Genomic DNA, 57,671 nt, shown 5'->3' on the forward strand with positions numbered 1-57,671 from the left:
TATTCGTTGAAAACACAGGTCTCTTCTTCGTTGTTTTTTAATTGTATTTCTCTTTCATTTGGCATCCAGCCGTGGCCGTGTCTTGTGCTGTAACTTCTGGTTACATAATAAATTTCTACCTCTTCAATTTTCAGTTTATTACAGATTTCAACTGCATTTTTTGAAGTGGTATTCGCATAAGTAACATTCGGAAAAACACCGTGATCCATATCAAGCAAAATTCCCTGACTTCCTTCAAAAATTAAATTATTATATTTTGAAAGAAAACTGTAATTGGCAATATTCCATTTGATGTTATCAACTGCTTCAAGATACGCCTGAACTTCCTGATCGATATCGGGTTCGTTTAAAAAACCGTAGTAATAGGCAATTTGGTTTAACTTTTCTAAAAGCATTTCGCGAGGCGCAATCAAATCAATGGCAAACAATTTATATGGCCCTTCGTTTCTTTTCATGGTAGAACCAATGCCCTTTCCGCAGGTTCCGTGGTCAATGTTTCTCGCGTTTCCTCTGTTGTGCCAAACATCAAACGGAGTAGTGACTTTTGCTAAAGGATGAATATATAAATCCAGATTAGCATTTTTTTCTTTCAATTCTTCTCTTTCATTAAATAAAAAAAGCGGATGAATTGTACAGTGTTCACTGTAATAAGATGGAAGTCCGCGTAACGCACCACTAGCAAAACTAGAATGGACGTGTTTTTGATTGCCAATCATAACCGTGTGCGCCGCCTGCTGTCCTCCCGAAAACCGAATAACTATAGATTCAGGATTTTGTTTTGCCAGAAAATCTGTTGTTATTCCTTTTCCTTCATCGCCAAATCCTAAACCTATAACTATTTGTGCTGTTTTCATTTTCACTTAATTGTTGCGTAATTATTTTTAAACACATAGAATCATAGACTTTCGAAACTTAAAAAAGGCGTTTCACTTGCATTAATTCACATTCCCGATAGCTATCGGGACTATGTGTTAGAAACTAGTTTCTTTCTTTAATCTTTCAAATTCAAAATAAAAATCTATGTCTCTATGTGTTTAAAAAATTTAAAGCATTTCTATACTATCTAAACCTGTGTCGTTTGTATCAGAAACTGGTATAGTCCCTAAACCTGAACCTGAATTTTTATGTTTATCGCAGATGATTTTCTTGATTACATTTGGAATTTCCCTGTGATCTTCGATAGACAAACAGTTTTGTCCTAACAATTCTTTCCATTCCACATCGGCATTAATCGCTTGTCCTGAATGCAAAACACTAATGTGGTACACATCGTATTTTTTCTGTGCTTCTGCCAATAACTCAAGATGTGTATAAGTCTGTTGTCCCTGACCCATAATTTCTTTAATGGCTGATGCTGGAAGCGTTTTTAATCCAGGTTCATCGCCTACTGTAAACAACAATCCTTTTTGCCCTCTTTTTTCGAAAGCATCTGTTTTGGTATGAAAGGCTGCGAAATACCACGCTAAAAGATAACTTTCACCGGCATTTCCTCCTCCTCCACCTTCAATATAAGTTCTTGTCAACCACATATCCAGCTCTTCGTCACCAGATTCAAATTGCCCTACTTGCAAAGGATATCTGTCACATTCGTGATCGCCAATTCCCAAGAATAAAAGTGCCGGATCTGGAACGCCTCCCTGAATAATTCCGCCCATTAATTTTGGAAGTCCTTCTTTTATCAATTCGTGCGGAATATGTCCCATACTTCCTGTAACGTCCAGTCCTAAAATAATTGGAACTGTATTGGGATGAACGTCTGAATCTCTCGCTTCTCTAAAAACCACTCCATTTGGATTCATAGATTCATGCGCCATTCTTAGTGCATTCTGTGTAAATATCTCGCTAGCTGATTTGCTGGCATATCCTACTTTTTTTGCTCTGTCTTCACGAGCACCGAAATCATATCTTGTACCTCCCATGACTAAAATGTTTTACCAAATAAATACTCAAATCTCTTTTTTGTTACTTCAAACTGGATATTCAAATTTCTGATGGTCAGCGCAAGCTCCATATCTTTTTGTACAAAAGCTTCTGGCTGAAAATCGGCAAAGGTTAAACTGTTTTTATCCAGCGGACTAATATCGATCAATCCTTCTTGTTCTCTTTCGAGTCTTTTTATTTTTAATTCGATGTCTTCGACTCTTCGTCTGTATATTAATTCTGAATCCTCACCAATTGTTTTGGCTCTGTCTTCTCTAATCTGATCATTGTTTCTTCTTAAAGATTCAATAAATCTTGGTTTTAAATCGCTCATTGTTTTGTGGTTTTTGTTTCAAGTTTTTCTTGTTTCAAGTTGTGCACTGAACTTAAAATTTGGGTTTTAAACCGGAAACGGTTAATAGTATTTTTTTGTTTCAGGTTTTACGTTCCTAAAAGCAACTTGAAACGTGAAACATGAAACTTTTTAAACTAATTCAGCACCTCTTCAAACTGCTGGAAATTTGCATTTTTATCAGAGTATATGGCAAAAACAATCTTTTTAAAAGCGCCTGAATATTTTTCTTCAATAATTTCTTTGAACAAATGCGCTACATCTTTGGCTTCATTTCTAAAAACGCCGCATCCCCAAGCTCCTAAAATTAAGATGTCACATTTTTGATTTGCAGCAATGGCTAATACTTTATCCATTCTTTTTTTGAAAACCTCTTTTGTTGCCGCAATTTCTTCTTTTCTATTATGCTGTATCATCGCACCTTTATTTGGTGCTGGTGCCGTAATCACATCTACAACGAATGGTTTTTCAAAATAATCTCCATTATCATCATTCCAAAACAGAACATTTGGACTGTAAATCATGTAATCTGAATATAAAAACGAAGACTGATTTCTGTTAAAGTCATACATCGTTTTGTCTTTAATCTGCGTTTCATAAAGACTGGAAGATCTAGCCAGACTTTCTTCCTGAGCCGAAGCTCCTCCTAAGAATCCACCGCCTGGATTTTTTGCCGAAGCAAAATTCAAAACACAGATTCTATCCTTTTCCTCCTGAACAATTGCCTCAATTGTCGAACAAACTTTAACAACAATTTCTGTTTCAAAATTATTCTCAATTGGTCTTTCTAAGATTGCATCCCAATCGTTTGGCGCAATGGTAAACGTATTTTTTATGGACTCTTCGAGTTCTTTTTTTACGTCAATCTTATTTCCTTTATATTCATAGAAACCATTTTTTATGATTTCCAAAGTTTTATTTGCTATTTCTACTCTATAATTTTTATTCATAATTTTAATTTTACAACCTCAACCGTTTCGCCGTCAAAGTCTTTAAAAGAGTTCGTTGTAAAAATGCCGTCAAAGCAATTTAAAACTTCGAAACCTTTATTGAAAATTCCGTGGCTTACGGCTAAGTACAGTTTTCCTGCATTTTTCTTTTTCAATTCTTCGGCCAAACCAACAAAGGTTCCGCCACCGTCGCAGATATCATCTACAATTAAACAATCCATTCCCTGCAAATCCTCTTCGTAAACTTTAAATCCAGACAGTTTTCCTGTTTTTACATCTCGGCTTTTACTGCATTCTACCACCTCAACGCCACCCAAATATTCAGAAACTTTATAGATTTTCTTCAAAGCACCTCCGTCTGGAGAAATCAGTTTTACGTTTTGACCAATTTTATTTAGCACTTCTTTGATAAAAGTATAGTTCGGGATCACAGTACTATTATTCAATAAAGCCGGACTTACTTCAGAGTGTGCATCAAAAACAAACACTTTATTCAATTGCATGGCATTGATAATGTCTGCGTACACTTTTACAGATAAAGGTTCTCCAGGAATCATAACACGGTCTTGTCTTGCAGCAGGGAAGTACGGAATAAAAAGATCGATGATCTTAACGTCCATTCTGCGTAACGCATCTACTGTGATACACAACAAACCTAAATCGTTGAATGAATTCAATCTGTGTGTAATCGTTACTTTCTGATTCACATCAAAATCCGGATTGATTTTAATGTGCGGTTCTCCGCCAGAAAATGTAAAACTTTGAAATTTGATTTCTTCCTGATTTTGAATCGGAGCGAATTTTGGGTCGAGATTTAGTATCATAGTGTTGTAGTTTGCGTTAATTATACGCAAATGTAGAATTAAATTTTGAATAAACAATTTGTTTTGTGTAAAAATTACGCAAACTTTATTTCGAAATGAAAGCCTTTTTCAATCAATTCGCTGTATTTCAACTTATTAAACTTAAAAAGTTTTGCCGGACGACCAGTTTTAACGGGTGAAAATTTTTCTGTCTCCTCTAAAATTCCGTAACTGAGTATTTTTTTTCTGAAGTTTCTGCGGTCAATTTCTTTTTCTAAAATCGTACAATACAGGTTTTCTAGATCTGAAAAAAGGAATTCTTCCGGTAATAAATCGAAGCCAATTGGTTCGTAAGTCAATTTTGCTTTCAATCTTTCAATTCCTTTTTGAAGTATACTATTATGATCGAATGCCAAAGGTGGAATTTCATCAATCTTAAACCATTGTACTCTTTCAGCATCTGTATCGGCTTTAATTTCTAGATTGGAAGCATCTACTAAAGCATAATAAGCAACAGAAATTACACGGTTTCTGGAATCTCTGTAAATATCATCTCCAAAAGTATATAACTGTTCCATAAACGTAAGCTGTACATTGGTTTCTTCGTGCAATTCCCGAATAACAGCATCACTCAAAGATTCTGAGTTTTGAACTAAACCGCCTGGCAAAGCCCAATATTTTTCTGAAGTTCCAAATTGCTGTTCAATCAATAACGCATACAAATCATTGTTTTTATAACCAAAAACAATCGCATCAACCGCAATTCTAATATTTTGTAAATTTTCCATAATCAAAAATCGTATCAAACAAATATAACGAATGAGAGTCAATTTTATAATCTAATGCAAAAGCATAAATTATAAAACTGACTCTCACTAAATATCTTTTTCTTTTTCGGTTATCTAATTTACCGTAACATTTTTCTTTGGGCTTACAGTACAACTTCCTCCGTCTTTGGAAAGCGTTACATCTGCTTTTACTTCAAATGTTCCAGTCGCACTGTAAGCATGCGATACAGCTCCGGTAGTTCCGGTTACAGTTTGTGCAGGAGTTCCATCTCCAAAAGTCCATTTTACAGAAGTTACGGTATTGCTGCCGCTGTATTGTATGGAGTAATTAATTATTTTCGAATTAGTTCCGTCTGCCGAATGTTTTAATTCGGTTAAAATAGAATCACCAAAACAATCTACAATTGCTGCATCATCACTCTTACTGCAAGAATTGATCATAAAAAACAACATGGTAAACATTAAAACTGTTGCAATCTTTTTCATAATTGGAAATTTTAGTGGTTTGTATTCTCAAATTTATTCTTTTAAAAGATGCCGTCAAAAGAAAAAGAAAGAATTTTCAATCATTAAAAAATATAATCAACTGATAAAGTGAACTATAAACGGTTTCCAAAAAACAACTTCAGTTCTTTTTCAATGATATCAAAAAACGATTTTAAGTTGTTATTCTTCGGAGCCAATAAATACACGAATTCTTCTGGCACATGAAAACTGTTCCACAACAACTGTAGTTTATTCTTTTTAATAAATTCTCTCGCATTACAATTCCATGTAGCAGCCACTCCTTCATTTTTGCCTAAAAGACGAAGCATTTCTGATTCTGAAGGAATAATATAATTAGGAACCATCGAAGGTCTTTTTTTATTGAAAGCATGAAGCCAGAACAATTTTATATGCGGAATCCTCGCATCGTGGCTATACCACTTTTGTGCATTAAGCCACTGTTCGATTTCAGTAAAATTATCTGATTTTAATTTCTGACGGAATTCAGTTATATCCAAAGAAGTTGGAGCAACTAATATCAATTTGATTTTTCCAACAACTTCGTAAGTCGTATCAAAGGTATCAAATCGTTTTGTGGTAATGGCGAAATCTAATTTTTTAGCATCAATCAATGCAAAGAGTTCATCGTTTTCTGCGAAAGTAAAATCAATTAAATCAAATTTTGAAATAAGCAGATTTCCAACACACTCAAAAAGATGTTTCGAAATGCCGACAGATATTAAACGATTCGCATCTTCTGCTTTGGCTCTGAAACTAGTTTCGACACTTTCGAGACGATCAAGTGCATCTATAATCAAATTATTCAGTAACTTAGCGTATTCTGTTGGTTCAACGCCTTTTGATTTTCGGTTGAATAATTTATTACCAACATGCGCTTCTAACATAGAAATTTGCTGACTAACCGCAGGCTGACTCATAAACAACTCCTTGGCGGCAACTGAAAAATTACCATTTTTATAAACCGCCTTAAATGTTCTGTACCATTCTAGATTTACCATGATATAATTTTATTTATAACAAACATAGTTTATTTTATTTTTACTGATATCACATAAGCCGTAAATTTGTTCAAAATTTAATCTTATGAAGAAAATAGCATTACTCGCAATAATTGCATTTACAGCTGTAAGCACCTCTGCTTTGGCTCAAAAATCAAATAAAAAAAGAATGAAAAAAGTATTATTTGTTGTAACCAGCAACGATAAGCTGGGCAATACAGGAGAAAAAACGGGATTCTGGTCTGAAGAATTTGCTGCTCCTTATTATGAATTATTAGATCAAGGTGTTGAAATTACAATTGCGTCTCCGCTTGGAGGACAACCGCCAATTGACCCAAAAAGTGCTGATCCTGCTTCGGCAACAGAAGACACCAAACGTTTTGACGCTGATAAAGTTTTACAGGAAAAATTAAAAAACACTTTAAAGCTTTCAACGGTTAACCAAAAAGATTATGACGCTGTATTTTATCCAGGAGGACATGGTCCGCTTTGGGATTTGGTGCAGGATCAAAACTCTATTGCTTTAATTGAATCCTTCTATACGCACAATAAACCAGTAGCTTTTGTTTGCCACGCTCCTGCTGTTTTGAAAAACGTAAAAGTAAAAGGGGAATATTTAGTAAAAGGTAAAAAAGTAACCGGATTTACTAATGATGAAGAAGAAGCGGTTGGTTTAACAAAAGTGGTTCCGTTTTTATTGGAAGATGCTTTAGCCTCAAACGGAGGTATTTTTTCTAAAGGCCCAAACTGGCAGCCTTATGCTGTAGAAGACGGACTTTTAATTACAGGACAAAACCCAGCATCGTCTAAATTGGTAGCTGGAAAATTATTAAAGAAATTGGATTAAAAGATGCTAAGATACTAAGTTGCTAAGAGCCTAAGTTTTTCTTTTAGCAACTTAGATTTTTTTTCAAAAATTAAAATAATAAAATCAACCCGATGCTAAAAAACTTAGAATCTTAGTTTCTCAGCATCTTAGAAACTCAAAAAAAATCATGCTTAACTTTGAATTATACAATCCGACAAATTTAGTTTTCGGGAAAGGACAAATTGAAAAACTTTCTACTTTGGTTCCAAAAGACGCTAAAATTCTTTTGGCTTATGGCGGTGGAAGTATTTTTAAAAACGGAATTTACGATCAGGTAATTGCCAACTTAAAAGGTTTTGAAATTGTAGAATTTGGCGGTATCGAGCCAAATCCAAGATTTGAAACTTTAATGAAAGCGGTTGATGTTATTAAAGCTGAAAAAATCGACTTTATTTTGGCTGTCGGCGGTGGATCTGTGATTGATGGTGTGAAATTTATTTCGGCAGCAGTAAATTTCGAAGGAAACCCAATTGACATTTTGCAGAAACGTATTTTGATAAAAGAAAATGCAATGCCATTTGGAACGGTTTTAACGCTTCCAGCAACGGGAAGTGAAATGAATTCAGGATATGTAGTAACAATTGAAGCTACTCAGGAAAAATTATCTTCTGGCGGAAGCGCTTTGTTTCCTCAATTCTCTATCTGTGATCCGACCGTAATTGCTTCTTTACCAAAAAGACAACTTGAAAATGGTGTTGTTGATGCTTTCACACACGTAATGGAACAGTATTTAACATATCCAACCGATGCTTTTTTACAAGATAGAATTGCCGAAGGAATTTTACAGACTTTAATTGAAGTTGGCCCAGGCGTTGTTAAAAACCCAACCGATTATACTTTGGCTTCTAATTTTATGTGGAGCTGTACAATGGCTTTAAACGGATTAATCCAAAAAGGTGTTCCAAGCGATTGGGCTACCCACATGATTGGTCACGAACTAACAGCTTTGTATGAAATTGACCACGCCAGAACTTTGGCGATTATTGGCCCAAGTTTGTATACTGTAATGTTTGAAACCAAAAAAGGAAAACTGGCTCAATACGGAAGACGTATTTTTAATCTTTCAGGTTCTGATGAAGAAGTAGCAAAAGAAGCCATCAACAAAACAGTAGAATTTTTCCATACTATGGGAATGGACACAAAACTTTCTCAATATACAGAAGACTACAGCAAAACAGCCGATTTTATCGTAAATCGTTTTGACGAAAGAGGCTGGAAAGGTCTTGGCGAAAAACAATTAGTGACTTTAGATAAAGTGAAATCTATTGTGGAACTGAGTTATTAAAAAAGTGATCAGTGATCAGTTTTTTAGTATTCAGTATAGTGTGTTTTCAAAGTGCTGTCACTGAATACTAAAAAAACTGAACACTGCCAACTTAAAAAAAGGCGTTCTAACTTGCTCGTGAACGCCTTTTTAAAATACTAAAACAAAACTAACTAACTCAAATCTTTGTAAGTTCATTAAAACTCTAATTTATAAACACTTACAACGTAGCGTTAATTATTTTATTGTGTAAGGATAAAATATTTTTTATTTAAAATTTTCATTCATTTTCTTTTCCAGAATTTTAGTCAGATTTTCGATCTCTGTTTTGACATTTTTCAGCTCAACATTATCCTTTTCCATTAGTTTTTTTTCCTTTAAAAACAATTTCAAATCATAGGAATTATTGTTGTTTTTCAATATTAGAGTTCCTATTTCCGGCTTTTTAGCTTCGTTAATTCTTAAACCGGCAATTAAAACGCCTTTTAGCTCATTTCCAAATAACAATTCAACATCTTTCTCTGATGATATTTTGTCGGCAATCAGATTAAAATTTTCTTCAATTGTTTTATCGTGATTTAAGTAAGAACTAAATACTGTACTGAAAATTTCGGCATCTCTTCTTTCCTCATCATTATCATCTTCGATTGTTGTAAATAGCTTTGCTTCGATTGCATTATTTACTTCATAATACAAAACGCTCCCTGGTTCAGTTGGTGTTACATTATTAACTTCTACTGATGAGCTGGTAACCAAAAGTTTATTATTTATACTGAATTTACCAATTGTTTTTCCATTTGATTTTTCCAAAACAATTTTTCCTTTCAGTTTATGTTGCAATTCTTCGAGTTCAATTGCTTTATTTTTTAATTCGAAATGATAACGGTTAAAATAATGCATTGCAAAAATATCAAAGTCAAAACTTTGCAGAATTCCATTTTTCCAATATTTAGAAACAAACTGGCGGTCTAGTTTGATGTATTCCGGGCCGTCAACTATTTTACCGTCTTTATAAATAGATTTGATATTATAATTTGGATATTCATAGTTCTCCAAATTCTCTAAATAATTGTTCGAATACTGATACTTTATAATACCGTTTTCATAATAATCAACATGATTAAATTCGTTGAAATCTGTAGCAAAATAACCTGAAAACGGTTTGTCATTTTTATAAATTCCAACATAAGAATCCTGTCTGTCTGAAGTAATCAAAAAAGACTGATTCGCAATTTTAGTTCTTTTCCCATTTTCAAAATAGATGGTTTTCAGAACATTTTTTGGGTCTTTAGAATCGTATTCACTTCTATAATAAATCTCTTCAGCTACAAATCCCTTTTTATAAATCGTACTTTTTTTGGATTCTACTAAAGTTCCATCATAAGGCAAATCGTTTTTATACTCCAGTTTTCCCGTCACTTCCCTATTGTCATAAAAAACAGTTTCTCCATTTTTAATATCATTTACTACAGTATAAGTTCTAACAGGATCATCGAGATAATAATTAAAGATTTTCTGTACGCCATTTTTTTTGTAATCAGCAACGTTGATTAATTCGTTTTGTTCATTTTCATTTTTGATGACAAATGTTCCGTTAAATGGTTTTCCTTCCTTGTAAATTCCTTTTGCTACAATAGATCCAGACTCGTCTTTTACAATGGCTTCGCCTTCTTTTAAGCCTTTGCTGTAATTTTGATTGATGAATAAATCGCTTGCAAATCTTTCATCAAAATTACCTTCAAAAGGCTGTCCGTTTTTATAAATTCGTTTGGCTTTTATACTTCCGTCTGAGTTGTATTCTATTTGATCGCCTTGTGCTTCTCCTTCAGCATATTTTACCATTTTTAAAACTTTACCATTTGGATAATACAGGGTTTCTTCGCCATTTTTCTGTCCGTTCTTATAACTAATTTTGGATTTAAGAGCAACCGCAAATTTGTTTTGAAAGTAATAGTCGTACACAATTCCATTTGAAATTTCTCGTCCGTATTTTTCAAAATCATTTTCATTTATGGTCTGCAGCATTTTCCCAGATTTATCGTAGTTAATCTGTTTAAAAGGCTCTGTATTGCCACTTGCAATATCGTACCAGATTTCCTGAGCCAACTGTTTTGAGTTGATCCAGAATATTTTCTTTTTTATGACTTCTCTCTTTTTCGCATTTCCAATTTCATCCCGAATAATTACACCTTCGGTCATTCGAATCGGTTCTTCTTTTTGTGCTTCATTATCAGCTTTGTTCAATCGGTAATCTTCCCAATTTAAAACCTCTTCAAAATCGCCATTTTTGGGTTTTCCACCTTCGTATTTTCCTTTCATCAAAACCGTTCCATCTTCATGGTAAAGGATTGTTTCGCCGTCTTTTCTTCCATTTTTGTACTGAACAGTTTTTAACTTTTTTCCACTTGGATAATAAAAGGTCAAATTAGAAACCGGAGAAAAATTATAAAATTGATAAAAAGAAGCATCGAAACCATCCTGATCAAACCATACAACATCTCCAACATAATTATCTTCGTTATCCTGAAAAGCATATCCTTGAAACTGCGGTGTTTTATTGATGTAGAAATCTTCGACTAAAATCAAATTTCCTAATTTCTTGAAAGGCTGCATTCTATAAAAAGAGGCATTTTCTTTGGATGTGGTTTTCCAATTGGCATCGAAATAAAGTGTTTCCATATTTTGGGAGAAAGAAAATAATGTCGTGAAAACTAAAATAAGAGTCAAAAATTTATTTGTCATAATTGAACGAAATTTCTCTAATATACCATTTTTTACACAAATTTAGTTTTTAAAGCTGAAAAATATATTCTGAAATTCAGCTAGTTTTTATTTAAAGAAAACACAGCAGAAGGCCTTTGTCAAATTTCTTAAATCAGATTTTGCTTTATTAGCACATTATTAAGTACTTTTGTTTCAAATTAATAAAATAATGAGCGAAAAGTTAAAATTTGCAGTAATTGGAGGAGGAAGCTGGGCCACGGCAATTGCAAAAATGTTATGCGTTAATCTTTCCGAAATTGCCTGGTACATGCGTAATGATTCTGCAATCGAGCATATTCAGAAATACAAACACAATCCGAATTATTTAAGTTCTGTTGAATTTGATACCAACAAACTCAAATTAACTAATAATATAAATGAAGCAATAGAATATGCAGATTATATCATTTTTGCTATTCCTTCTGCTTTCCTGGATGCCGAATTGAAAAACATGACGGTTTCTTTGGCTGATAAAATTATTTTCTCTGCCATTAAAGGGATTGTTCCAGAAACGAGTTTAATCGTTGGCGAACATTTCCATATTCAATACGATATTCCATACTACAATATTGGTGTAATTACAGGGCCTTGCCACGCAGAAGAAGTAGCATTAGAAAGACTTTCGTACTTAACAATTGCCTGCGGAGATCCTGATAAAGCAAAAACGGTTGCCAAATCACTTTCTGGAAATTACATTAAGGCTAAAATCTCTGATGACATCATCGGAACTGAATATGCCGCAATGTTGAAAAACATCTATTCAATCGCTGCCGGAATTGCTCACGGGTTAGGTTATGGAGATAACTTCCAGTCGGTTTTGATGAGTAATGCGATTCGCGAAATGAAGAAATTCATTAGAAAAGTACATAAAATGAAACGTAACATTAATGATTCGGCTTATTTGGGCGATTTATTGGTTACAGGATATTCGGTTTTCTCGAGAAACAGAATGTTCGGAAATATGATTGGTAAAGGTTACACCGTAAAAAGTGCCATGATGGAAATGAGTATGGTTGCAGAAGGTTATTATGCCACAAAAAGTGCTTATAAACTAAATCAGGGTTACGGTGCTAAAACACCAATAATCGATGCGGTTTATGCCGTTTTATACGAAGGAAAAGATGCTAAATCTGTCTTCAGAAAATTGACTGAATCTTTGGATTAGTCTCTTTATAGGATAGAAAATAGAGCAAAGAAAATAGAATATAGAGAATAGAAAAGAGCTGGGAGAATTGATCTTCCGGCTCTTTTTTTATTGAATAAATCTTAAAAAATCACAATTAAGTTAAAAATACACTCCCTAATTAACAGGAAATAACTTTATTCATAATACATCAAACCTACATCGGCCTTAAAAAAAGTCTGCACTATATTCTTACAAAACCATCAAAACAATATTCGACTGTCTATCAAACACATAAGTTTAAAATTTAAAAACTTATTACTAATGCTTTTCTCACAAATCTAATGATGTACAATTTTACAATTCCCTTATTTTTCATTGCTTCACGAAGAATTATCGGTAGATTTGCGTCATTATTTTTATTTGTTCTAATTAAATATAGATGCGTTTCATTGCCATTCTTTTACTGTTCAGTCAAGTTATTTTTTCACAGAAGACAATTTCTGGTCAAGTTTTTTCTAAAGAAACTTCGACCGCTTTAGCAGGTGTTTTTGTTCGTGATACCAAAACCGAAAACTGGACGATTTCTGATAAAGATGGAAAATTCAGTATGATCATTCCCTATTTTCAGGATATTGAATTGAACTTTTCCATTCTTGGAAAAAAAGATATTAATCAGACTTTAAAAAACGGACAAAACTCAATTACGGTTTATTTGGAAGATAATACGCTTCATTTGAAAGAAGTAATGGTTACAGCCAATAAAGAACGTAAATACTCTGAGTTGACTCTTGGAACAAATGCTATAAATAATGTTCAGGCTTTTACGCTTGATGATGTTTTAGAACAGCTTCCTGGACAGACTACTTCCTCTTTTAATCTGAATTCTTATAAAAATATTATTTTCAGGACAGCATCTGAAGTGGGTTCTTTTAAAAGCAATAAAGCTTTTGGAACTGCATTTATGATCAATGATATTCCGATTTCCAACAACGAAAACATGCAGGCTTTAAGTCCAAACACACCTACTTCAGCCGGCAATGATTATGGCGTTAATACAATACCTTTCAATAATCCAAATGTTGGTGTTGATCTTAGGGAAATATCAACTAATAATATCGAGGAGATAAAAATCATTCAGGGAATTCCTTCTGCAAAATATGGAGATTTGACTTCTGGACTGGTTTTGATCACTACTAAAGTCGGAAATAGTCCTTACAGAGTTTCCGCTTCCCTTAGAGATGGTACAAGCGAATTGAACTTGACAAAAGGAATTCAATTAAACTCCAATAATTCCATGAATTTTGGAATTAACTTTTTGGATTCTAATTCCGATCCAAGAAATAATTTATTGAGTTATCAGCGTATCAGCGGGAGTTTAGCATGGAAAACTACCGATAAACATTCTAAAGTAAAAAATACTGTAAACCTATCGATAAGATCCACTCTTGATGATGCCAAACGTGATCCTGATAAAATTGCGGCAGATATCATAAAAAATGAAAAACAAGGGTTTTCTATCTCTAACAATTTCATGTGGAAGCCTTCTAATCTGTGGTTAGACGGTATCAATATAAATAGTGGTTTCTCTTATGACAGGCAGTTTTCTAGAAAAGAGAGATGGATAAATCGAGCTTTAACGGCTGCAACTGATTCTAAAGAAGAAGGAATTCACGATGCTTACGTTCTTCCGTCGCAATATACCAGTATCAGTACAGTTGAAGGTATTCCGATTTCAACTTTTGTAAATCTCGAAACCACAAAGACGATTACCAATAAAGCCAACTGGATTCACAGCTTATCATTTGGGTTATCAGGAAGATCAAGTTCCAACAAAGGAGACGGAAGAAAAAGCAGTGCAATTGGCTTAATCAATTATTATGTCTTAGATGACGGAGGCGACACCAGACTAGGTTATAGAGATTATGATTTTAACAGAACCCGAACAGAAAACCAATTTTCTGCTTATCTGGAAGATAGAGTCTATAAAAAATTTGAAGAAGATAAAATTCTAAATATTGATTACGGTGTACGATATGAAAACCAATCTGGAAATGTATCGTTGCAGCCGCGTATTAATTCATCGTATTCTCTAAATAAAACTTTCAGAGTCCGAGGCGGATTTGGATTATCATCCAAAGCGCCTTCGCTTAATCAATTGTACACTGGAGAACGTTATATAGACCGTTTATTAGGCAACGGAATTTATGTAAATCCTGGAGTGTATCAAAAAGCATGGATCTTGACTGTAGTAACTTCTGGAGATAATTTGAATTTAAAACCTTCGAAATCATACAAAACAGAAGGTGGATTAGATGTTAATCTTCCTTTTGCCAGTATTAATTTAACGGGATATTACAACAAACTTAAGAATGGTTTTACGGGACAGATGGTTCCTATCTCAAAAGAAATTCCAAAAGTACATATAACTGCAAACGGAACAGAAATGCCAACGTATGAAGTTGTTGAAACAGATAACTTGTATTATCTAACAAACAGCATTCAAAACAATGCAAATTCGGAAGATATCGGTATTGAATCCATAATCAATTTTCAAAAAATCAAGGCACTGAATCTTGATGTGAGCATGAATGCATCTTATGTAAGATCTAAAGATTTAAGCGAAACGATAACCTATTATGCGTCCACTGATCTTTTATCGGCAGAAAGATATGGAGTCTATCCTTCGATGCCTATGACAAATGAGAATTTCACTGCAAGTTTTAACTTCAGTTATCATATTCCAAAAGCAGGTTTATTATTGTCATTAAGAAGCGAGCATATCATTTTACGTACTTCCTACCTTACTAACAGTAATTATCCAAATGGCTATTTAGACAATCAATTGGCCTATCATGAAATTCCGGAGGCAGATCGTACAAATTCACAAAAATACGGACATATTATCCGCGATACGCAAAATGACTCACAAAATAAGCTTGACAACATGCTTCATAATTTTCATCTGCGTCTTTCCAAAGATTTTCTAAACGGATTTAGTGTTTCCTTTTATTCGACCAATTTTTTAAATCTGAAGCCTTATTACGAGAAAAACGGCATTAAGAGTCCGTACGATTATTTCGCAAAATTCTCTTTTGGAACCCGACTTAATTATCAATTCTAAATATACATACCTATGAAAAAAACACTCTCTATTTTTATAATACTTTTTGGGCTAATCATTCAGTCCTGCAGCAATGATGATAACGAAAACGAAGCATTAAAACCAGTTGATTTTAGTGTTTCGCTTAAATACGATGCCACTTTTAACAGTCAGGTTGTTAAAAAAGCAAGCGTAACTATTGTAAATACAGAAACTGCCAATAAATATACTGTAGAATCTGATGAAAGCGGTGTGGCCACTTTCAAACAGATTTTACCTGGAACTTATACTATTACAGCTACCAAAGTGATTGCTTCTGCCGAATTTACAGAGACTTTTGGTTACACACCAACAGAAACTGAAATTAACTTTAATGGTGCCGAAAGCAGTGTTATTGTAAATGCAACAACACCTACAAGCAACATCGAAATGAAAACTTCTAAAGTAGGCGATTTCGTAATTAAGCAAATTTACTACGCTGGATCTGACACTAAAAAAGGAGCTATTTTTAGAGATCAGTTTATAGAAATCTACAACAATTCTAATACTGTTCAGTATGCAGATGGTTTATACATGGCGTTGTTAACTGGATCTACTTCAACTACTGTTTTAGCTTACTCATTACCAAACGGACAGTTTGATTGGAGCAAATCAGAAGGCATGACTGAGGGTAGTACTGCAAATACCGATTATGTTTATGCATTAAACATCATTAAAATTCCTGGAAGCGGCACACAATATCCAGTACAACCCGGGACAAGTATTGTAATTGCACAAAATGGTATTAACCACAAAGCAAATTATGTAGACAACAAAGGGAAAACTGTTAGTATTCTAAGTCCTGAATTAACCGTAGATTTAAGTACAGCGGACTTCGAATCATTCCTAGGAGACTATTCTGGCGATTTGTATCAATATGATATCCAAAATGCTGCTGTTCCAGATGTAAACATTGCTTATTGGGGAAATAGCAACAACGATATGATTTTTGATTCATTAGGAAGACATAGTTATGTTATTTTCAAAATGACGGATTCAGAGTTTGCTGCCTTAAAAAAATATAAAAACCCTAAAGGAGAGGCTAATCTAGCGCTTCAAATTCCTGTTAGTGTTCTTATCGATGGAGTTGACACTACAAGAGATTTAGGTTCAAACTTAGTTCCTAAAAAACTGCCTTCTCAAATTGATGGAGGAAATACATACGTTCCTTCAGGATCTTATTCTTCAAAATCGGTAATGAGAAAAACTAAAACTACAATTGCCGGAAGAATTGTTCTTCAGGACACGAACAATTCTACAAATGATTTCGTAGAAGTTACTGCAAATCCAAGAGGATTCAACTAAAATTTTCTTTAATGAAAATCAATAAAATTAAAATACAAAACATTAAAAGTAATGCCTGGAAATTCTGGGCATTACTTCTTTTGTTGTTTTCTTCCATTTTTTCTGCGAATGCACAAGACACTATAAAAGTGCAAAATCATATTATTGATAATCAGATCCAAAATCAAATTTTTAAATATCCGGTTGTATACACAAATTCAAATATTAAAGATTTTACCTTTACTGAAGTTTCGTATGAACATCAGCAAAATGAATTTGCAAGAAAACAGGTTGCCAACGAAATCAATACGTATCAGTTTTTAGCGCAGGGCTATTTTACAACAAAATCCAGATGGAAATTATTTGGTGATTTAGCCATAAAAAAAATACTGGAAAAGAATCTCGGCTGGGTACTTTCTGATGATCGTGCCATAGAACAAGAAGTAATTAACCCGCATTATTTTTATGTTCCCAGAAAAGCCGATTGGGACAATCAGGTTTATGCTTTAAGCGGAGGTTTTTCTAAAGACATTACCAATCATTTATCTGTGGCTGTTAAAGCCAATTATGGTACCGAAAAATTTAGTAGAACTTTAGATGCAAGGTCACAAATCACAAACAGAAATTTGGGAGGAGAAATGCAAATTGGCTATCAAATCACAAAAAATCAAAAGGCTTTTATTTTAGGAAGCTATGCCGAAAATCAAAAAGATTTTACTTTTAAGTATAATAATTCGAATTTAAATCTTGAAGTATATCCAGAAACCTACCTACGTTTCAATGCAGGTTATGGTAGAATACTAAATTCTTTTAAATCTTCTGGATCTGGTTATTTATATCAGGATATTGTAGATAAAATTGGATTAGGATATACTATTAAAGGCAAAAATTCCATTTTTACTGCCTTATATTATGCTCAGAATTCCAATAATATTTTCTATACCAGTGATCTTGATTTAAAAGTAAATGAAAGAATGAAAATAAAGACAAAAAGCAACCATGCTGAATTGTTTGCTTTTCATAAATGGAATAAAAAAGAAATCCAGTCTACTTTACAATTCGATCAAAGCGATGCAAAAAATTTTGACAAACAAAGTAATGGATACAATTATACCAATTCACTTAATAAAATCAGTTGGACAGCTTCTCTTGCCCAAAAATCGGATTCTAAAATTGATTATTTAGTAGGTTTGAATCTACTTTACCAGCAAAACGAATACGATGATGTTTTATCCACAACGCATATCGAATTGAATTCATTAAACACTGGAATTTATACGAGTAAAGATTTTGCTTTCAACAAAAGTAAATTGAACGCAACGGCAAGTTTTAATATGTATTTCCCGCTTCCATCGAAATTGGACTATTACGATACTTCGGGTGGCACTAATATTAGATTTTTCGACGAAGTGATTATTTATGATTACGCTGTCAATACCACGAATTATTTTGAACCAGAGTTACGTTTACAATACAGTTATCCCACAAAAAACAACAAAACAGTGGTTTTCTTTACCAATCTAAAAGAGAAAATTGCAGTTAAAAAACAAACTGATTATCCAGTCAGTATTAATACGAATACCACCTATTGGGTTCAAATGGGTGTACAATTAAATTATTAAAGAATGAAAACGAAATTAATTAGTGTAGGAACAATGATAGTTTCACTCATCATGCTTTCTTATGCTAAGATTGAACCAAACTTATCTATTGCCGAATTAAAAAGATTATACAGTAGCGGCGATTATCAAAAATGGCCAAAGCCTGAAGTAGACTCTATAGTTTATACTCAAGGATTTGAAGACATCGGAACTTTAGGCAAACCTGAATTTCCAGAAAACAATCCGTATACCGAAGAAAAAGCAGAATTAGGCAAAGTACTCTTTTTTGACCCGAGATTATCCAAATCCGGACAGATTTCGTGTGCCAACTGCCACGATCCCGAATTAAATTGGGGCGATGCCAGAAAAGTATCCTACGGAGAAGACAGACAACAAGGAACACGAAATGCACCGAGCTTAATGAATATCGCGTATTCTAAAGTTTTCTTTTGGGATGGAAGAGCCAAATCTTTGGAAGATCAAGCCAGTTTCCCGATACAAGATGCTAAAGAAATGAACTTTCATATTGACTTAGCAACAAAACGATTAAACAAAATAAAAGGTTATAAACCATATTTTAAAAAAGCTTTCGGAAAAGAAAAGCTGACTCAGGAAGAAATTTTAAAAGCTATTGCGACTTTCGAAAGAACTTTAATTAGTCCGAAAAGTAAATTTGATAGATTCATTGAAGGAGATTCTACCCAATTAACCAACAGACAGGTTCTAGGTTTACATTTATTCCGTACCAAAGCAAGATGCATTAATTGTCATAATACAGCCAATTTTGCTGATAATAAATTTCATAATGTTGGTCTAACGTATTACGGCAGACAATACGAAGATTTAGGAAGATACAATGTAACAAGAAAAGCTGAAAATGTAGGCGAATTTAAAACGCAGTCTTTACGTGGCGCAGCTCAAAATGCACCGTACATGCACAACGGTTTATTTCCTAATTTAAGAGGTGTTTTAAATATTTACAACGCTGGAATGCCTCAACCCAAACGAAAAGAAAATCAGCTTAATGATACTTTATTTCCAACTACTTCTAAACTGATTAAGAAATTAGATTTAAATCAATCGGAACTTCTTGCTTTGGAAGATTTTATTATGAGTTTGTCAAGTGGAGCTTATAGAATGAAACAACCTGTTTTACCGCAGTAGTTTTTTTTAAGAGAATAGAATAAAGAGTAAAGAAAATAGAGAATTGAGGATAGACAAAAAAAGAGAATCAAAAAGCAGTTTTTATAATACTTTCTTGATTCTCTTTTATTCTCAAAGCATAGCAATCTATTTTCTATACTCTATGTTCTATATTCTCTATTTCACCATCACTCCTTCTACAAACAAAATTGGCACTTCTTCCGTTTTATTTTCGTCAAGTGAATTGGCTTTAAAGATAAATTTCTTATCGTATAATGTATTTCCGATAAAGAAAGTTACCATGAATTCGTTATTTAGTACTAAAAGGCTCTTCTCTACTAATTCTATTTTTACAACAGAAACCGACGGCACCTCAACAAAAGCATGGCGCAGAATTGAAGTTTTTTTCATTTCGCCGTCAATAGTTCCAAAAGCTTTTGAAACTACCATTACGCTGTCTAAGTTAAAATCACTGTCGTTAACCAGATAAGCGTACCAAACTTTTTCCATAAAATCGTCGCTCCATTCTTGTACTGCGGCAAGAAATACGTTTTCGACTTCTGGAATTATTATATCTTTTTTCATTATTTAAATTTTAAAAACCTTTGTCAAAGTCTGAAACTTCAACAAAGGTTTGTTTATTGTAAAAGTAATTTATAACGTAAAGCCCTAGCCCTGATGGAAGCGGCATCCTTTTGTTTTTTTCTTTAAAAAACAAAAGATATAGCGGACAGCAGGAAACAGCTCCTTCTTTCGACTACGCTCAAATGACAATTAAATATTCGATTTAAACTGCTCTAAGAAACGAACATCGTTTTCGTAGAACATACGGATATCTCCAATTTGGTATAAAAGCATTGCAATACGCTCTACTCCCATTCCAAAAGCAAATCCGTTGTATTCATCTGGATTGATATCACAGTTTTTTAGAACGTTTGGATCTACCATTCCGCAGCCTCCAATTTCTAACCAGCCTGTTCCTTTTGTGATACGATAATCGGTTTCTGTTTTTAGTCCCCAATAAATATCAATTTCGGCACTTGGCTCTGTAAATGGGAAATAAGACGGACGAAGACGAATCTTAGATTTTCCGAACATTTCTTTTGTGAAATACAATAATGTCTGTTTTAAATCGGCGAAAGAAACATCTTTATCAATGTATAACCCTTCCACTTGATGGAAAATACAGTGCGAACGAGATGAAATCGCTTCATTACGGAAAACACGTCCCGGAGAAATCGTACGAATTGGCGGTTTATGATTTTCCATATAACGCACCTGAACAGATGATGTATGCGTACGCAACAACACATCAGGATTGGTCTGAATGAAAAACGTATCCTGCATATCTCTTGCTGGATGATATTCTGGCAAGTTCAATGCGGTAAAGTTATGCCAGTCGTCTTCGATTTCCGGCCCTTCAGAAACGTTGAATCCGATGTTGGCAAAAATATCTATAATTTGATTTTTTACGATAGAAATTGGATGGCGAGAACCAATAATCACTGGTTCTGCAGCACGTGTTAAATCGCCAAAAATTCCTTTTGATTCTTCTTTGCTTTCCAGTTCTTCCTGAATCTGCTTTACTTTTTCTTCAGCAACAGCTTTTAAAGTGTTGATTACCTGTCCAAAATCTTTTTTCTGGTCATTTGGAATATTTTTAAACTCATTAAAAAGTTCTTTCAATAATCCTTTACTACCTAAATATTTAATACGGAATTGTTCTAAAGATTCTTTGTTTTTTTCATTAAAGGCCTTCGCTTCCTCTATATGTTGTTTTATCTTATCTATCATTTTCCTTCAATAATTGAAATACAAATTTAGTGTTTTTAGTTTAAAATGTGCGGTCACAGTTGCAGTTTTAAGAATTTTACAACTGGACTAAAAAATCAGGGGGAAAATTTTCAATTACTTTATCAGTTCTATTTTATTTTCAATTTCCTTGACTTTTTTCAGCCAGTGATCAATGCCTTCCTGATTTTTGACAATTTCTTTTCTGTTTTTGGATGCTACTTTTCCCAGTTCAGCCCAGTTTCTATTCCAATCTTTATCTCTTTCGATATTAGTTGAAGGCTCAATTCTGGCGCGCCAAAAGTCTAGATTTTTAAAATAACCTTCTTTCAGCTTATCAAAATATTCTATCAATTTTTCTTTTGAATTCGGTATATAACCCGGCCCACTGCAACCACAGGAATGAAATGTAATTCCGACCGAGTATAAACTTTTAAGATGTTCCCATTTTTTGACATCGTCTTTTCTAGGCGACTCAAAATCGAGTCCCATATTTGCCATTAGGTCGCCACATTCCGGACATTTGGCTTCAAAAACAGATGTTTCTCCTTTTTTAATATCGCCCATTAGTCTTCTTTTAAATGTTTTTCTACAATTAAAACAAGCATAATGAGGCTTATAGGATGTCATGGCGTATCTACACATTTTTTAGTATACAGTGGTCAGGTTTTTAGTGGTCAGTGGCTTACTTAGTTCCAGTTTACAATACTGAACACTCAGCAACTGAATACTGAACACTAAAAAAATCTAATCAATCAATTTTCTTTCTAAAAAGTAATTCACAATCGCTTCCTTCATTAAAACAGATTGTTCTCCCGCTTTTAAGGCTGGTAATTGTTCTTTTACTTTGTAATGTGGCCAGCCTTCGGCATCAAAAAAGTCAAATTCATAAAATCCGTAAGGTTCCAGCAATCTACAGATGGCAATATGCATTAGATTTAGCTTTTCATCTTTTTTAAATTCACGGTGCACTTTTCCGAGTTCCTGCACTCCAATTAGGTAAATTATGGCATCCAAATCTAAATCTTCGCCTTGCGAAAATTGATTGGAAAGTATATCAACGAGCTTTTCCCAACGCTCTTTTAATTGTGTATCTCTAGACATTATATGATTTTAGATTGTTGATTTTAGATGTTAGATTGCGAAGTGATTTAATGATTATTATCTATTCCGAATCATCGGAACTGCAATCTGAAGTCTAAAATATGAATTGACAAAGATACATACTCTTTACATAAAATGCATTATAGAAGCTTTGTAGTTGTATTTAAGTTCAAAACCTTTGTCACTTTGTCTCTCTGTACCTCTGAACCTTAAAAAAAACATATATTTGCGCCATTATAAAACACCCGCAAAACATGAGTTTTTTTGATATTATTGTAGCTGCACTTTTAGGTTATAGTTTGTATAAAGGCATTAAAAATGGCCTTTTTGTTGAAGTTGCTTCTTTTATTTCTTTGCTGCTAGGAATTTATCTTGCCATTAAATTTTCTTCTATAATGACTGGAATGATTTCAAAACATGTTTCATGGAATCCTACCAATATTCAGATTACAGCTTTTATCCTGACTTTTATTTTAGTTGTAATTGGAGTTTATTTCCTGGCAAAAATATTAACTGGAATTGCAGATTTTGCCATGTTAGGCTGGATGAATAAACTCGGAGGCGGATTTTTCAGGGTTTTAAAAACTATTTTGATTCTGAGTATTTTTATCGCTTTGTTTGAGAAAATCAATTTCAATAATACTTTCGCCAAAAAAGAAACTTTAGACAATTATATTTTTTATAATCCGGTAAAAAAGGTGGCTTCTTTTGTTTATCCGTCTATTGAAAAATGGTATGAGACTTTTAAAAAAGAGCATTCTGAAAAACAAGAAGAAGACAGAGAACAGACCGACAAATAATAGTTACATCGTCTAGAATTAAACCCGACAGGTTTTTGAAACCTGTCGGGTTTGTTATTTAAAAGCTTCAGAGAAGCGACATATTTATAGAAATTAAATCGTTTGAATGTAAAGGAGCTCCAGCGGAGCGAAATATATGTCGCTCCGCTGGAGCTTTATGTTGTAAATCTTTATTATTCGCTATAAATATGTCGCTTCTCCGAAGCTTTTTTTAATAACCTACAGAAAACACCACGCATTTAAATATTTGCAGGAAATATTTTATCTTGCTCCGTATTTCCAACAACCGATTTTAACCAAAAATCTAAACCATGTTGTACTTAGCGGGTATTATAATTACGTTTTTTCTGGTTGTGATTCTCGCCAGTAAAAAGAACAAAAGTGAAGCCGATAAAATTCTGGCGCTTTGGCTATTTTTTACAGGTTTTCATTTGTTTTTATATTATCTGCATTACCAAAATGATTTTTCCTCTTTTCCTTTTCTTTTAGGTTTAGAGCTTCCAATGCCTTTATTGCAAGGGCCGTTTTTGTATTTGTACACTTCGGCTTTGACCAATCAAAATCAGAAAAAGAAATATAATGTAGTACACTTTCTGCCTTTTCTGATTGCGGTTTTAATTTTGACTCCTTTTTATTCGCTTTCTTTTCAGGAGAAATTAAAGATTTTTCAGAATGATGGAAAAGGATACGAAAACCTGATTCTGATTTTGTACAGCGCTATTTTAATTTCTGGAATTGTTTATGCTTTACTTTCACTTCGAAAACTTTCCAAACACCGAAAAAACATCTCCAATCAGTTTTCTTTTAATGAAAAAATTAATCTTCGCTGGTTGCAGTATTTAATTCTCGGATCCAGTATTATCTGGCTTGTTGTGATTTTTTATGAAGATGAATATATTTTTTCTGTTGTAGTTTTTTATCTAATGTTTATTGGCTATTTCGGGATCAAACAAGTTGGAATTTTTACCAATCAAACTATTACTGAAAATTTGATTTTAAATGTTCCTTCTAATGAAAACATTGAAATCGAGAACACATCAGAAAAAATCAAATATGAAAAATCAAGTTTAAGTTCAGAAGAACTTCTGTCCATTCATCAGAAATTGACTCAAATTATGGAGGCTGAAAAACTCTATAAAAATCCTGATTTAACTTTAACGGAATTGTCTCAAAAACTAAATGTTCACCCTAACATACTTTCTCAGGTTATCAATTCAGCCGAAGGAAAAAACTTTTACGATTACATTAATTTACAACGCGTAGAAGAATTCAAAAAACTGATTCTTTTACCCGAAAATCAAAAATTCACTTTACTTTCTATTGCTTTTGAATGCGGTTTCAATTCGAAAACGGCTTTTAACCGAAACTTCAAAAAAGCAACTGGGCTTTCTCCTTCTGAATTTTTGAAATGATTTTTTTAAACACATAGAAACATAGTTATTCTTTGTGTTGAAAGGCATTTCATTTGCAATAAAAAACATAGCTATGTGTGAGAAACTAGTTTCTTTTAGTTTTCTTTTCTACTCAAACAAAAAACTATGTTTCTATGTGTTTAAAATTTCAACCTCAAAGCATATAAGAATGGAACCACCTTACAAGTTGGGGCGACCAGCATACTAACGGAACCCATCTTTGCAGAAATTTTAATCAATTCTTGCAATGAAAACCAAAACACTTTACTCAGCCGTAATCGCTGTTTCCATTTTCTTTTTTATGGGATGCGAAAACGAAAATGACATTAACGAATCTGGATATTTAGTTCCGAAAACAGTGGATGAAGATCCGTCGATTTCATCCATTTTTGTAAACGGAACACAATTACATTCCGAAACTTTTGGAAATCCTACCAATCCAATGTTAATCTTTTTACACGGTGGCCCAGGTTCTGATTACCGAAACGGATTAAACGTACAGCAATTAGCCAAAGAAGGTTTTTATGTTGTTTTTTACGATCAGCGAGGTTCGGGATTATCCAAAAGACATGACAAAAAAAGTTATTCCATTCAATTAGTTTTGGATGATTTGACGGAAGTGATCAAATATTATAAAACTTCTCCTAGTCAAAAAGTGTTTTTATTTGGTCATTCCTGGGGCGCGATGCTGGCTTCGGCTTATGTCAATAAATATCCCAATTCCATAAATGGAGTAATTCTCGCAGAACCGGGCGGGCTGAATAAAAAACTCCTCGACGAATATGGCGAAATGAGCCGGAAAATCAACATCTTTTCTGAAGCTACGAGTAATCTTTTATACGTTGATCAGTTTTTAACGGGAAAAGAAAATCAGCATGCGATTTTAGATTATAAATATGGGATTTCTTCGAGTTTTACTTATGCCAAAGGAAATGATGAAGGAATTCCCGGCCCGTCTCCTTTTTGGCGAATTGGCACAACCGTTCTGGAAAGCTTCATTGACATTTCAGAAAATGAAGGATTTGATTTTACCACAAATCTGGATCAATATCAAACGAAAGTTTTGTTTTTGTATGGCGAACTGAACAAATCATACGGACTTTCTTTCGCGCAAAAAGAAGCTTCTTATTTTCCAGTTTCTGAAATTGCAGAAGTAAAAGGAACTGGTCACGAAATGATTTATTTCAAATGGGAAAATGTCGAGCCTTTGGTGTTGAATTATTTAAATAATCTAAAATAATTCGGCCATGAAAGCAATAATAGCACTAATCGTATTTCTCCTTTCGCTTCTTACTTCTCACATTTCACAGGCACAAACGATTAACTGGGAAAGTCTTCAAGAAAATCAAAAACATATTTTAAACGTAAATGCCGGCTGGGATTATAGTTTTGTTTACGGACTGAGTTATGGTTATCATTTAAAAACCAAAATCCCAATTATTCTGGAAAGTTCCATTTCTTTTGCTTCAGGCGAAGTTATTTTTGATGATTTTAAAACCAAAATTGGCGGACAGCTAAATTTATATCAAATTGAAAATTTCCGTTTTAATGCCTCGCTTCACGGAATTTATAGGCGATACGGAAATCCGCTAGTAACACTTCAAAATTTTGGTGCCGATGCTGGAATTGTTACTGGCCTTTATAAACCAAAATGGTTCATTGCCGGAGAATTTGGTTTTGATAAAGCGATAGTTACCCATTTTGAACATTCTGATATTTACAAGGAAGTTTATCCTAATGTAAAAAATGGCTGGTATGAACCCGCAACAGGAGGAAATTTTAATTTCGGAATTCAAGGTGGCTATTCTTTTAGTCGAAGTGATATTACGTTAAGAGCAGGAAAAGTAATGAATGAAGATTTTAAAAGTACGCCGTTGATTCCGTTTTATGTGCAGTTGGGGTATAATTATAAATTGGATTGATTTGTTTGAAACACATAGAAACATAGGTTTTTTTACAAACTAAGAAAAGGATAATTTAAAAAGCTAGCTTTCACACATAGAGCTATATCTATGTTTGTTTATACAAGTGAAACGCCTTTCAACGTATAGAATAACTATGTTTCTATGTGTTTAAAACTATTACTAAAAACAAACCCGACATTTAGAGAGCCTCAGAGAGGCTAAATATTTATAGAAATTAAATTACAAAAAGACAAAAGCTCCAGTGGAGCGAAATATTGATTGCAAATATTATATTTCGCTCCACTGGAGCTTTATATTGTAGATGTCAATTCAATTCTATAAATATGTTGCTTCTCCGAAGCATATTAAAAAAACAAACCCGACAGGTTTTAAAAACCTGTCGGGTTTAACTATAAAATTGAGTATCGTTTTAAAAATTGATTTCTTTTTTTTCTCCCGTTTTCAAGATAATTTCCTGTTTTTTATCGCCAAAAATCAAAGTTGTTTTTCCTCCATTTTTAGAAGAAACAATTACTTTTTCTGGTTTTTTATTGTTCCAAGTCATTTCAATTTCAAATCCTCCTCTTGCGCAAATTCCCTTTACAGAACCGTCTGACCAAGCATCTGGTAAAGCTGGAAGTAATCTAATTTCGTTTTCGTCTGATTGCACCAACATTTCGGCAACTGCTGCTGCGCCTCCAAAATTACCATCAATTTGAAATGGCGGATGCGCGTCGAATAAATTCGGGTACGTTCCTCCTCCTCTTCTTGGTTTTTCTGTTTTCTTCCCGTCCGGATCTACGTAACGAAGTAATTCACGAAACATCTTATAAGCACGGTTTCCATCCCAAAGCCTTGCCCAAAGATTAATTCTCCATCCTTTTGACCAGCCTGTGGTTTCGTCGCCTTTTATTTCTAATGTTTTCTTTGAAGCTTCGGCTAAATCTGGCGTTTTTAAAGGCGTAATATGGTCGCCTGGGAAAAGTCCGAATAACTGTGATTGATGGCGGTGTTTTGGATCATTATCATCCCAATCGAAATACCATTCCTGTAGATTTCCTTTCTTTCCAATTTGATAGGGATATAGTTTTGAAAGTGCTGTTTCCAGTTTTTTTCTAAAATCGGCATCTGTATTTAATACTTTTGAAGCTTTTATAGTTTTATCAAAACATTCGCGGATCATAGCCAAATCAGCCGTTCCTCCGTACAATGTTGCTCCCACAAATCCGTCAGTTAGCTTATATTGATTTTCTGGCGAAGTCGATGGCGAAGTAATTAAGTTTCCGTTTTTATCTGGAACCAACCAGCCCAAACAAAATTCGGCAGCACCTTTCATCAACGGATAACCTTCTTTTTTCAAATAGGCTAAATCCTGACTAAAAGTATAATGTTCCCAAATATGGGTACTCAACCAAGCTCCTGCCATTGGCCAGCATGCCCACATTGGATCTTCTTTTCCGAATTGTCCAACCGGATTGGTCATCGCCCAGATATCTGAATTGTGTGCCGCAGCCCAACCTTTATCTACACCGTAAAAAGTCTTTGCCGTAACTTTTCCTGTTACTGAAAGGTTTTTAATGAAACTCAAAAGTGACGAATGCATTTCGGAAAGATTGGTGTTTTCTGCCAGCCAGTAATTTTCTTCCAGATTGATATTCATCGTATAATTACTGCTCCAAGGCGGGCTTAAATGCGGATTCCAAAGTCCTTGTAAATTGGCAGGAACTCCCAATGTTCTTGAAGAACTGATTAAAAGATAACGTCCATAATTGAAATACAAGACTTCTAGGTTTTTATCTTCTTTTCCGTCAGCATAACGCAATAAACGTTCGTCTGTTGGCAAATCCGGAGCGGTCGTTTTTCCTAAATCTAAGTTGACACGACTGAAGAATTTTTGATAATCGGCAATATGAGATTCTTTTAGTTTGTCGAATGCTTTGGCGTAGGCATTATTCAAATTCTGCAAAGCAATTGAAACATCATCTAAACCTTCTGATGCTGGATTTTTGTCAAAACCATTAAAACTTGTTGCGAGAGAAACAAAAATAATCGCTTCGGTTGCATCTTTTAAAGTCAACGTTTCTCTAGAACTCGTAATTTTTCCGTCGGTTTTTTTGATTTGGACTAAACCTGTAAATCGTGTTCCTCTATCTTTTAAATTCAAGTATTTTGGAAGAACAGTATATCCTGTATTTTCATGAATTGGCGCAGCACCTCTCAATACTAAAATATTATTTCGCACTTCGACATTTGATTGCAAAAGGCTTTTCAAGTTAATATCAAAATTCAAGGCTCCCTTGTGATCTGCTGTTAATTTAATAATCATTACTTTATCTGGAGCTGACACAAAATATTCGCGAGTATATTTTATGCCCGCCATTTCGTAGCTTACTTTTGAAATCGCATTCGAAAGATTTAGTTCGCGATGATAATTTACCGCTTTTCCTTTTTCTGAATTATTGATTTCTAATGTTCCTAAAGGCGCATACGATTCGGAATTTTTTCCCTGAACTTTTTTGTTGAGTTCTTCTGCCAGTTTGTAGTTTTCGTTTTGTAAAGCTTCACGAATTGCGGGAATGTTTTTGTAAGCTTCCGGACTCATATTCGCATTTACAGGTTCGCCCGACCAAAGCGTAATGTCGTTCAGATAAATTTTATCTGAATTGGCTCCTCCAAAAACGGTTGCTCCCATTTTTCCGTTTCCTAAAACTAAGCTTTCTTCAAAGAACTCTGCGGGTTGTTTGTACCATAAAACATTTTTGGATTGCGCTGAAATGTTTGTATAGTAAGACGTGAAAAGTAAAATGAAAAATGTTTTTTTTATCATATTTGGTTATCTTATCCTAACAGGTTTTGGAAACCTGTTAGGTATTTATTTTTTTATCTAAACTAATAAAAAAATCTAGTGATACCTAACAGGTTTTGGAAACCTGTTAGGATAAAAACCTATAATCAATCAGATGTTCCTATGGAACATTATTATGAGACGTTTATTTTTTCATCAACGGATTTCATCCGTTGCTACCGATGAAATGTTCCTAGCGGAACATATATCGTTGCGGATTATTTAGCTATTTACTAGGGACTAATCACTAATTACTTAAAAACTACTTACTCACTTTATATTTTTCATTCGCCGTTAGCATTTCCCAATTATCGGTTCTGAATGGCGAAGCAGGAAATTTTTCTTTATTGAAAAGATTAATTGCTGTATCGTCATCTGCCCAACCGTAATGCACTGCTGATGGATTTTGAACTTTATCGCTGGAAACGATTATTTTATTGTCTTTGATTATCGCTTTCGCGGCATGAAAAACTTTGTCTGAACCTGCAATTTCGAAACCTTTTAATTCATCGTTATTTGGCGTTGATAATCCGCTGCCGATGTTATCGAAAGTAAGGATAATTTCGTTTCCTTTTATTGTTTGAGATTTATACGTTGGCCCGCTGTGAACTTGTTTTTTCCCGTAAATATTGTTTAGCGCTGTTGCTGCCAAACGTAATCCGATGTCCTGTTTGTTGGTTGGGTGAATGTCTTTTGCATTTCCGATATCTGTTGTCACGGCCATTCCTGTGTTTGGCAGTTTTAAGGTTTCAGATTGTGCTTCTCGAAGTTCTGCCCAACGGCTTCCTTTTTGGCTGTTTCCTCCAAATTCGTCGAAAGTGGATAATTGAACGAAATAAAAAGGGAAATTTCCTTGTTTGAATTTTGTTCTCCAATCGGTAATCAGTAACGGAAATGATTTTTTGTATTCTGCTGCTCTCCAAACATTGGCCTCTCCCTGATACCATAAAACACCTTGCATAGCATAAGGCACTAACGGATTTACCATGGCATTGTACAATAATGACGGATAACTGTTTGGTGAAACCTCGATTCTCACTTTTATAACATTAAATTTCCAAAGTCCTTCTAATGGAAGATTAGAATCTTTAAAATCAATTTTTAAATCTTGTGGATCACCGTAGATTCCGCCACCACCGCTGTAATCTGTAATTCTTACAGCGATTACGTTTGTGCCCTCTTTTAAGACATTTGCCGGAATTTTGTAAATTCTTTTAGCATCCCAAAGATTGTTTGTTCCAATTTGAACGCCGTTTACAAATGTCTGATCTTCGTCATCGACTTTTGCCAAATGTAAAATGGCTTCTTTTTTCGCTTGTTCGGCTGTTAAAACAATGGTTTTTCGCATCCAGACAATTCCGTCGATATTGCCAATCTGCTGGTTTTCCCAAAGTGAAGGCACTTTTATTTCTGGCCAGTTCTTATCCTGGAAATTTGGGTTTTTAAATTGCTCTTCGTTTTCCGTCGAAACATCAAAACCCTGTACTTTTTTCAGATTGTCTAAAACTGATTTTTTATAGGTTTCAAAAATAGCATTGATATCTACAGTTGGAACATCGGCAATCATAGCTTTAAAATCGGGACTGTTTTCGAAAGCTTCACGGCTTGTCCAAGTCTCCACATTTGTTCCTCCCCAGGAAGTATTGATGATTCCGATTGGGATTTTTAATTCTGCATACAGTTTTCTGGCGAAATAGTAGCCAACTGCTGTGAAGTTGCCCACATTTTCTTTGTTTGCTTCTTCCCATTTCCCTTGTTTTAAATCGTCTTTTGGAGTGCCGCTTAAATCTTGTGCCACACCAAAATGACGAATCATTGGATAATTAGCAGTTTCAATTTCCTTTTCGGCATTCATGGTTTTGAAAACCTGAAATTCCATATTCGATTGTCCGCTGCAAATCCAAACTTCTCCAACCAAAACATTTTTGATGGTGATTTTATTTTTTCCAATTACGATTAACTCGAATGGCCCACCGGCTTTTTCAGCAGCTAAACTTACCGTCCATTTTCCGTTTTTATCTGCTGTTGTTTTCTTGATTTGTTTGTTGAAATGAATTTCTACGCTTTCATTTGCATCGGCAAAACCCCAAATCGGGATTTGTTTGTCTCTTTGGAGCACCATTCCGTCAGAGAATATTAAAGGCATTCTCACATTAGCATTGGCTAAAACACTAATTAACAGAAAAATAAATACTAAGTTTTTTTTCATTTTTTTAATTTAAATATTTTTTAAACCATATAAGTGATATAAGATATTTTAAGTTTTTATTTCACACTGCGCTTAAATTTACTTATATCACTTATATGGTTTAAACTAAATTTTTTACTTTAATCCGTCTATTAAAGCGTTTAAAGCTTGAGTATCGAAGACGGTATTATTGCTTCTATTCATGATTCCGAAACCGTTGTTTCCTAAACTTCCTTCATCCCAATAAAAAGGTAATAATCCGTTTGCTTTTGCTGTTTTAACTACCGTTTTTAAATAATACGCTCTTGAATTTAAATGCAATGTCAGCGCATCTCCCGTTAAAGTCGTTCTTCTAATTGCTCCAAATTCTCCCAATAAAACTGGAATTCCTTTGTCTACAAACTGAGTTTTCATCAATTTGAAATTCTTTTCTAAATCGGCTTCTTCGCCCCAAGTTGCATTTCTTTCTGTATCGATTGTAGAATGGAAACCATTTCCCCAATAATAAAACATTTTACCCCAAGTTTCGTCTTTGGTTAAACCAGCAAAATTCCACGGTGAATAATAATGAACCTCAACCATCATTCTGCCTGATACTTTATCTGTAGGCAATGTAGTCATTAATTTGTTTGTTTTCTCGATATCTGTCGTTGGCCCTTGAACTACTAAAACACGAGTAGCATTTTTTCCTCCTGTAGAACGAACCGCATCAATAAAAGTCTGATGATACGAATTTAAAACTGCCATTTGCGTCGCATCTTCAACAGCCGGTTCATTGGCACTTGCAAAAAGTAAATGTTCGTCAAATCCGCGTAAATGTGTTGCGATTTGTTCCCAGAACGCTTTTTGTTTCGCATTATTTTCTACTTTTTTAGCTTCGGTAATATTATTTTCCAGCCAGCCGCCGTCCCAGTGAATATTTACTACAACATACATATCGTTGTCAACACAATATTGTATTACTTCTTTCACTCGGTTTAACCAATCTGTTTTGATTTTTGCTGTTGCAGCATTTTCTAAATTCTGATTCCAAGAACATGGAATTCTGATGGCATTGAAACCATTTGCTTTCACAGCATCAATTAAAGCTTTGGTTACTTTTGGATTTCCCCAAGCGGTTTCTCCTCCGGTTGCTTCCAACGTATTTCCGATATTCCAGCCTAATTTGATTTTTGCTGCCAATTCAACTGCAGAACTTCCCATTCCAGAGGCATCGGCTGCAATCGGATTGGTATTGTAGCTTGGATATAAACTTCCTGGAGCCTGAGAAACTGAAATTGCTTCTGAGGCAAGTTCACCACCACTTAATGTAATCACAGCATTTCGTTGTGCTGTAGTTGTATTTTCTAAAGCAGTAATTTTTACTACAGTTTGTCCTGAAGTTCCTGTAGTCTGACTTAATTTTATCCAACTGGCAGCATTACTCAAAGTCCAATTGACGCCATTAGAATTAATCGTTATTTCAATTGTATTTTCTTTACTTTCAAAATCAATTTTGCTGGTGGTCGAAGAGAGCGTTTTTATAGCGGGCGGATTTTCTTCTTTGTCTGAACTGCAGGCAGAAACTCCCAGAAAAGCAAAACATAAAATAAAGCTCAACAAATAGTCTTTGATTGTTTTTTTCATTTGGTTTGGTTTAAGTTAAGTGTAAGTTTTTAAAATCAACGCCAGCTTATAGTAGGCTGGCGTTGGTGGTTTGGTTATTTTTTAGCAATAACAAGTTTTATTTAACTGTTACCTGAATTTCTTTTTTAATATCTCTTGAAGAGGTTCCCAATTTAATAGTGTATTTTCCTGGCTCAATTGTCCATTTTTTAGCAGCAACATCGTAGTAAGCCAATTCTTTTACCGGCACTTTGATTGTTACTTTTTCTGAACTTCCAGCTTTTACATCCGCTTTTTTGAAACCTTTTAATTCTTGTGCAGCACGAGAAATTTTAGAATCTGATTTTGCTGTATATAATTGAACTACTTCTTTCCCGTCTACTTTTCCTGTGTTTTTAACGTCAACTGTAACTTCGATTACGTCATTTTGAGCATACGAATCTTTATTGGCTTTTGCATTATCAAGCGTGAAAGTTGTATATGATAATCCGTAACCGAAAGGATATAATGGCGCTACGTTTTTAGTATCAAACCAACGGTATCCAATTAAAATTCCTTCTGCATAATTTACCGCTTTGTCTCCAGGGAAACTGTTTGTAGCATGTGCAGGAGAATCTTTCAATTGTTTCGGCATTGTCCAAGGTAATTTTCCTGACGGATTTACTTTTCCTAAAATTACATCAGCCAAAGCATTTCCTCCTTCAGAACCATTAAACCAGCTCCAAACTAAAGCAGAAGATTTTTTACTTACTTCATTAATGTCAAACGGAGCTCCAGCCACCATTACGACAATGGTTTTTGGATTAGCCTCTACTACTTTTTTGATTAATTCTTCTTGTCCAAAAGGCAAGTGCAAATCTCGTCTATCTGAAGCTTCTGTTTCATAATCACGGTTGGATCCTGCAAAAATGATTGCCACGTCTGAGTTTTTAGCTGCTTCTACTGCTTCTTTAACTTTTGCATCGTCTAATTTGTCGATTGTAACTGGACCAGTAGAAGTAATATTTCCTAAATTCCCTTTGTTTTTCTCATCGTAACGCTCTAAATATCCTTCAGCGTAATTGATTTTGATTGATGAAGGAAGTCTGTTTTTAAGACCTTCAAGCGGTGTAACTTCTCTTTTTGTTTTTACACCGGCTCCAAATCCGCCCAAAGCATTTTTCTTTGTTGCATTGTTTCCGATAACGGCAATAGATTTAACTCCGTCCAGTTTTAATGGCAATGCATTGTTTTCGTTTTTCAATAATACGATTGCTTCTGCTGCGATTTTGTAAGCGTCTTGATAGTGTGCTTCGGTTGCGATGCTTCCTTTTGCACGTGTTCCCCCGCCCATTGCTTTAACTTGGAATAATGTTCTTAAAATACGTTTTACGTGAAGATCGATTTCTTTTTCTGAAACTTCTCCAGATTTAACCGCAGCAATTAATTTATCGGCTAAGAAAAATTCGTTGAAAGGTTTTGGTGTTCCCATTTCAATGTCTAAACCGTTTTTCAAAGATTTTGCTGTAGAATGCACCGCAGCCCAATCTGAAACTACGATTCCTTTAAATCCCCATTCGTCACGAAGGATTTTATTCAGCATATAATCATTCTCACATAAATATTCGCCTCTAAATTTATTGTAAGCGCCCATTATACTATAGGCTTTTGCTTCTTTTACCGAAGCTTCAAAAGCTGGAAGATAAATTTCACGAAGTGTACGCTCATCAATTTGTACATCGACAAAATCACGATTCGTTTCCTGATTGTTTGCTGCATAATGTTTTACGCACGCCATTACATCTTTTTCCTGTAAACCAACAATCAAAGGCACTGCGATTTTTTTATTCAAAAACGGATCTTCAGACATGTATTCGTAGGTTCGTCCTCCAAGCGGTGTTCTCACCATATTGATGGCTGGCGAAAGTAACATGTCTTTGTCTCTTGCACGTAATTCTTCTCCTAAACTGGTTCCAAAAGTATGTGCCATTTCTGCGTTCCAAGTTGCTGCCAAAGCGCCTCCTGCTGGATAGTACGTTGCAAAATCGTTTGTCCATCCTGCCGGAGCCCAATTGTCTCTTGAAATTTCTTCACGAACTCCCAACGGACCATCGGCCATTTTTAATTCTGGAATTCCTAAACGTTTTACGCCTGCATTGGCAAACATACTGTTCCCGTGAAGCATTCCGATTTTTTCTTCTAATGTCATCTGCGAAATCAATTTGTCGATTTCTGCATCATGGTCAGTGCTTATTTCTTTTCCAACATACTCTTCGGTTTCTGCCGAACTTGAAGCCGTTGTCTGCGCATCATTTTTACAAGAAGTAAACAATGCAAAAACTAGAGCTGCTGAAAGGAACATCATTTTGTTTTTCATAGATAGTTAGGTGTTTTGTGATTTAAAGATTTTTGATTCCTCACCTCTCATCTTTAAATTCGTTAATATTATGTTTGTGGTTCTTTTTTATTGTTTAATTAAATTCAGCATCACAACATCATTTTCATTGATTTTGAATTCTCTGCTGAAAGTCCCTTTTCCGTCAATTGTAATTTTTTCTGTCGAAATGGGTGCGCCATTATTTTTCTCTTTTATGGAATTGACTTGCTGGTGTGTTAACTGACTTGGTTTATTCATCGCTAAATAATCCGCGAAAGCGTCATTTACTTTATAACCCACTTTGTAAATTTCTAAAAGGTATTTTCCTTTCTGCATTCCGTCAACTTCCACTTTTACTTTCCCTTTTTCTTTTGATGGAAGGTCTTTTATGTAATACGTTTGATTCAACTCTTTATCTCCCGGATGTGTATTGGTAAAATCCCATAATAAAACCTGTACATCGCCTTTTGCATTTTTAGAAGTCCAAGAAGCTTTATCCGAATTTTGAAGTTCTGTTTCTCCTAATTTATTCATTAAATAATAAGAGAAATAGGCCGGCTTTTTAATTCCCTGCGTATTCAATAATCCGAAACCGCCATGAAAAGGAGTAAATCTTGGGCCTGCTTCTTCAAAAATATCCGTAAAAACCCAATAGGACATAGAATTTGCCGCGTTTCCAACTTGTTTTAATTTCTGCAAAATATAAGCTGCAGAATGATAACTGTCATGAATTGGATCTGCTGGTGTATAAGAAGTACTCCACTCTGTGTAATGTAATTCTAAATTTGGTTTAACCGATTCCGTAATCAATTTTCTTGAATGAATAATTTCACCGCTTACACTCCATTCGTCCTGATTTAAAATCGTTCCCGAAGTTCCGAATTCGTCCAAATATCCGTGTTTTACTCCGTATGTATGCGTCGAAACAAAATCCATCGGAACATTATTCTTCGCACAAAAATCAATGGTTTCTGAAACCCAAGCCGAACCTGCCGTTGCTGGCCCGCCGACTTTGTAAGCTGGATTTACTGCTTTTACACCTCGAGCTGCGTAATCGTATAATTTATAATATTCTTCCTGAGTGCTGCTCCAAAAACCTGGTGATAAATTCGGTTCGTTCCAAACTTCAAAATACCAAGTTTTTACTTCTTCGTCTCCGTAACGATCTTTAAAATGCTGCGTTAAATTTCGAACTAAATCTTCCCATTTTTTGTAATCTTTTGGAGGTGTTACGTTGCCTTTCCACCAAAAAATAGTTTCTTTTCCGCTTGCTAAAGCATTGGGCATAAAACCTAATTCAACAAACGGTTTCATTTTCAGACTTACAATATAATCAAATAAAACATCAACATATTGGTAATTGTATTCTGGATTTCCTTTTTCGTCTTCGCGATAAACGGCCATATCATCTGTCAATAAACCATGAAAACGGATATATTTGAAATCGCATTCTTTTTTCACCAATGCCAATTGTTGCTGCCAGTCTGCACGAAGACCTTCGTTTGCTCTTCCGGCTCCAATGCATTCTTTGAACATGGTGTTTAGTTTTCCTGCTTCTTTTTTATAATCAACTTTTATGATTCGGCTTTCATTTTGTCCAAATAAATAGATTGAACTAAATAAAAATGTTGCTATGATTAAAAGTTTTTTCATCTGAAAATGGTGTTTATTTTTTGCTACAGATTAATTAGGATTCTAAAGGATTTTTTTCCTTTCTCTCGCAGATTTAGCAGATTAGGGAGATTTAAATCTTTTTAAACTGTGTATATATTTTATTTACACAGAATTAGAATAAAAAATCTGCGTTATCTGCTAAATCTGCGAGAACATAAAAATCTTTTTAATCATTTTAATCTGTGGCTAAATATTTTATTCTATTAATATCTACAACTTTTTAAAACGAACCGCTCCACCGCCAGCTCCGCCTAATTTCAATTGTAATTTATCTGAAGCTTTTACAGTTTTCTTCGAAATTGCAACTGCTTCTGGATTGTGTTTTTGATCTGTTCCTTCAGCATCTACATAAATCTGTGCTTCGTAAGTTGAATTTGGATCTAAGAATGATAATGAAACCTCAACATTTCTTGGTTTTTCATTGGTCAAAGTTCCTAAATACCAATCAGCGCTGTTTCTGTCTTTTCTTGCTGTTGTGATGTATTCGCCAATTTTACCTTCTAAGATTTTAGTGTCTTCCCAATCTGTTGGAACGTCTTTTAAGAATTGTAAAGCTGGTTTTCCTTCGTAGTTTTCTGGAAGATCTGCCAACATTTGAATTGGAGAATAAATCGTTACATACAATGCCAATTGCTGTCCAACTGTTCCCCGAATTCTTTTTCCTGGATAACCTTGTTTTACCTCAACATCAAAAATTCCAGGCGTGAAATCCATTGGGCCAGAAAGTAATCTTGTAAACGGAATAATACTTAAATGGTTCGGCGGATTTCCTTCGCTCCAAGCGTTATATTCTTGTCCACGCGCTGCTTCTCTTGAAACCATGTTTGGAAAAGTTCTTCTTTCTCCTGTATCTTTTATCGATTCGTGGTATAAAACTGCTAAATCGTATTGCGCGGCTTTTTCTAAAATGTATCTGAAATAATTTACTCCAAACTGCCCGAAGTGCATTTGTTTCATGTTCAGTTTAGAACCAACGTGGCCGATTTTTACAGTATGAATTCCCAATTTTTTGTACAAGGCAAAACCTTCATCAACTTCTTTTAAATAGTTAATTAAGTTTGAACCTGTTTCGTGATATCCAATTAATTCGATGTTCTTTTTCTTCCCGTATTCTACTACTTTTTCTAAGTCGAAATTATCAGCACTTTTCGTAAAGCTGAACATATGCATACGGTTTTCGTACCAAGCTGGTGTCCAGCCTTTGTTCCATCCTTCGATCAATAAATGATGAAAACCTTCTTTTGCTGTAAAATCAATATATTCTTCAGCGTGTTTGGTTGTTGCACCTTGTTTGTCGCTTTCCCAGAAAGTATATTTTCCAATGTGCATTCCCCACCAAATTCCTAAATATTTGTAAGGTTTGAAATAATTGTTGGTGTTTTTTAATTTGTTTGGTTCATTTAAGTTTAAAACCAAATAAGAAGTAATCAATTCACCTGCATTTTCTCCAATTTGAAGAGTTCTCCAAGAAGATGTGAAAGTATCTTTTACACGAACTTTAACGCCATCAGCCCAAGGCACTAAATCAGATTTTAATTCTGTTCCTTTTGTGTTTACCAAAGTAATACTCGCAAAATCGATTAGGTTTGCTTCATGGAAACTTAACGCTAATCCGCTTTTGCTTTCGATTGTTAATGGAGTTAAAACAGTATCTAATGTACTTACTGGTGCATCTTTAAATAAATATTCGTCACGATCTGGTCGGTTTGCAGGAATCCACCATGCTTTTCCATCTTCCTTTAAATTGAAAGTCGTTTTTTCATCCATGATGAAAATACTGTCTTTTACATTTTGTTTTGGATACACATATCTAAAAGCTACTCCATCGTCAAAAGCACGAAACTGAATCTGCAGTTTTCTTTTGTTTCCTGTTTTCTGCTGTAAATCGACTACCAATTGATTGTAGTGATTTCTGATGTTTTTCTTTTCTCCCCAAACTTGTTCCCAAGTCTCGTCAAACGTAGAAGTTTTTGCTCCTTTAATTTCGAAATTTGAACTTAAATCTTCATTTCCTTTCAATACAAATCCCATATCTGACGGAGAAATCACTTCTGTTTTTCCGTGAGAAACGGCATATTTTGGAGCATTTTTTACCAGCTCAAATTTGATTTTGTTTTTTCCATTTGGCGATGCCAGTTCGTAAGCGCTTTTCGTTTTTTGACTGTAGCCTATTGCTATCGAAAACAATACGGCTGGGAGAATTAGATAGTTTTTCATGTTTTTTGGAATTATATTTTTGCCTAAATGCTGGCGATATTTTTTAACACATAGAATCATAGTTTATTGGAATCTTTAAAAGAGGCGTTTCACTTGTTTAAATTCACATAGCTTTCTATGTGTGAGAAACTAGTTTCTTTCCAATTTCCTTTTATTCAAAAACAAAAATCTATGTTTCTATATGTTTAAAAACTTTTATTTTTTTCACCACAAATTCCGCAAATTATCACAAATTCAATTCTTGGAAATTCGTGAAATTCGTGTTTGACTTTTTTATTTTGCCCACTCGGTTTTAAAAGTGGTTTTTCCGTTTAACGGATTTGCAGCTACCTCGAAATTGTTTCCATTTTTGTTCACTTTTATTTCTTGTACCGCATCGCCTTCTGGTAAAAATACTTTGGCTGTTGCCGAAGTGGTTTTGTCGCTTGCGAATACTTTTAATGTCAGTTTACTCCAATCCATATCTTTTGTAGACTGCGCTAAACCAATGTGCGGAATTGCAGTTCCGTCTTTTACTAAAACTACAATTGGCACTTCACCCGCTTTGATTTTATGCCAGCCCGATTGGTACACTTTTTTAGTTTGATAATCGATCCAAGTTCCTTCTGGAAGGTAAACATCTCTTTCTTCAACCTCTTCAAAAAGTGGTGCCACCAACATACTTGATCCAAACAAATATTCATTATCCACTAACCAAGCTCCCGGATCGTTTGGATATTCTACAAAAAGAGCACGCATCATTGGCAATCCTTTTTGAGAACTTTCTTTAGCCTGAGCGTAGATATATGGCATTAATTCGTAACGCATATTATCAGCTTTTCTAAATCCTTCCAAGAATTCTTTGCTGTACAACCAAGGTTCGCGAGGCGGTTCTCCGTGGCTTCTTACGTGTGAAGTAAACATTCCGAATGGTGTCCATCTTCTGTAAATATTCTCAGGAGATTTTGTTGCGAAACCTCCAACGTCATGACTCCAGAAACTGAATCCGCTTAATCCTAATGAAAGTCCACCGCGTAATTCTGCAGACATCGCTCCGTTTGTAGTTTCAGAATCTCCTCCCCAATGTAAAGGATAACGCTGTGATCCTGCCCAAGTACTTCTTGCCCAGATTAAAGTATATCCTTTTTCTTTTTGCGTGATTTCTGCAACAGCTTTGTTATATCTTAATGGATATAAATTGTGCTCGTAAAAACCAGTTCTTCCCGAATGGTAAATTCCGTCTGGCGGAGCTGCTTCTCCAAAATCTACTTTGAAAACTGCAACGCCTTCATCAAATAATTTTTTCAATTTTCCTTGGTACCAAGTTACCGTTTCTGGATTTGAGAAATCTAAAACAGCATCTTCATAAGGAAGATTTCCTTTTCTGTCTCTTACCGCTAAGTTTTTATCCATGATCTCAGGAAACAAAGTATTCTTTGGCGTGAAATAAGGCAACTGCCAAAGACAAACTTGGAAACCATCTTTCTTTAAATCCGACATCATTTTTGTAGCATCTGGGAAACGAGATTTTGCAAATTCGTAGTTGTTTCTCCAATCTACATCAAACCAGCCCGTATCAAAGTGAATAACATCGGTTGGGATTTTGTATTTACGTAAATCTCTTGCCACATCTCTTCCTTCTTTTTCAGAGAAATAGGTAATACGGCTCATCCAGAAACCGAATGACCAAAGTGGTGGCATTGCTGCTTTTCCAGTCAAATTCGTGTATTGGTCTAAGATATCTTTTGGTTCTCCGATAAAGAAAAACAAATCGGCTTCGTCATCTCCAATGTACATTTCGTTGGCACTTGAAAAGTATTTTCCAAAGTCAACTGTAATTGGTGTTGAATGGTGCATGAAAACGCCGTAACCACGACTGCTCATGTAAAACGGAATCGGTTTGTACATCGTTTCATTTTGGATTCCGTTAGCGTCATCTGTCCATAAAACTACTTTTGAACCGCGTTTGTTGAATTGTGTAAATGATTCACCACATCCAAATATTTTTTCGTCTGGTTCTAAACTGAAGGCCGCGCCCATACTTCTTGAATAATCGCTGTTTCGGCGAACGTAAGAAAATGGAAGTGTCGGTGTGTATGTATTTTTAAAGTCGGTATCGTGAAGTGTACTTGTCAGTAATTTTCCTTTTTCATCGTAGATTTTTACGTGCCAAGGTTTTGTCAAAATTTCAACTCTTCCGTGTTTACTTGTGTAACTGTGACCACCTTCTATTTTAGCATATTTCCATAATTCAGGATGATTTGGCGCAACGCCGTCAACCAACATCAAGGATTCTTTTTGCGGATGAAATTGTGGCCCAGAAGTGGTTTTAATACGAACCGTTCTATCTGAAACAAACTGAATTTCGAAAGGCAAAACAGGAGATTCTGCATATTCTGTTGTTGGAAATTCGTTTGCTTTTTCCACATCTGGTTTCATCATCATGTTGTTGAAAGCCTGACGTGTTTTATAATTGTATCGCAGATATTTGATCGTTCCTTTTCCTGTTACAGGATCAAAAGAAGCCAATTCGTCTGCGAAATAAAAAGTATTCAGATAGTTCTGAAAATCTTTACTGATATCGATTGGAGCATTCAGTACATCTGCGTTTTGAATTTGTGCTGTCGCTTTTGGCACAGCTAGAAATCCCAAAACAAAAGCAGAAACTAATGCGGTTAATTGTGAGTTTTTCATTGGTTAATAATGTAGATGTTAGTTCTCCTGCAAGGTTTTCAAAACCTTGTAGGTTTATAATTTTATTCGAAACTTATTATTTATACCTACAAAGTTTTGAAAACCTTGCAGGAACTTGACTTATTATTCTGCCGTAATTACAATTGTAGCTTGTTTTAGCCCATTCGCTTTAGCGGTTAATTCTAATCTTCCAGATTTATCGCCAGATTGAACAATAACCAAACATTTTCCTGCCAAAGCCGTGTGTTTATTTCCTTTGTAAGACTCGTGGCTAACTGGATCTCCGCTGCAAACACCTACAATTTTTCCGTTTCCTTTTAAAGAGAAATTAATTTCATTATTAGCATTTGGAGCTAAAGTTCCATTAGCATCTAAAATATCAACTGTAATAAATGACAAATCATTTTTATCTGCTTTGATAGTGCTTCTGTCCGCAGTCAATTTTAATTGAGAAGGATTTCCTGCTGTTTTAATTTCTTTTTCTAAAACCACTTTTCCATCTTTACGAGAAATCGCTTTTAAAGTTCCAGCTTCAAAAGGAATTCTCCACATTACGTGTAAATCGTCTCCTTTTTTGCTTCTTTTTCCAACTGATTTTCCGTTTACAAAAAGTTCCACCTCATCGGCTTTGTTGTAATATGCCCAAACATCAACAGTTTGTCCTGCTTTCCAGTTCCAATGCGGAAAAACGTGAAGAACCGTTTTATCTGTCCATTCGCTTTGGTACATATAATACACGTCTTTCGCGAAACCGGCTAAATCTACAATTCCGAAATAAGAACTGATAGACGGCCATTCGTATGGTGTTGGTTCTCCGATATAATCGAAACCTGTCCAGATATACATTCCAGAAAGGAAATCGTGTTTTTTAATGACTTTCCAAGTTGCTTCGTGCGTTGAACCCCAAGGAGTTTGGACTTGATCGTATGCTGAGACCGTATTTCCAGGATTTCCTCCTTCAAATTTTTTATCCCAACTAACCGGCCATTTTTTGATGGTATCTGAAACCGTATCATAATAACCTCTTGTCTGCAAACCTGAAGTCGTTTCAGTTGCAATGAAAGGGGTTTTTGGAAAGTTTTTTAAATGATGTTCATACGTTTGATGTGCATAATTGTAGCCTATTAAATCTAAAACACCCGATCCAGCAAGCGGATTAATCGACACATTTTGTTTCTCAAATTGTAACGTTACCGCATCAATATTCATATTTACCGGCGGATTCATCGCTGCAGTTAACGGACGCGTTTTATCATATTGACGCGTAATTGCAGCTAATTCTGTAGCAATCTCAATTCCTTTTTCATTCCATTGTTCTGGGATTTCATTTCCGATACTCCAAACAAAAATACTTGGATGATTTCGGTCGCGAAGCAATTGATCGATTAGATCTTTTTTGTGCCATTTGTCCCAATCGTTTCCGTAATCGTATTTGGTTTTGGTTTGTTTCCACATATCGAAAGCTTCGTCCATGACAATGAAACCCATTTTATCACATAAATCTAAAAGCTCTGGAGCAGGCGGATTGTGTGAAGTTCTGATTCCGTTTACGCCCATTTCTTTCATGATCTCTAACTGACGTTCGATCGCACGAGTATTAATCGCCGCACCTAACGGCCCTAAATCATGATGCAAACAAACTCCTTTTATTTTGACCTGTTTTCCATTTAAAATAAAACCTTTGTTCAAATCGAATTTAAAATCTCTGATTCCGAAATTGGTTTTGTATTGATCGATGATTTTATCGTCAAGCGAAATTTCGGTAACGGCTGTATATAATTCTGGTTTTTCAACCGACCATAAAATCGGCGTTTCAACTTCTGCCGATTGTTTTACGATTTGATTGGCATTGGCACCAATTGTTATATTTTGAGTAACCGATGTTACTTTAGTCTCTTCTTTAAAAATAGTTGTAGTTACTGTTGCCTTTTTTTCTTCAGCATATTGATTTCTGATAGTTGTTTCAAAATTAACGGAAGCATTTTCAGCAGTAACTTTTGGAGTTGTAATATACGTTCCCCATTGTCCCACATGGAGTTTATCAGTAGTTTCGATCCAGACATTTCTAAAAATTCCTGAACCGGAATACCAGCGTGAATTAGGTTGTTTTGAATTGTCAACCTTAACAATTATTTCGTTGTTTTTGTCTCCGTAATTTAAATATGGCGACATGTCATATTGAAAACCAATATATCCGTTTGGACGTTTTCCTAAATAATGACCGTTTATCCAGACTTCACTGTCTTTGTAAACACCGTCAAAAGTAATAGAAGTAATTTTTGTGCTGTCTTCTGCAGCGACTTTGAATGTTTTTTTGTACCAGCCTAAACCTCCGTTTAATGCTCCGCCTCCATAACCTGCGGGACTCTTTTCATCAAATTTCCCTTCGATGCTCCAATCGTGCGGCACATCTAAAGTTCTCCATTTTGTTGAAGCTCCAATGGTATCTTTATCGATTATGCTATCATTCAAATGAAAACTCCAATCTGCATTAAAAGAAACTTTTCTGCTATTGAATTTTTCGTCTGTTGATGATTTGCATGCCGTTAATAAAAGGGCACACACCAATAGTAATCCTAGTTTTTTACACGAAGTTAGCTGCAACATAGTATTCTAAATTTTAATAACATGAAAGCAGTTTAATCCTGCTTTCATGTTATTTTTAAACTGAAAGATATTAATTTTTAGGGAATTATGTAATGAAATACAAACCATTCATCTTTTCCTGCATCATAAGATGTTCCGAACCAAATCCCTTTTTGGAGATAATCATTATTGAAAGCCTTTACCACTTTAATAACACTTACAGTCGGATTCATCCAACTATCTGGATTTTGAATTAGTGTATTTGTTCCTAAATTAATTTCATTTTTCTCTTCATCTATTGTAAACAATCCCGTGGTTACTACACCGTTTTGGCTACGAGTATAATTTAGTTTCCCTCCGAATTGATCAAAACGAATCCATGAATTACCTGCAGCTGCAGTCCAATCATCATTCCAGCCCCAGTTATAAGAACTTGCAGCACCAGTAGTCCATCCTTTTCCTTTTCCAATCCAGTCAACTGGGTTTCCATTTCCGTCTAAACTCCAAACTCTTCCTGAACCTACTCCGCCAGTAATCATTTTTAATAATTCACCAGAAGCAAAAGTTGGATCGAAACCTTCATCATAACTCGGTCCGGTAACAGGTGGTACGTAATTGTCTGCATAATCTTTTGCAACAAAGTTCCAGATATACCACCATGCTCCTTCGCTATTCGTTCTCATAATAGCAATTCTTAACTGATTTTCAGTAAGTTTTAAGATTTTGATGTTATTTGTCCAGTTGCTTGCATTTGCAATATAATTGTCCGGTCTTAAAATTGTTGCTCCAGTTGTTGTTAAAGTATGTGTATTGATATCCAAGAAATAAGTACCACTTTCTTTAAGCGTTCCATCGGCTTCATTAACTTTCATAAATGGACCGCCTTCAAGACTAAAAGTCATTGTTCTTCCCCAATGCATATCTGCATCTGTGCTTGAATTCGCATTTCCTTCTGGTTCCCAGTTTGGTGTAAAATTACCCCATTCTACCGTAGTACTTGGGTCTGCAAATGACATTGCTCCAGGAGCCATACCATATTTACCATTATCGGCAATCCAAACTTTTTGTTTTCCTACTCCTCCAGATAAAGCTGTCCAAAGTGGGTCATTCACATAATTTAAATTGTCCTGAGTTACAGTTATGGTAACTGGATCAAGTTCTACGATTCCTCCACCAGTAACTGCTGAGATTTTTATCGTATAATTTCCTTTAAAAGCGTATTTTACAGTTTCAACGGCTTTGTCTGATTTTCCTGTTACATAATCCCAGTTTAATATAACACCTGGAGTTGTATTTTTCAGGATTACAGTATTTCCTCCTGGATCTGCTGTTAAATCTTGAGTAATTTCAAAATGTATATCCGATTTATCCATCGCGCCGTCAAGGGAATAACTGTCAGGCGAACAAGATGATACCAGCATGGCCAGCATCAAAAATGTCGTAATTAATACTTTTATATTTTTCATTTTTTTACTTTTTAAATTAAAACTACCAGCCTGCATTTTGTTTTAAAACTCCATTAGATAATGTAATCTGAGTATTTGGAATCTGCTGTAATCCTTTTGTATTTTGGATGTTTACTGTAGAAATTGTTTTTGTAGTCTGCACACCTCCATTTAACAAAGTTGTAGTCTCCGCAATGGTTGAAGATGCTTTTCCAATTCCTTGACGTAGTAAATCCCAATATCTAACTCCTTCTAGAGCAAATTCTAAATGTCTTTCGTTCATTATGTTGTCATAATTAACTGGAATAGAATTAAAAGCTGTTTTGTACGCTCTTCTTCTAACATCATCAAAGTAAGCTTGTGCATTTCCGCTTCCTAATTCTGCTGCCATTAAAAGTACATCAGCATATCTTAATACTACATAATCTTGAAACTGACTGATATCCCAGAACTGGCTTCCCATCGTTAATGGAAGATCTTTTCCATCTTTATCTACCATTGGAGTATATTTTTTGTTGTAGTAACCTGTATACTCACGCTGATTGTTTATTTTATCGAATGGGATTTTTTCTTCTGCAATTCCAATTACTGTTGAAACACGTCTTGTATCATTAGCAGCATAAGCATTCCATAATTTAGAATTCACTGTTATACCCCAGCCACGTCCGTAAGGATAAGACGAGAATTCTCTCATTCCAAACATTACCAACCAGTGATTACCATCAGTATTTCCGTTATAATCACTCGTGTAAGTATATTTTATAGAAAATACTATTTCTTTATTCGCTTCACCTGCATATTTGTCAACAGAAGCTGCCGGCCATAATGTAGAGAAATCCTCTAATAAACCATGTCCGCTAGATGCTACTACATCTTCTAAATGTGCCAAAGCTTGTGCTTTAGTCACTACTCCTGCTAAATCCGTTTTGCCATAATATCCTGTGTAGTACAAGTAAACACGACCAAGTAAAGATTTTGCTGCCCATTTTGTAATACGTCCGCTAACTGTTGCGCTGTAAGCTGACGATGGTAAATGATCTGAAGCAAAAACTAAATCTTCTGCAATTACTTTATACACTTCTTCTGGCGCTGCCTGAGGAATATTTTCTGTTGAAGGCTTAGTCAATAAAGGAATATTTCCCCATAAACGAACCATTTCAAAATACAAGTAAGCTCTGATAAATCTTGTTTCAGACTCATAAGTATTTCTTAAAGTAGTATCGCCTTTCCAGTCAATTTGATCCATTTTTGACAATAAAACATTACAACGATAAAGCGCTTTATAGTATGCGATCCAGTTACCGTTCAGCATATCAATATCAGATGGTGAACGTTGAATGTTAAACTCATCAATAGCAGCATAATTGTAGCCGTCTGAATTTCCTGTTCCTCCAAAACAATCATCAGACATTACTTCACTAATTACCGGAACTCCTAAACCAGAAGCTCCTGTCGCCACCTGCATTCCATCATAACAACCAACTAATGCTGCGTATGCATCATCTGTAGTTTTATAAAAATTTCCATCTGTCTGTTGTGTAAGAGGTTCTGTTTCTAGACTGCAAGAACCAAGAGAAAGTAAACTCAAACAGAAAATATATAAATAAGTCTTTTTCATTTTTTTATGTATTAAAGTTTAACATTTAGACCTAACATAAATGTTCTTGGTCTTGGATAGTAACCCACATCAACCCCTGATGAAAACTTTTGATCATCATTAGAAGAACCAAATCCTATTTCAGGATCCATTCCGTCATACTTTGTGAAAGTATAAAGGTTCAATACTGAGAAATACATTCTAAACTGACTTGCAAAAAATGGTTTTGAATGTTTCATTTTTGCTAAATCAAATCCTAATGTTACGGTGTTGATTCTTAAGAAATCTCCATCCTGAACGTATAGATCAGAGAATTGAGTAAAGTTTCTATTATCCTCTGTTACTCTTGGCATTGTGTTCGAAGAACCTTCTCCGTGCCAACGGCTTAATATTGCCGAAGTATAATTTCCGTAAGTATTTGCCTGATTTCTGTACGATTGTACGATTTGGTTTCCAGCTACTCCATTTGCATTAAGCGAAAAATCGAAAGCTTTATAACTAGCTGATAGAGAGAATCCGTAAGTAAAATCAGGGTTTGGATTTCCGATGCTTGTTTTGTCTGAAGCATCGATTTTATCATCTCCATTTGTGTTTACATAAATCAAATCTCCAGGTGCAGCATTTGGCTGTAAAACTACTCCGTTAGCCGATTTGTAATTGTCAATCTGTGCTTGGTTTTGGAAAACTCCTCCTGTTTTATATCCCCAGAAATATCCTAATGGATGTCCGTTTTCTGCTCTATAAAACTCGCCTGAGTTATCGTAAAGTTCGCCATTTAAACCGTGGATAATTCCATCTGCATTTGGAATTGACCCAACCGTATTTTTATTATAAGCACCATTTGCACTTACGCTGTAATTAAAATCTCCAATTTTATTCTGATAGTTTAAACTTAACTCAACTCCTTTATTAACCACATCTCCTCCGTTAATAAATGGAGCGTCAGCACCAGCAGTTGCCAAGATTGGAGCTAAAATAAGCCAGTCTTTGTTTGTTTTTTTATACACATCAAAGTTCACACTTAATGCATTGTCCAAAAATCTTGCATCAAACCCAAGGTCAATTTGCTCTGAAGTTTCCCATTTTAGATCAGGGTTTGCAATGTTTTGAGGATATGCACCTGGTGTTAGTACACCTTCTTTATCGCCAAAACTGTAGTTTGTATTATTAGATTTTATCAAAGATAAAAATTGGAAAGATCTAATACTCTGGTTTCCTACTTGTCCCCAGCTTGCTCTAAATTTAAGGAAGTTGAATACTTTTGAATCTTTTAAGAATTCTTCATTAGAAGCAACCCATCCTCCAGAAACTGACGGGAAATAACCCCATTGATTTCCTTGTGCAAATTTTGAAGAACCATCTGCTCTAAGAGTAGCATTGAATAAATACTTTTCTTGGTAATTGTAATTTAATCTTCCGAAGTAAGACATTAAAACATTTTCAAACTTACTTCCTTTCATTGACATTCTTGCACCATCTTTATTGGTAGTGTTGTCAATCCATGCGTGTTCTAAATCATTAAAAACAGAATCTGCATTGGCTGCTTCTATAGAAGTTATATTGTAATTGATATAAGATGTACCAGCCATAGCTTCAAAATGGTGACTATCGGCTACGTTAAATTTATATGTCAACAAGTTATCCCAGTTGATGCTTCTGCTTTTATTCATGTTCTGATTTACTCTGTCAAAAGCATTGTTAGCATAAATTGACAATCTGTAAATTGGCGAATAAGAATGTCCTTCACTTACATTATAATCCAAACCTAAAGTCGTTTTGAAAGTCAGGTTTTTAACTGGCTGGATCTGCAAGTACACATTTCCTAATAATTTTTGGCTGTTGCTTTCATTTTGATTATTGTACACCATCAAAGCATAAGGGTTTGCCACACCAGTTAACCAAGGCTCTGTACTTCCTGAAGTATCAAAGTAGTTTCCGTTAGCATCATACATTGGCAGTAAAGGTGTTGCTTGAAAAGCACCTCTTAAAGAGTTGTTATATTGATTTCCAACACCAATTCCGTTTCTGTCAATGTAAGCAAAACTCAGGTTTTCTCCAATTGTCACAACATCTTTGTATAATTTATGTTCTGAATTGAATCTGAAATTATAACGTTCATAGTTAGATAAGTCTGGTCCTCCTACAACACCTTCTTGCCCTAAGTAAGACAAAGAAGCTGAATAAACAGAAGTCTCAGAACCGCCTGAAGCCCCAAAAGAGAAATTTTTTGTAGCCGCATTATCTGTCAGCATTTTATCCATCCAGTTGGTTCCAGAACCCATTCCTGCAATTTGAGCATTTGTAAAATACGGTGTATTACCAGAGTTTACTCTTGCTTCATTTAATATTGTTGCATATTCCCTAGCATCCAGCAAATCTACTTTTCTAGCTACTGACTGAACGCCATAGTATTGATCGAATGTGATTTGTCCAGTTGCACCACGTTTTCCTTTTTTTGTTGTAACCAACACCACTCCATTTGAAGCTTGTGAACCGTAAATTGCTGCCGAAGCTGCATCTTTTAAAACAGAAATAGATTCGATATCAGAGTTATTCAAATACGAAATATCCCCTGTAAGTACGCCGTCAACAACATAAAGCGGATTACTTCCTGCCGTTGAACCAACTCCTCTAATTACTACATTCAGGCTTTCTCCCGGTTGGCCAGAAGTAGAAGTAATTTGAAGACCCGCCGCCTGACCTTGAAGTGCCTGAAGCGCATTGGTAGTATTTGTTTTTGTTAGGTTTTCTCCACTAACCTGAGTTACAGCATTTGTAACCAAGGTTTTCTTTTGAGAACCATATCCAATAACCACAACTTCTTTAAGTTCTGCTGTTTCTGGCTGTAAAACCGCGTTGACTACTTTTTGATCGCCAACCTTAATATTCTGTGTTTTAAATCCCACAAAAGTGAATACTAAAACATCGCCTGTTTTGGCTTCAATTTTATATTTTCCATCAAAATCGGTAATAGTACTCGATTTTGTTCCCTGTACTTGTACAGTTGCTCCTGGAACTCCAAATCCGTCTTCGGCAGAAGTGATTGTTCCACTTACAGTTTTAGATTCTTGTGCAAATCCAAACTGCATCATAAATACGCTAAGCAGCACTGTCATAAAATACGACAGCTTTGTTGTTTTAATACAATTTTTGCTTTTCATAATAAGAATTGATTAAGTTTAAGTTATAGTTAGTAATTTCTACCCTAAGAGAAATCTGGAAAAATTTCCCAAGTAGGTCATGCCAAAAGTGAGGGCCTGAATCTCATTTCCAACATTTAGTACTTGCAAGACTATAAGCAGTTATTTTTTATCATTAAAATCGATTCGAAAACCAATTTCTAAAAAAAACATTTGTGGTAAGTTTAAGTTAAGTTGTAGCTTTGCCGTTTTTTACTTATAGTCAATTTGAATTTATCTTATGGTAAATTTGACTACAAGTGTAAAACAAATTTTCTATATTAACAAAATATTAGGGTTAATTTTTTTCAATTCTGAGAAATACTATTTCATTTTTATCAATGCTGTAAAAAGAGAAATGAAATCGAAATAAAAAATATAAGAAAATCAATGTTTTATAAAATTGACAATCAGTAGTTTAAGAATTAGGGATTTTAAAACCCATTTTCCGAACATTTTTAATTAACTGATTATCAATTTTTTGTTACGTTAAAAAAAATATAAAGCTTTGAAGAAGCCTAATAATCATTTTATTTATTTAATTTGTCAAAATTTATCTCAAATATGGTTGAAAATGTAGATGATAAAACTGCCTCAAAAAACGAGCACAGTGCCATGAATGCAATCACGATTGACTGCGTTATTTTTGGTTTTGACAAAGGCAGTCTTGAAGTACTACTGGTACAGCATGGTGAAGGTATCAGCAAGGGAAAATGGGGTCTGCCGGGAGGATGGATTTATAAAAAAGAAAGCACAGACAATGCCGCTCATCGATTATTGAATGAGCTGACTGGTCTTGATAATATTTACCTCGAACAGCTGAAAGCCTTTGGAGATCCAGATCGTTTTCCGCTGAGACGCGTCATTACAATTGGATATTATGCTCTTGTAAAAAGAGAAGATTACAATATTAAGGCAGGTTTTACGGCTTCAGACGCCAAATGGTATAAAATAAACAGCATTCCTGATTTGATTTATGATCATAACGAAATTCTGGCTTATAGTTTACAACATCTTAGAAACAAAGTCCGTCAAACTCCAATCGGATTTAATCTACTTCCTGAAAAATTTACTTTATTACAGCTCATGAGATTGTACGAAGAAATTTTAGGAATCGAGATGGACAAACCTAATTTTAGGAGAAAAATTCTTCACATGAAACTTTTGGTAGCTTTAGACGAAAAACAACAAGATGTTTCACATCGTGCGGCACAGCTGTACAAATTTGATCCAGAAATCTATAAGAAATTAACTGAAAAAGGATTTAATTTTGAATTCTAATTTTCAGTCTGTGAAATCTTTTTAAACTTCGAAACACAATATTAAATTGACAGAAATAACTACTAACGACCACAAACCAGCTGTTGAAGGAATCACAATTGACTGTGTTTTCTTCGGTTTTAATAAAGAGAGTCTCGAAGTTCTCTTGGTGCAGCACGCCCAAGGTGAAAGTAAAGGTAAATGGGGACTTCTCGGCGGATGGCTACAACGCGATGAAAGTGCCGATGATGCCGCCCAGCGTATTTTGCAGGAGCTTACTGGACTGGAAGATATTTATCTGGAGCAGTTAAAAGCCTTTACCAATCCGAAACGTGTTCCAGAAAGACGTGTCGTGACTATTGGTTATTACACTTTGGTCAATCGAGAAGATTATAATATCAAAGCGAGTTTAAAAGTTATTGAAGCCAAATGGTATAAAATAAATGAAATTCCAGACCTGATTTTTGACCACAATGAAATTTTAGAATTCAGTTTATTGCAGCTTAGAAATAGAGTGCGTCAAGCGCCAATTGGATTTAACCTTCTTCCTGAAAAATTTACTCTATTGCAATTGATGCATTTGTATGAAGAAATTCTAGGAATTGAATTGGACAAATCTAATTTTAGACGAAAAATTCTGCACATGAAACTCTTGACTGCATTGGATGAAAAGCAAAAAGACGTTTCGCACAGAGCGGCTAAACTTTATAAATTTGATGATGAGATGTACAAAAAATTAACTCAAAAAGGGTTTAATTTTGAATATTAATGCCAATTTTAATTCACATCTTTCAACTATCTAAGATCAGCATTCCAGAATCCAAAACTTTGCGCTATCTTTGCGCCTTAATAACACGCTTTAAAGCAATTGCTTTGGTGTGAATTATTCCCAAAAAATACTAAAACTCGTTTAGAGAACTGATATATTAAAATGAAGAAGATACGTAACTTTTGCATTATTGCACACATTGACCACGGTAAAAGTACATTGGCGGACAGATTATTAGGCGCAACACAAACCGTTACAGCTCGTGAAGAAAAAGCACAATTGCTTGACAACATGGACTTGGAGCGTGAACGTGGAATTACCATTAAAAGTCATGCCATTCAGATGGAATACAAATACAAAGGCGAGGAATATATCTTAAACTTAATTGATACTCCCGGCCACGTAGATTTTTCGTATGAAGTTTCGAGATCTATTGCTGCCTGTGAGGGAGCTTTATTGATTGTTGATGCGGCACAAAGTATTCAGGCACAAACGATTTCAAATTTATATTTAGCATTAGAAAACGACTTAGAAATCATTCCGGTTTTGAATAAAGTTGATTTACCAAGTGCAAATCCAGAAGAAGTTAGTGATGATATTATCGATTTATTAGGATGTAAATTAGAAGATATTATTCATGCTTCTGGAAAAACTGGTTTTGGTGTTGAAAATATCTTAGCAGCCATTATCGAAAAAATTCCAGCTCCTAAAGGAAATCCAGAAGAACCGTTACAAGCTTTGATTTTTGACTCGGTTTACAATCCATTTCGTGGAATCGAAGTAATCTTTAGAGTTGTAAATGGTGAAATCAAAAAAGGCCAGAAAATTAAATTCATGGCTACAGACAACGAATATTTTGCTGATGAAATTGGAACTTTAAAATTAAATCAGGTTCCTAAAAATGTAGTTTCTGCAGGAGATGTTGGTTATTTGATTTCTGGAATTAAAGAAGCTCGTGAAGTAAAAGTGGGTGATACAATTACTGATGCAAAAGTACCAACTACCAATATGATTACTGGTTTTGAGGATGTAAAACCAATGGTATTTGCCGGAATTTATCCCGTTGATACAGAAGATTATGAAGATTTACGTTCTTCGATGGAAAAATTACAGTTGAATGATGCTTCATTAGTTTTTACTCCTGAAAGTTCTGCTGCATTAGGATTTGGTTTCCGATGCGGATTCTTAGGAATGCTTCACATGGAAATCATTCAGGAACGTTTAGAACGCGAGTTTGATATGACTGTAATTACTACAGTTCCTAACGTTTCGTATTTAGCTTACACTAAAAAACATCCTGAAACTCCATTAATCGTAAATAATCCATCCGATTTGCCAGAGCCTTCAAAACTAGACAGAGTTGAAGAGCCATTTATCAAAGCTACTATCATTACAAAATCTGACTTTGTTGGAAACGTAATGAGCTTATGTATTGAAAAACGTGGTTTAATTACCAATCAAACTTATTTAACTACTGAACGTGTTGAATTAAACTTTGATATGCCTTTGGCAGAAATTGTATTTGATTTTTATGATCGTTTAAAAACAGTTTCTAAAGGTTATGCTTCTTTCGATTATTCTCCAATTGGAATGCGTACTTCTAAATTAGTAAAATTGGACGTCCTTTTAAATGCACAAACAGTAGATGCACTTTCTGCGTTAATTCACGAAGATAACGCTTACAACATCGGTAAAAAAATGACCGAGAAATTGCGTGAGTTGATTCCAAGACAGCAATTTGATATTCCAATTCAAGCTGCAATTGGAGCTAAAATTATTGCTCGTGAAACGATTAAAGCACTTCGTAAAGACGTTACCGCAAAATGTTATGGTGGAGATATTTCGCGTAAGCGTAAATTGCTGGAAAAACAGAAAAAAGGTAAAAAACGTATGCGTCAGGTAGGAAACGTTGAGATTCCGCAAGAAGCATTTATGGCTGTTTTAAAATTGAATGATTAAACTTTAGTATTAAGATTTAAGTACTAAGTATTAAGAATATAACCCGATGACTTTCGTTATCGGGTTTTGTTTTTATAATATGTTTATAAAACTAATCATTATCAGAATACATCAATTTTGATAAAATATACTTTACTAGTAAACCTGTTCCAAAAGCTACCGCTGCAGGAATAAAAAGCTCCAATCGTATATAAGTTTCTTTGTTTCTCAAATAATACTCGAAAGCAAAAGGCATTATAAGCGCCGTAATTACAAATCCAGTAATTGCAGGTATTCTTCTTTTCGGGAATCCCCAATAAGCTGCAAAGGATGCTATTACCAAAGAAATTAAAATGATCCAGATATTCATCTCACCCATCATAGCGGAAAATAAAGAGGAAGCCCACAAAATACACCACGCAACATTTTTCTTATCCTCTGCCTGTTTGTTTTCTTTTATTTCCTGAGACAACTCATCCTTAAAATCTAATACTACTTTATTGACTAAAAAATCTGCAATACCAGGATCATAGCCAATTCTTACAAGACTTTTTATTTCATATTCACTATCAAAAGTGCCATTTCTCATCCTATTTCTTAACTCGGCTTCTTGGTTCTGCGTTAGTTTATTGTACATTTATTAGTCTCTTTTTTTGTTAATCAAAAATATCAAAAACAATAACTAAAATTTCTTACAGCATAATAAATTCTTCATTTTTTTTATTTTAAATCTATTTCTATCGATTAATTAAAACAAGTAAAAACCTGTTAATTTATACAAATATTAACTTAATAAATTGATTTTTAACGCGTTTGACTAAACTCAAAGTGATTTAAAATGAGAAAAAGTATTTTTAATCTTACAAACAATTAAATTATGTAAGATTATGAAAACTAAATTATCAGTTATTTTAGCCCTTTTTACCTTTTGTTTTGCAAACGCTCAAGAAGACCAAGCTGAAGCTGAAATGAATTCTGCAAAAGGGGTAACTTTTCAACAAGGAGATATGTTTCTTGAAGGTTCTATAAAAATTAGTACTGGCGGCGAGGCAGACTATTACGGGTTTAGTCCAAAGTTCGGCTATTTACTAAATGATAAATTTGCAGTTGGAGCCAAATTAAATTACGCCAGCAATAAAGTTGAAACGACACAAGTAAAAACAAATGTATTTGGAGTTGGGGCTTTTGCACGTTACTATTTCTTAGAATTAGATAAAAAACGTTTTAAAACATACGCTGAAGTTGGTCTGGGTTATGGAAGAAACAAAACTGAAACACCACTTGTTGGCAGCGATACTGATAACAGTTTAACTGCAGATATCAATGTTGGATTAAATTACTTTGTAACCAAAAATATTGCAGTAACTTTTGTGCTGGCAAATGTTTTAGCTTACAACAGCGTCTCTCCAGAAAACGGCCCTTCATCAGATACTTTTCAATTAAATATCAATTTATTTGAAAACATCTTCGACCAGCCTCAATTTGGAGTTTTATATCGATTTTAGTCTTTCCAATTCGTAAAAAAAGCTGTCTTAAATTGAGACAGCTTTTTTTTATTTATGCAGAAGGCTGTGTAAAAGACCAGCCAGCCACTATTAAATCTCGAACTACTTCGTTTGTTTCAGCTCCATCTTGGAGCGTATAAATATCATGTCCCACTACAAATGATTCTGTCATTTTTTTTGATCCATAAATAGCGCCAAAAATTAGAGCAAAAAAACCTCCCACCACAACAAATGGACTTAATAACATAAAGTTATATGCTAACAGAGAAATTGCCAAAATTACAAGTCCCGCAGTTATCCATTGTGATTTTGAAGCGGATTGTTCGTGGATTGCTTTGCAGGAAGAACATCTAGGTATTCCAATTAAAATTTTAGAATATTTAACCGATCTGTAAACCACAATATTTGTACGATCATTAGTTACAAAAAGCGGCACGAAATAGCAATCATTCATTGTTTTCATATGATTTTCACCACAATAAGTACATTTCGTTTCGTACGGTTCAAATCTTTTGTGATGTTCATTAAAAGAGTAATTGTCAATCATAATTCATTCTGTTTAAGTTAGTCTGATGGCAGGATTCGGGATAAAATATATTTTACTAATAAACCAGGTCCAAAAGAAAAAAATAATGGGATTAATATTTCTAGATTCAAGAAAGTACTTCTTCCTTCAAAATAAAAACCACAAGCAAAAGGCATAATCATTGCTGCCAAAGTATAACCCACCATTCCAGGAATTGGATTGTCTTGATTTCCATAATAGCCACAAAAACACGCAACAATAATCGAGATTAAAATTATGATGCTGCTATCGCCTGCAAACATGCTTAAAAAAGTGGTAATCATAATTACGGCAGAAAAGGCGATTTTTTCTCTTTCTTCTGTTTCTTTAGCTTCTTTTGTTTCTTCATAAAGATCATCTTTATGCATTTTAATGACTTTTGACAACATCTCTTTTGCCAAAATAGGATCATATCCTAATCGAATTAATTCGATTAGTTCTTGATTGCCGTCATAAGTTCCTGCTCGAAGCTTCTTTTTAAGTTCTTCTGTCTTAGTATAAGATAAATCGGTTTGCATTTGGGTTGTTTTTGGTTGTGCTAAAAATACAGTTTTTTTTAAATCAGCCATTAAACATAGAAAAATAATTAACAAGATAGTTCTTGATATTTAAAAATTTACAGAATTTAGAATTTTATAAATTTTCAAAACCAATCCTTTGTAACTTTGATCCTTTAAACCTCTTGAACTCAGAAAAAAATGCTTGACGAAACTCCTAAACGATTTGACCGGATTATTGCCATTCTAATTCAA

At 34.6% G+C, this 57,671-nt stretch carries 43 protein-coding genes (2 of these 43 cut by a window edge); 16 read left to right on the forward strand and 27 right to left on the reverse strand.

Going from position 1 to position 57,671, the window contains the following annotated elements; all coding sequences use genetic code 11:
• From P2W65_RS03830 to P2W65_RS03865, 8 genes are all read right to left on the reverse strand, one after another.
• Positions 1-854, reverse strand: the 5' portion of a protein-coding gene (locus tag P2W65_RS03830) for an adenylosuccinate synthetase (RefSeq protein WP_289663646.1). The gene continues 229 nt to the left of window position 1, outside the view; the window shows 854 of its 1,083 coding nt (coding positions 1-854); its start codon is at positions 852-854; its stop codon lies off the left edge, out of view.
• Between the two features lie 189 nt (positions 855-1,043).
• The gene (locus P2W65_RS03835; protein WP_289663647.1) at positions 1,044-1,919 is read right to left on the reverse strand and encodes a hypothetical protein; all 876 of its coding nucleotides are present in this window, start codon (positions 1,917-1,919) and stop codon (positions 1,044-1,046) included.
• A 2-nt stretch (positions 1,920-1,921) separates the two neighbouring features.
• A complete protein-coding gene (locus P2W65_RS03840; protein ID WP_068842008.1) occupies positions 1,922-2,254 on the reverse strand; it encodes a hypothetical protein in 333 nt (110 codons plus the stop codon).
• A gap of 155 nt (positions 2,255-2,409) precedes the next feature.
• Entirely contained in the window at positions 2,410-3,222 is an 813-nt protein-coding gene (locus tag P2W65_RS03845; RefSeq protein WP_289663648.1) for a TIGR02452 family protein, read from the reverse strand.
• Positions 3,219-4,046, reverse strand: coding sequence for a ribose-phosphate diphosphokinase (gene prs / locus P2W65_RS03850; protein ID WP_289663650.1), 828 nt, complete (start codon positions 4,044-4,046; stop codon positions 3,219-3,221). The genes P2W65_RS03845 and prs overlap by 4 nt, the downstream gene beginning before the upstream one ends.
• A gap of 74 nt (positions 4,047-4,120) precedes the next feature.
• On the reverse strand, positions 4,121-4,813 hold the full coding sequence (locus P2W65_RS03855) for an NUDIX hydrolase (RefSeq protein WP_289663651.1): 693 nt from the start codon (positions 4,811-4,813) through the stop codon (positions 4,121-4,123).
• A 114-nt stretch (positions 4,814-4,927) separates the two neighbouring features.
• Positions 4,928-5,299 (reverse strand): PKD domain-containing protein, encoded by a 372-nt coding sequence (locus P2W65_RS03860; protein ID WP_289663652.1) that lies wholly within the window; start codon positions 5,297-5,299, stop codon positions 4,928-4,930.
• 113 nt (positions 5,300-5,412) lie between these two features.
• Positions 5,413-6,318, reverse strand: a complete 906-nt coding sequence (locus tag P2W65_RS03865; RefSeq protein ID WP_289663653.1) for a LysR family transcriptional regulator — start codon at positions 6,316-6,318, stop codon at positions 5,413-5,415.
• An 85-nt stretch (positions 6,319-6,403) separates the two neighbouring features.
• On the opposite strand from P2W65_RS03865, the gene P2W65_RS03870 reads away from it, so the two are divergent.
• Together P2W65_RS03870 and P2W65_RS03875 are read left to right on the forward strand one after the other, a co-directional pair.
• Complete coding sequence (locus tag P2W65_RS03870; protein WP_289663654.1) at positions 6,404-7,165, forward strand: type 1 glutamine amidotransferase domain-containing protein; 762 nt, start codon at positions 6,404-6,406, stop codon at positions 7,163-7,165.
• 148 nt (positions 7,166-7,313) lie between these two features.
• Positions 7,314-8,471, forward strand: coding sequence for an iron-containing alcohol dehydrogenase (locus tag P2W65_RS03875; RefSeq protein ID WP_289663655.1), 1,158 nt, complete (start codon positions 7,314-7,316; stop codon positions 8,469-8,471).
• A 246-nt stretch (positions 8,472-8,717) separates the two neighbouring features.
• On the opposite strand, the gene P2W65_RS03880 is transcribed toward P2W65_RS03875, so the two are convergent.
• Positions 8,718-11,129: a toxin-antitoxin system YwqK family antitoxin gene (locus tag P2W65_RS03880; RefSeq protein ID WP_289663656.1), complete on the reverse strand. Its 2,412-nt coding sequence runs from the start codon at positions 11,127-11,129 to the stop codon at positions 8,718-8,720.
• Between the two features lie 253 nt (positions 11,130-11,382).
• Here P2W65_RS03880 and P2W65_RS03885 point away from each other — a divergent pair, with 253 nt between their 5' ends.
• The 5 genes from P2W65_RS03885 (at position 11,383) to P2W65_RS03905 (ending at position 19,527) form a co-directional block, all read left to right on the forward strand.
• Complete coding sequence (locus P2W65_RS03885; RefSeq protein ID WP_179004124.1) at positions 11,383-12,378, forward strand: NAD(P)H-dependent glycerol-3-phosphate dehydrogenase; 996 nt, start codon at positions 11,383-11,385, stop codon at positions 12,376-12,378.
• Positions 12,379-12,778: 400 nt separating this feature from the next.
• Complete coding sequence (locus tag P2W65_RS03890; protein ID WP_289663657.1) at positions 12,779-15,460, forward strand: TonB-dependent receptor; 2,682 nt, start codon at positions 12,779-12,781, stop codon at positions 15,458-15,460.
• A 12-nt stretch (positions 15,461-15,472) separates the two neighbouring features.
• Positions 15,473-16,783, forward strand: coding sequence for a DUF4876 domain-containing protein (locus P2W65_RS03895; RefSeq protein ID WP_289663658.1), 1,311 nt, complete (start codon positions 15,473-15,475; stop codon positions 16,781-16,783).
• A gap of 11 nt (positions 16,784-16,794) precedes the next feature.
• Positions 16,795-18,384 (forward strand): DUF6850 family outer membrane beta-barrel protein, encoded by a 1,590-nt coding sequence (locus tag P2W65_RS03900; protein ID WP_289663659.1) that lies wholly within the window; start codon positions 16,795-16,797, stop codon positions 18,382-18,384.
• 3 nt (positions 18,385-18,387) lie between these two features.
• Positions 18,388-19,527 carry a cytochrome-c peroxidase gene (locus P2W65_RS03905; RefSeq protein WP_289663660.1) on the forward strand — a complete coding sequence of 380 codons (1,140 nt, stop codon included), beginning with the start codon at positions 18,388-18,390 and terminating at the stop codon, positions 19,525-19,527.
• 156 nt (positions 19,528-19,683) lie between these two features.
• Here the strand turns inward: P2W65_RS03905 and P2W65_RS03910 are convergent, their stop codons facing one another.
• From P2W65_RS03910 to P2W65_RS03925, 4 genes are all read right to left on the reverse strand, one after another.
• Positions 19,684-20,091: a hypothetical protein gene (locus tag P2W65_RS03910; RefSeq protein WP_289663661.1), complete on the reverse strand. Its 408-nt coding sequence runs from the start codon at positions 20,089-20,091 to the stop codon at positions 19,684-19,686.
• Between the two features lie 189 nt (positions 20,092-20,280).
• A complete protein-coding gene (gene pheS, locus P2W65_RS03915; RefSeq protein ID WP_179004118.1) occupies positions 20,281-21,300 on the reverse strand; it encodes a phenylalanine--tRNA ligase subunit alpha in 1,020 nt (339 codons plus the stop codon).
• Positions 21,301-21,414: 114 nt separating this feature from the next.
• The gene (locus P2W65_RS03920) at positions 21,415-21,864 is read right to left on the reverse strand and encodes a hypothetical protein (RefSeq protein ID WP_289663662.1); all 450 of its coding nucleotides are present in this window, start codon (positions 21,862-21,864) and stop codon (positions 21,415-21,417) included.
• A 180-nt stretch (positions 21,865-22,044) separates the two neighbouring features.
• Complete coding sequence (locus P2W65_RS03925; protein WP_179004116.1) at positions 22,045-22,401, reverse strand: hypothetical protein; 357 nt, start codon at positions 22,399-22,401, stop codon at positions 22,045-22,047.
• Between the two features lie 254 nt (positions 22,402-22,655).
• Here P2W65_RS03925 and P2W65_RS03930 point away from each other — a divergent pair, with 254 nt between their 5' ends.
• The 4 genes from P2W65_RS03930 to P2W65_RS03945 all read left to right on the forward strand — a co-directional run bounded on the left by P2W65_RS03930 (position 22,656) and on the right by P2W65_RS03945 (position 26,535).
• Positions 22,656-23,201 carry a CvpA family protein gene (locus P2W65_RS03930; RefSeq protein ID WP_289663663.1) on the forward strand — a complete coding sequence of 182 codons (546 nt, stop codon included), beginning with the start codon at positions 22,656-22,658 and terminating at the stop codon, positions 23,199-23,201.
• A gap of 311 nt (positions 23,202-23,512) precedes the next feature.
• A complete protein-coding gene (locus P2W65_RS03935; RefSeq protein ID WP_289663664.1) occupies positions 23,513-24,613 on the forward strand; it encodes a helix-turn-helix domain-containing protein in 1,101 nt (366 codons plus the stop codon).
• Between the two features lie 247 nt (positions 24,614-24,860).
• On the forward strand, positions 24,861-25,853 hold the full coding sequence (locus P2W65_RS03940) for an alpha/beta hydrolase (protein ID WP_289663665.1): 993 nt from the start codon (positions 24,861-24,863) through the stop codon (positions 25,851-25,853).
• A gap of 7 nt (positions 25,854-25,860) precedes the next feature.
• Entirely contained in the window at positions 25,861-26,535 is a 675-nt protein-coding gene (locus tag P2W65_RS03945) for a hypothetical protein (protein ID WP_289663666.1), read from the forward strand.
• Positions 26,536-26,947: 412 nt separating this feature from the next.
• Here P2W65_RS03945 and P2W65_RS03950 read toward each other — a convergent pair whose 3' ends face one another.
• The 11 genes from P2W65_RS03950 to P2W65_RS04000 all read right to left on the reverse strand — a co-directional run bounded on the left by P2W65_RS03950 (position 26,948) and on the right by P2W65_RS04000 (position 50,864).
• Positions 26,948-29,344, reverse strand: coding sequence for a glycoside hydrolase family 95 protein (locus P2W65_RS03950; RefSeq protein WP_289663668.1), 2,397 nt, complete (start codon positions 29,342-29,344; stop codon positions 26,948-26,950).
• 280 nt (positions 29,345-29,624) lie between these two features.
• A complete protein-coding gene (locus P2W65_RS03955) occupies positions 29,625-31,571 on the reverse strand; it encodes a sialate O-acetylesterase (RefSeq protein WP_289663669.1) in 1,947 nt (648 codons plus the stop codon).
• A gap of 114 nt (positions 31,572-31,685) precedes the next feature.
• Positions 31,686-33,176, reverse strand: coding sequence for a cellulase family glycosylhydrolase (locus P2W65_RS03960; RefSeq protein WP_289663670.1), 1,491 nt, complete (start codon positions 33,174-33,176; stop codon positions 31,686-31,688).
• Between the two features lie 97 nt (positions 33,177-33,273).
• The gene (locus P2W65_RS03965) at positions 33,274-35,511 is read right to left on the reverse strand and encodes a glycoside hydrolase family 3 C-terminal domain-containing protein (RefSeq protein WP_289663671.1); all 2,238 of its coding nucleotides are present in this window, start codon (positions 35,509-35,511) and stop codon (positions 33,274-33,276) included.
• Positions 35,512-35,598: 87 nt separating this feature from the next.
• A complete protein-coding gene (locus P2W65_RS03970) occupies positions 35,599-37,164 on the reverse strand; it encodes a GH39 family glycosyl hydrolase (protein WP_289663672.1) in 1,566 nt (521 codons plus the stop codon).
• Between the two features lie 231 nt (positions 37,165-37,395).
• Entirely contained in the window at positions 37,396-39,402 is a 2,007-nt protein-coding gene (locus P2W65_RS03975) for a glycoside hydrolase family 97 protein (protein ID WP_289663673.1), read from the reverse strand.
• Between the two features lie 273 nt (positions 39,403-39,675).
• Complete coding sequence (locus P2W65_RS03980) at positions 39,676-42,075, reverse strand: glycoside hydrolase family 31 protein (RefSeq protein ID WP_289663674.1); 2,400 nt, start codon at positions 42,073-42,075, stop codon at positions 39,676-39,678.
• Positions 42,076-42,198: 123 nt separating this feature from the next.
• The gene (locus P2W65_RS03985; protein ID WP_289663675.1) at positions 42,199-44,682 is read right to left on the reverse strand and encodes a glycoside hydrolase family 2 TIM barrel-domain containing protein; all 2,484 of its coding nucleotides are present in this window, start codon (positions 44,680-44,682) and stop codon (positions 42,199-42,201) included.
• A gap of 77 nt (positions 44,683-44,759) precedes the next feature.
• On the reverse strand, positions 44,760-46,127 hold the full coding sequence (locus P2W65_RS03990; RefSeq protein ID WP_289663676.1) for a hypothetical protein: 1,368 nt from the start codon (positions 46,125-46,127) through the stop codon (positions 44,760-44,762).
• A gap of 22 nt (positions 46,128-46,149) precedes the next feature.
• The gene (locus P2W65_RS03995) at positions 46,150-47,724 is read right to left on the reverse strand and encodes a RagB/SusD family nutrient uptake outer membrane protein (protein ID WP_179004093.1); all 1,575 of its coding nucleotides are present in this window, start codon (positions 47,722-47,724) and stop codon (positions 46,150-46,152) included.
• An 11-nt stretch (positions 47,725-47,735) separates the two neighbouring features.
• A complete protein-coding gene (locus tag P2W65_RS04000; protein WP_289663677.1) occupies positions 47,736-50,864 on the reverse strand; it encodes a SusC/RagA family TonB-linked outer membrane protein in 3,129 nt (1,042 codons plus the stop codon).
• A gap of 582 nt (positions 50,865-51,446) precedes the next feature.
• Here P2W65_RS04000 and P2W65_RS04005 point away from each other — a divergent pair.
• From P2W65_RS04005 to lepA, 3 genes are all read left to right on the forward strand, one after another.
• Positions 51,447-52,163, forward strand: a complete 717-nt coding sequence (locus P2W65_RS04005) for an NUDIX hydrolase (RefSeq protein ID WP_289663678.1) — start codon at positions 51,447-51,449, stop codon at positions 52,161-52,163.
• 46 nt (positions 52,164-52,209) lie between these two features.
• Positions 52,210-52,911, forward strand: coding sequence for an NUDIX hydrolase (locus P2W65_RS04010; protein WP_289663679.1), 702 nt, complete (start codon positions 52,210-52,212; stop codon positions 52,909-52,911).
• A 162-nt stretch (positions 52,912-53,073) separates the two neighbouring features.
• Positions 53,074-54,870 carry a translation elongation factor 4 gene (gene lepA, locus P2W65_RS04015; protein ID WP_289663680.1) on the forward strand — a complete coding sequence of 599 codons (1,797 nt, stop codon included), beginning with the start codon at positions 53,074-53,076 and terminating at the stop codon, positions 54,868-54,870.
• 91 nt (positions 54,871-54,961) lie between these two features.
• On the opposite strand, the gene P2W65_RS04020 is transcribed toward lepA, so the two are convergent.
• Positions 54,962-55,486, reverse strand: coding sequence for a hypothetical protein (locus P2W65_RS04020; protein WP_289663681.1), 525 nt, complete (start codon positions 55,484-55,486; stop codon positions 54,962-54,964).
• Positions 55,487-55,736: 250 nt separating this feature from the next.
• Here P2W65_RS04020 and P2W65_RS04025 point away from each other — a divergent pair, with 250 nt between their 5' ends.
• Positions 55,737-56,354, forward strand: coding sequence for an outer membrane beta-barrel protein (locus P2W65_RS04025; protein ID WP_289663682.1), 618 nt, complete (start codon positions 55,737-55,739; stop codon positions 56,352-56,354).
• A gap of 52 nt (positions 56,355-56,406) precedes the next feature.
• Here the strand turns inward: P2W65_RS04025 and P2W65_RS04030 are convergent, their stop codons facing one another.
• Both P2W65_RS04030 and P2W65_RS04035 read right to left on the reverse strand, forming a co-directional pair.
• Positions 56,407-56,901 (reverse strand): hypothetical protein, encoded by a 495-nt coding sequence (locus tag P2W65_RS04030; protein ID WP_289663683.1) that lies wholly within the window; start codon positions 56,899-56,901, stop codon positions 56,407-56,409.
• Between the two features lie 17 nt (positions 56,902-56,918).
• Positions 56,919-57,437 carry a hypothetical protein gene (locus tag P2W65_RS04035; RefSeq protein WP_289663684.1) on the reverse strand — a complete coding sequence of 173 codons (519 nt, stop codon included), beginning with the start codon at positions 57,435-57,437 and terminating at the stop codon, positions 56,919-56,921.
• Between the two features lie 180 nt (positions 57,438-57,617).
• Here P2W65_RS04035 and P2W65_RS04040 point away from each other — a divergent pair, with 180 nt between their 5' ends.
• Positions 57,618-57,671 carry the 5' portion of a helix-turn-helix transcriptional regulator gene (locus tag P2W65_RS04040; RefSeq protein WP_289663685.1) on the forward strand. 906 nt of this gene lie beyond the right edge of the window, so 54 of the gene's 960 nt are visible here — the first part of the coding sequence; the start codon lies at positions 57,618-57,620; its stop codon lies off the right edge, out of view.

The organism is Flavobacterium panacagri, assembly GCF_030378165.1.
GTDB lineage: Bacteria > Bacteroidota > Bacteroidia > Flavobacteriales > Flavobacteriaceae > Flavobacterium > Flavobacterium panacagri.

Excerpts from the sequence above, each read along its gene's own strand:
- P2W65_RS03835 (WP_289663647.1), bottom strand. The coding sequence starts at position 1,919 with ATGGGAGGTACAAGATATGATTTCGGTGCTCGTGAAGACAGAGCAAAA.
- P2W65_RS03840 (WP_068842008.1), bottom strand. The coding sequence starts at position 2,254 with ATGAGCGATTTAAAACCAAGATTTATTGAATCTTTAAGAAGAAACAAT.
- P2W65_RS03845 (WP_289663648.1), bottom strand. The coding sequence starts at position 3,222 with ATGAATAAAAATTATAGAGTAGAAATAGCAAATAAAACTTTGGAAATC.
- prs (WP_289663650.1), bottom strand. The coding sequence starts at position 4,046 with ATGATACTAAATCTCGACCCAAAATTCGCTCCGATTCAAAATCAGGAA.
- P2W65_RS03855 (WP_289663651.1), bottom strand. The coding sequence starts at position 4,813 with ATGGAAAATTTACAAAATATTAGAATTGCGGTTGATGCGATTGTTTTT.
- P2W65_RS03860 (WP_289663652.1), bottom strand. The coding sequence starts at position 5,299 with ATGAAAAAGATTGCAACAGTTTTAATGTTTACCATGTTGTTTTTTATG.
- P2W65_RS03865 (WP_289663653.1), bottom strand. The coding sequence starts at position 6,318 with ATGGTAAATCTAGAATGGTACAGAACATTTAAGGCGGTTTATAAAAAT.
- P2W65_RS03870 (WP_289663654.1), top strand. The coding sequence starts at position 6,404 with ATGAAGAAAATAGCATTACTCGCAATAATTGCATTTACAGCTGTAAGC.
- P2W65_RS03875 (WP_289663655.1), top strand. The coding sequence starts at position 7,314 with ATGCTTAACTTTGAATTATACAATCCGACAAATTTAGTTTTCGGGAAA.
- P2W65_RS03880 (WP_289663656.1), bottom strand. The coding sequence starts at position 11,129 with ATGGAAACACTTTATTTCGATGCCAATTGGAAAACCACATCCAAAGAA.
- P2W65_RS03885 (WP_179004124.1), top strand. The coding sequence starts at position 11,383 with ATGAGCGAAAAGTTAAAATTTGCAGTAATTGGAGGAGGAAGCTGGGCC.
- P2W65_RS03890 (WP_289663657.1), top strand. The coding sequence starts at position 12,779 with ATGCGTTTCATTGCCATTCTTTTACTGTTCAGTCAAGTTATTTTTTCA.
- P2W65_RS03895 (WP_289663658.1), top strand. The coding sequence starts at position 15,473 with ATGAAAAAAACACTCTCTATTTTTATAATACTTTTTGGGCTAATCATT.
- P2W65_RS03900 (WP_289663659.1), top strand. The coding sequence starts at position 16,795 with ATGAAAATCAATAAAATTAAAATACAAAACATTAAAAGTAATGCCTGG.
- P2W65_RS03905 (WP_289663660.1), top strand. The coding sequence starts at position 18,388 with ATGAAAACGAAATTAATTAGTGTAGGAACAATGATAGTTTCACTCATC.
- P2W65_RS03910 (WP_289663661.1), bottom strand. The coding sequence starts at position 20,091 with ATGAAAAAAGATATAATAATTCCAGAAGTCGAAAACGTATTTCTTGCC.
- pheS (WP_179004118.1), bottom strand. The coding sequence starts at position 21,300 with ATGATAGATAAGATAAAACAACATATAGAGGAAGCGAAGGCCTTTAAT.
- P2W65_RS03920 (WP_289663662.1), bottom strand. The coding sequence starts at position 21,864 with ATGGGCGATATTAAAAAAGGAGAAACATCTGTTTTTGAAGCCAAATGT.
- P2W65_RS03925 (WP_179004116.1), bottom strand. The coding sequence starts at position 22,401 with ATGTCTAGAGATACACAATTAAAAGAGCGTTGGGAAAAGCTCGTTGAT.
- P2W65_RS03930 (WP_289663663.1), top strand. The coding sequence starts at position 22,656 with ATGAGTTTTTTTGATATTATTGTAGCTGCACTTTTAGGTTATAGTTTG.
- P2W65_RS03935 (WP_289663664.1), top strand. The coding sequence starts at position 23,513 with ATGTTGTACTTAGCGGGTATTATAATTACGTTTTTTCTGGTTGTGATT.
- P2W65_RS03940 (WP_289663665.1), top strand. The coding sequence starts at position 24,861 with ATGAAAACCAAAACACTTTACTCAGCCGTAATCGCTGTTTCCATTTTC.
- P2W65_RS03945 (WP_289663666.1), top strand. The coding sequence starts at position 25,861 with ATGAAAGCAATAATAGCACTAATCGTATTTCTCCTTTCGCTTCTTACT.
- P2W65_RS03950 (WP_289663668.1), bottom strand. The coding sequence starts at position 29,344 with ATGATAAAAAAAACATTTTTCATTTTACTTTTCACGTCTTACTATACA.
- P2W65_RS03955 (WP_289663669.1), bottom strand. The coding sequence starts at position 31,571 with ATGAAAAAAAACTTAGTATTTATTTTTCTGTTAATTAGTGTTTTAGCC.
- P2W65_RS03960 (WP_289663670.1), bottom strand. The coding sequence starts at position 33,176 with ATGAAAAAAACAATCAAAGACTATTTGTTGAGCTTTATTTTATGTTTT.
- P2W65_RS03965 (WP_289663671.1), bottom strand. The coding sequence starts at position 35,511 with ATGAAAAACAAAATGATGTTCCTTTCAGCAGCTCTAGTTTTTGCATTG.
- P2W65_RS03970 (WP_289663672.1), bottom strand. The coding sequence starts at position 37,164 with ATGAAAAAACTTTTAATCATAGCAACATTTTTATTTAGTTCAATCTAT.
- P2W65_RS03975 (WP_289663673.1), bottom strand. The coding sequence starts at position 39,402 with ATGAAAAACTATCTAATTCTCCCAGCCGTATTGTTTTCGATAGCAATA.
- P2W65_RS03980 (WP_289663674.1), bottom strand. The coding sequence starts at position 42,075 with ATGAAAAACTCACAATTAACCGCATTAGTTTCTGCTTTTGTTTTGGGA.
- P2W65_RS03985 (WP_289663675.1), bottom strand. The coding sequence starts at position 44,682 with ATGTTGCAGCTAACTTCGTGTAAAAAACTAGGATTACTATTGGTGTGT.
- P2W65_RS03990 (WP_289663676.1), bottom strand. The coding sequence starts at position 46,127 with ATGAAAAATATAAAAGTATTAATTACGACATTTTTGATGCTGGCCATG.
- P2W65_RS03995 (WP_179004093.1), bottom strand. The coding sequence starts at position 47,724 with ATGAAAAAGACTTATTTATATATTTTCTGTTTGAGTTTACTTTCTCTT.
- P2W65_RS04000 (WP_289663677.1), bottom strand. The coding sequence starts at position 50,864 with ATGAAAAGCAAAAATTGTATTAAAACAACAAAGCTGTCGTATTTTATG.
- P2W65_RS04005 (WP_289663678.1), top strand. The coding sequence starts at position 51,447 with ATGGTTGAAAATGTAGATGATAAAACTGCCTCAAAAAACGAGCACAGT.
- lepA (WP_289663680.1), top strand. The coding sequence starts at position 53,074 with ATGAAGAAGATACGTAACTTTTGCATTATTGCACACATTGACCACGGT.
- P2W65_RS04020 (WP_289663681.1), bottom strand. The coding sequence starts at position 55,486 with ATGTACAATAAACTAACGCAGAACCAAGAAGCCGAGTTAAGAAATAGG.
- P2W65_RS04025 (WP_289663682.1), top strand. The coding sequence starts at position 55,737 with ATGAAAACTAAATTATCAGTTATTTTAGCCCTTTTTACCTTTTGTTTT.
- P2W65_RS04030 (WP_289663683.1), bottom strand. The coding sequence starts at position 56,901 with ATGATTGACAATTACTCTTTTAATGAACATCACAAAAGATTTGAACCG.
- P2W65_RS04035 (WP_289663684.1), bottom strand. The coding sequence starts at position 57,437 with ATGCAAACCGATTTATCTTATACTAAGACAGAAGAACTTAAAAAGAAG.